We start from the raw sequence: 48,564 nt of genomic DNA, 5'->3' as shown, positions 1-48,564 counted from the left end.
GAAACCATTGTCCAGATGGACCAAAGGCCGATCATGCACTAACAATCAAATTGGACCACTCAAGTGGGGCTGATCAGTTCCAAGTTTGCGTTACTGCTCAAGGAAAACACAGCCTATGGGTTTCGGCGGAACCTGTACGGTCTGAAATCTGCAGGCTTTGCATTGCTAGTCGGGTGCTTTTGTTTTGTGGCATACAATTCGCGTGACGTTCTTCTCTCGGGGGAACTTCCAAAGCCGCCCGCGATCTACCTGTTGATTGCTTATCTCGTGTCTGGAGGTTTGTGGCTGACTTTGGTCACAGCGAGCAGTGTAAGGGACGCGGCAGATGAATATGCGAGGCAACTGCTCACTAGCCTTGAAGTGCTTTAGCACCGTCAATTTGGAGATTCCCGGTTTGATGGACGGTTAGGAGCATTTAGATTGTAACGCTTCAGTGGCAATCCATAGTTTTTGCGCTTTCGGCGAAATTCCGGTCTGACGGGCCGCACTGCAACAAAAGTGATCAATGTCGAACGACTGCAACGGGCCGCTCGTGCAGCCAGCCAAAGCTAAGACTGACCAGATGCTACGCCGCATCCCATGGCCGGAGTGAGCCCCAAAGTTCCGGATGCTGCGGTTCGCACAAATGGCCGCATATCAAGGCACAGTAAACACATGAAAGAATCAATGTCGGTTCTGTCAAGAATTTGTGTCACATGTATCTTCGATGGATTTGGCGAGCAGGCTATCAGTGAAAAGACAACCGTTTAAGTCACAGGATTAGTAGCTTCTTTTATTTGGCCGATAATTCAATCGTAACATAAATCGAAAAAAGTGCTATAATTCACAAATATTTATCTTTAGGAGAGAATTATGACATTTAGAGCAATTGATTCAAAAGTTTACGGAGCAAATGTACGAAGTGCGCCAAGCTTCGGCGACAACATTGCAGGTTATCTAAATCAATGTGATTCCGTAGAAATTGTTGGTCCGAAGCAAGGTGATCGCTGGATGCCGTGTAAGGCTGAAGGCCACACAGACGAAGTTTTTGTCTCTGAAAACGTTCTCCGCAACCAGGTCTCCGAACCCAAGGAGCGACTAGTTAGAGAATGTGTTAAGCAGTGGCTACGTTTCGATAAAGAAGCAGGAAAAGAGCACATTAGTCCTTACCATAACTATGTCGGTGAATTCTGGGATAGCATCAATCTCGGCCATCTCGATGGCACCGACAGAGACACTCCGTGGTCAGCAGCATTCATTTCATTTTGCGTAAGAGCTGCGGGGGGCTATGACGGGTTTAGATATGCTGCCGCACATTCGAAATATACCCACCAAGCAATTCGCAGCAAACTAGATAACGAAAGTGGTCCGTTTTGGGGATACAAAATTTCCGACCACAAACCTCAGATAGGTGACATGGTGTGTAGACGGAGAACTTCCGCTAACATCACATATGATTTCGCATCCACACATGATGCCTTTAAAAGTCATTGTGATATTGTAATCAGCATCAGAGATGATCACGTTTCCACTATTGGCGGCAACATCAGCCATACCGTTGCAAGAGTGAACTACCCAATTGATGCAAGCGGGCACCTCTCAGACTCCGGTCGAGTATACGCAGTGATGAAGAATATGCTTTGAAAACAATCCTCTTGGTCACATCAGCTCTCATTTTGACCACTGCAGCAGTGTTCCAGTTCGTCTTAGCTCGGCCTGTGTATGTTGACGTTAGCGGACTGGATGATGCATGTGGTGCGGTTGCCATTATCACCAAAGAGCAATCCGTGCTCCTTAATCGTCCAAGCAGGTTTTCACGATCTCTTGGTGAACTGGAAGTAGGGTTGGCTGTGTCACTGTGCAGCGAAGTAAAAGAATGGTATGGGATCGTGGTCCACCAGAATGGTGTCGATTGCCTTAATGGAGCTTCAGGGGGAAAATACCCTGGCCCATGCTCTTTTGGCTGGGTTCACAATAGCAACGTTGAGTTTCTCGCTGGATAGCTATATGTGACAATTGGCATTCAGGTCGGATTGATCTGCCCGCCCAAAAGCTGTTGCCGCACTTGGCACGGGTAAGGAGGTGCTGTGTTGGTTGCCCAGCATTGCACCGGAAGGCAAACCTTCTCTAGATTTTCTAGAGTACCAACGTTTTTCGTAAGGACGTAGTAGGACAGAAAATCACGGCGGCAGGTATTGTGGGAGAAGCTTTTGTAGCGTTCCCACAGCCCATTGTTCAAACGATCGCCCGCCTCAATAATTTGCTCGCAGAATAGGTTGCGAAACCCTTCGATCTCAGGAAACATCCCGGAACATGTGACGTTCCGGTTGCAAATACCGTCTGCAACACAGTTCAGAATCTCCACATGCGATGCCACAATCTTGGTAAAAGCATCAGCCGCTCCGTCTTCCTCGATACTCGCATTAATATACGCACGTGCTGCCTCCAACTTTTTCTGTGTCGGCTCGGATGCGGATTCCGCGAGCTCTTCGAACCCATCTGTCGTAAGTGCCCAACTAGCCCCAAGAAGATTCCTTGCAGAAACAGTCTCTTGATTCGCAAATTTATATTGATCTATCAAGCGCTTCGCTTCGATCTCACCATCATCAACGGTTAGACTCGCCGGAGTGAAGAAGTAAAGGATGACAAATACAGCGAACGCAGCAGCCGCCTTGATATACCCGGTACGAAATATCGGAAACTGAACTTGGAGGTGTCCTGTGAGTGCAACTGCAAAGCCAGCGCCTCCAAGAGCAATAACTATTCTATAGATGACAAACTGGGTAGGTGTTGGGTCCTCTCCGAAGGCCACAATGCCAAGGATGAGGAGTAAGAATACTGAACCCACGATAAAGGGCCAAAGAAGAGATATTCCTTCCGGCCTTGTAGGATCATCAATCGGATCAGGGTTATCAACCATCTTCATTCTGTCCCTTCAGTACAGCAGCCGCACATCTGACAGAAGTTTGGAAAGAACGTATCCTTAGGGCCACCCCCCGTGACCGAAAAAATGTCACCCGCTTCATCCTTGTAAGGTTCCCAAAGCAACCTTTGACCAATACCAGACAGTTCCTGATGTGTTTCCGCATTTGATGAGCGTAAAAACAGATACAGATAGTCACTTTCTAAGCCTGACAAATCACCATAAGAATGAGGTATCCGTTCCTTCGGAATTTTGATGGTCATTGTGTTACCATGATCAGCGGTTGGGCACGAGGCAAGCCCGATATCACTCATGCTCTTTGCAGAAACAGCAAGGGCTGCATCAGACGCAGATATATCGTTACACCAAACCGAAACCGCACGATCTGAAGTGTCGGTATATGCCCGAACTGCCTCCGTCCAATCCATGTCTTGTCCGAAGTTCGCAAACTGCCCTGTATTCAATTGAATGTCTGACGTTGGAAACACAACAAAATTGGTGCTATCCTGGGCAGCAATCACGCTGGGATACGCCAGGCTTAAAATTTGCAAACTAATATAGCGTAGAAGGTTTCTATGCATTGTTGTTCTCCTAGGTACTTCCTCTGACAATCTAAAGGATCAAATCCCGATTGCGTCGAACGCCGAACTCACAAATAAGCTGATCAATCCTGTTCGAAATCTCTCAAGTCGCGCTTGAGATACACCAATCGCTTTCAAAGCATGCATCTTGGCCAATTCTTTCTGCCCGCCGACCAAGTATTCAAAATCGTCCTTGGTGATTTTTCCTTGAGCAAGCGCGTCACCCCAACGACGAAGCGCGTCTTCGCTGTCCTTCAAGAACGCCTTAGCATCTGCTTCGGCTTGGTCTAGCGCTTCTTGCACTGTGTTCTTTGCGAGCGTCTTCAAGCCATCTTGAACCGCTTCAATGAAATCTTCCCAACTTCCTGATAATGACATCTCTCTATTCCTTAAAATTAGTTCTCACAAACGGAAACCTCTCGCTTATTAACTTCAACACAAATGATAGTGTCGAATGCTTCTCCTACCTGGGCGGCAACCTCTTCTCTAAAGAACGGGCCAAGCTGTCCAGAGCGACGCCAACGGTTAGCAAATCCTCCCAGTAGGTTCCCATCCGGGTTACGCAGAATATCCCATTGTTTCGAAACTACATCATTCTTTGGCAACCCATCCGCGTACTCATAAGCGGCATCAACATCAACTAAGAGCTTCTCCAACGCTGCTCGATGCGTGCTGTAAGGTTCTCCAGACTTGGTAATCAGCGCCAAACTTTGAGCTTTCAGCGTTGTAGCATTCTTATAAGCTTGTTCTTGGAATGGGCTAATTAGTGGGTCACAAGCAGCAAGGGTAACAAGCAGAGAAATTAGAATGGCGGCCCTTCTATAAAAAACGTACAGCATAAAGAATCCTCCGAATACTCGATCAGGATAGAACGAAATCCATTTCAACCAAGAAAGTTTCAGAACCTCACGTTGAACCTGTCACTCTCTCGTGCCGCTCCGATCACTCACTTATGCGGCATAACTCTCCCTTTTTGTTACACACTATGCTCCGAAAGGTAGTTTTGCCCCAAGGTTTTTGCCGCTGGCAGCAACGAACGTTTTTGCGACCCTCAATTTCCCGAAGCAGCCATTCAGTTGGCCGCAGCGAAATGGCGCATTGTGCCGCAGACTGTGAGTTCGACCGTAACTAAATCTTGCGTGCGCAGCGAGTGTTCGGAAAGGGGGCTGCGACTGCAGCATTGCGATATCGTGCCCAATATCAGCAAAGGACCGTCCAAGTTAGGGACTTTCGGTGCATTGCCTGAACATGCTGAGATCGTTCTAACGACGCCAGAGAGGCCAGACTAACCGATGTTGCATCGCGCTCGAAGGACTGCTTTTGTGGGCTTAGGAAAAACCGTTCGCGGCATTGCAAATCGGGCGCACCTAAGCGCCTTGGAACCCGAGTTGCCCGCCTGCGTCGAGCGGTTGGTGACGGCCTCAGAGGCCTCTGCGAAGGATTTGACCGCCTTGGAGGCATGCTGGACGGGCAGGATCGAGAAGGAACTTGCTGGCTTGAAAGACTGCTTGGCCTTGCTCATTGGTTCAGATGCCATCTTCGACCATCCGTTTGGAAACTGTCTCGCGCGAGACCCTGAAGCCATGATGCGTGGTCAGCATCTCAGAGGCCAAGGTAGGCACAATGTCGCATAGCTTTCTGGATTCTGAAGGGTCGTTGCGACGGATTCCGCTATCTCAGTTACATTAGTTCAGCATTGAATGCGCGTTAGACTTCGCCGCTAGATACGATGTGTTGCTCGACAACCATTCCTGCCTGATCGGTAGCCATCTGTGAACCAGCGTGCTGGGCGTTTTCCGACGGGTCACTGCATGTTCACTTCTGACAGTAGCGTTTGAGGTACCTGGGTCCGCATCTCGGAAAGAAGCATACGTCCGCGTGTGTCCGTTCCGCTGCATTTGTTACATCCCTTAACACGGGCCTTTATGCCTTGGACCTGATCAGACAGACTTGCCGTGAATTTCGGTAAGTATATCGATCGGAATATCCGACAGGCTCAGACTGTGCGTCTGGGCACTGGCTGCGATACCGCGGATCATTGTCTCGACTGACCGGGCCCCATGCTTCGGAGACCAACCCCAAAGTAACCAATTAACCAACTCTTTTGACACAGCGGCCGGTTTACCTTCGGGCGCGATGTCTGGTAGTAACTCCTCCATCTTGACACGGGTCAAGATCGCCCTGTGCAACAGCCGCACCACCTTGGCATTTCTCCCTACTCCGGTTACCCCATTTTCTGGGTCCGATATTCCTGACACATTCAGGTACCCGCTCAGCCTCGACACGAAGTCAGGGATTTTCGCCTGGACGGGATCAACCTTATCCTGCCCGGCGTATTGCTTGCCCTTGAAATCCGCAAAGTCCTGAAACGACTCTGCTGTCCCGCCTGCAAAGGCAAAAATTCCGCGTCCAACGGGGCGGATCTCATCACCGTCCCGATACTCACCATCCTGCATGGGTGACAGGAAATACTTCACCAGCCCGCAATTGGATGAATCGAATTCATCAAAGAAGCATAACGGTGTTTTGCCCTTAAGATTGGCATCCCGAATGTGTTGAAAGAACACTGGCAAGTCAGACTCGCGCGCTTGGCTGAGATTAATCTCAAGCACCGGATTGACGTCCTTGTCGACTAACTGTTTTACGCCAAAGGACTTGCCTGCGCCGGGCTGTCCAAAAATGGCAATCGACATTGGTTTGGACCGGGCAAAATCCTCATTATAATCGTTGATCAACGTCCGGATGCCGCGCAGCGCTTCGATCTCTTTCGCATTCAGCGTGCACAGCTTGCCGAACCGCCCGTGCGGAAGATCCTTCAACTGACCATCGATCCCACATTTCACAATAGCCTGCGCTATGTCCTTACAAATCTGCTCCAAAGACTTGTCCTTTGACGCGGCTTTGGCCTGCAGGCATTCGACCAACAGGTCAGGCCCGCTGGCTTGATCAAGCGCAATTGCGAGATAACTCGGTACCTCCGCCCCCAATTGCCCGTCTGGGGCCGCCTCAAGCTTGGTCAACGTATCACACCTGCCCGCGTCCTGCACGCGGCGCAAAGTTGGACTGCACAAATGAAACACATCTTTGTCGTCCGTCTTACAGTTATAGGCGGACTGGCCAAAGGCCCGCATCGTCATCATTGCCCGCTGGGTGGCTTCGGCCAAATTGTCCGATTTATGCATGTATTCCGCCGTAAAAGCCGACAAAAAGGCGTTCATATACCCGACCATCGAGCCCGGGAGGCTCTGTTCGGTCTGTCCTTCCTGTGCGGCGGGATCGCAAATCAGGTGCAGCGCCTGATCGGTATTATTCGCTTGCGGGGTAAACGCCACAGCGCCTTCGATCCCGAATAGAACAATGACGGACAGCCCCGGTCGCAGCAAATCGTTCAGGCCTGTGCCAACGGCCGCGTCGCGCAGATCCTGCACGACCATGTCCCATGATGGGCACCGCGCAATCGGGACCCCGTGCCTGCGCAGATCATCTGCCTGCACAACGACGATCTTGTCACCTTTCGTATCCTTACCGCAAAAGGCCTCCCAGGCAGCGCCTTTACAAAGCGGCAAATGCATTTTGAGAATCTTCGGGACCGAAGTCCCCTTCAGGGCCCTCTTCATAAAATCTGTCGCATCCCCACTTATACGAAGATTGTTGCCCGCATCACTGATAACCAGCATCTTGTGAGGAGGGATCTCAGGCGGGACGTCAAAACCGGAGATATCCAGCCGACCATTGGTTTTTCGATAGCCGAGGTTCTCCTCGATCCGCAGCTTCAGTTCGGCGGGATCATGACCGACCAGGGTAACCACCTTTTTCTTTGGCAACGCCGTCGCACCGTCCGCTTTGATGCTTGTCAGCCTGGCCAAGGACTGCAGCATGTCGCCTTGCGCAGCTACCGAGCGGACATTTAGCTCGATGCCCTGCATCATGCTATCTGCCATCGCGACACCGCCCTTCTCGTCGAAACGAAACCACTGGTTCTGGTTTTCCCAATCTAGCTCTTTCTCCTGCGCGCCGGTATTGCGACGGGGCAGATACAGCCTATCCTGGATCATGTCCCCAATCAGAAGGACGTCGCATTCATTTTCCGCATTACCATTAGATGCCATTTAATCATTTCCCCACAGACAATCGTCCCTAGGTTTTTTGATTTCTTGCGCGCTGACAAGAAATTTCTTTCCACAGGACGAAAAAAACCGGTATCCTAAGAGCAATTAGTAGTTGTATTTTGATTTCGGAATAAGTGGGGTCTTTTTTTTGACCAAGAAAACCTCTGACAGCGCCAATGCGGATCAGCATTTCTCTAAGGTGCGTGAACAGCTTCGGAATTGGCCGTATACAATTCACCAGATCGACGACACCCTTGATATCTCGTTGATCGAGGGGCGCGGAAAACAACTGCTGTTTCGTGCTATTCAGGCACGCAACCTATCTGCTTTTGCGGGGACAGGGCTATCGATCGGCTATGGCCGGTTGGGGTGGACTGAATGGGAACAAGAGCAACAGAAAATCGCGCGCGCAAACGCGCGTGCGTTTATTGATCTGGTTGACGTGGCGCTGAAGCGGATCGGGCGACTTCAGGAAATTGTCCGCCCGATAGAAGACCTCGATCTGCATGGCGAGACTCCGCAATATACCGATCTGCGTAATGATCTGCACCCGGACGAAAACGGGAAAGAACCCGAGCCCTTTGACGTCGGAACCCAAGCTGGCAAAAAAGAAAAATGGGGCCAACCCCATCGCCATAACGTCTGGCGCTGGCTGCGCAGCCGCCGCGCTGCGTTGCAATATGCCCGCCGTCAGATCACCGGATTGAACCAGACTTTCGTCCAAACCCAGGAAATCGATGGCAGCTTTCCTGGAGGTGAAGAAATGCCCGTCAAATTTGAGGTTGCGCAACAATTGCATCAAGAGCTTCAGCGCCATGTCGCTTTGTTCCTGCCCCCGCGAAAGCAGAAGGACGAAATTGGCAAGATCGAAGAAAAGGCATGGTTTGGTGCCCGGCAGACCAGCGAAAACGCCGCCCCTGAAGAAGCGTTGGAAGCACTTAGAGGTTATCTGAAAGACGAAGACCAAGACGAAAAATACACAACTGCTATTACTAATTTCGCAGATCGTATGGCCCGCCCCGAGGCCCGCTTCAACTTCGACACGCTGGCCAAAGTACTGTTAGTTGACGAATGCCCGCATGCACTACTGCTTCTGCGCAAAGGTATCTTTGGCGGCCGCGACCCTGATGACAAAGAGGCGTCCAAAGATACGGATCTGACGGATAGGTGGAATGCTTGGCGAGCGGTAGAGGAAGATGAGAAAAATCCGCTTGATGTCTTTAACCGCAGCAACCTCAAACGCGATATTGACGGCATACGCGAAAACAAAAAACGCTACCGCGTGCTGTCGCCATTCAAGATTGACGCGTTCAGGCAGCTTTTGGTCAAACTCCGTCCAAGCCTGAGAGAAGGCGAGCAACCAGAAGAAACCGATCCCTGGGTCAGCATCGACCGCTTCATGTACGACCATCTTACCGGCTATGTGGAAGAGACGCCGGGCCGGACTTACCTATCCCCCGCAATGCGTTTCGTCGTCACGGTGTTGCTTAGCCGTCTGGACAACCCAAGTCAGTGGCTGGCGGAAAACGGACATCTTGACCCCCCTCATCCGTCAGATTTCTCAAATAGGACGTCGATCATTGATCCCCGGTTCGACCCGATGCAACGAACCGTGGGTCAACTAGGTATCCGCCGATACGTGACGACCAACTATGATTTTGAGATCGAACGCTTCTTCATGGATGCGGGCTATCGGCACTTCAAGACCTCGGACGCCGCGGCCAATGGTCGGGACATCGACGGCCGACGGGATGATTTCCGCACCGACGATATCGGTGGCATCTTGCGCGATCAGACGTTTGAACAGGATACCGCCGCCGACATGGTCACCTTTGCTATCGGTGACGATAACCAGGACGCGGCCGTTTATCACCTTCACGGTCGTGCCAGCAAGAATGGCAAGCTGGTGATTACGGAACGCGACTACATGGAGCTTTACCTGTCGTCGGGCCCAAACCGCGCCACGGCAGATGAAGGTATCTCGCTCATTTTTTCCGGTGCACCGCTGATTTTCCTTGGGTTAGGCATGAAAGAAACCGACCTGCTGCGGCCCCTGCGGCAGTTCATCTCGAATCGGGATCGGACGATAGGTTACACGTCCATCGCGCTCTTGCCTGCCGACGGCGGCATCGCAGCCCGCACCAAATTCGCCTCGGGGCTGTATCTGCGCTACGGTGTCCACACGATCTTTTATGGCAGCGGGCAGGTTACGCTGCGCGATCCTGACGCGGCTGAAACGCAGGGGCTTCCGCGCGGCATTGACTGGCTGCACCGGGTTTTGAAACTGACCTCAGTTCTGAAGGAAATTACGGAAGCCTACCTATCAGACGAAGACAAACTCGACGACGGACTGCGTGAAAAGAAGTTGTGGGACCGCCGCGAAATCATCGACCATATCGAAACTAAACTTGGGACCATCGAAGACGATTTAGCCGTCGACGGCTACCCTGCTGCGACGCCAGCCTTATGGGTCCTACTCGGGCTTCACTATCCGGTGGCGTCTACCGAACCCACCAGCAAAGAAGAAATAGAAAAGCTGTTGGCCCGGCGCAAAGCCGCTCTTGAAAGTTGTATAGATAGTTTAGGCAAGAACGCCGGGATTCAGCATTGCGAGTTTACGCCAACCAGACCGCGGCCCGATGGCAACCCGCATTCAGACACGGATACCCCCGTTTCAAGCAAGGACTTTCTTGAGGTCGAGATCCGCACGCTGACCGAGCTTTTGAAAATGACGCTCAAATTGCCCGAGACACGAAAGGGTTTCAGGGATAAAGGACTAAAACCTTGGCAGAACCGCGACCTGCGATCGCGCATCCTCTTCCTTGATGGGCTAAATGGCGCCATCCGCACCGGGGCCATGAACGCCGGTATCGAAGCCATCGTGCGTGAACAGCGTCAGTGGTGGAGTCGTTTCCAGCAAAGCCCGCCACACAGGCTGGCCCGTTTTCAGATGGACCTGATCGGCGATACCCACCCGACCCGTCGCTATATTCGCCACCGCGTGGACAGTGTCATTACCGATCTTGATCGGCTTAACACTGTGCCGGCTACGTTTGATGCCAAGCCGATCCGCCAAGCCAAGGAGCCTAAGCGGATCGACCGGGAAATCAGGACACGCATCCGCGCCTTTGATACGTTTATCGTCGCTGCAGATACACGGTTCGAAACGGTTGAGTTGGACACGTCACGGCGGCTTTTGATAACGGTAGCGGCCCATCGCGGCATCGGCAAGGGCACATTCCTTTCTGCCTTCTCCTCTGCGCGGGGGTTAGCACTATATCAACGCGCGGTCTGGCGGAACAGGGACCGGGTCAAGTTTGCCGGGGCAATCCATATAAATCTTAGTTTTTCGGCCGAAGTCGCATCCGTCCTCGATATGCTGATTGAAGCGATCCAAAAGGAAACCATTCACCAACAACGGGGCCCCTCATCGACTGAAGAGGACCAAGACTTTCGCGACGCATTGAAAGAAGTCAAGGAAACCGACAACTCGGTGTCGCGCATGACCCGTCTGAAACTTGCACTCAACCGGTTCCGCGATGCCACCCGCCCGGCCAGCCGATCACGCTGGCTGTGGCAGCATCCGCATCCACGGCTGCTGATTACACTCAATGCAACTGAATTGCTGTTCGATAGTCGGCGGCATGCCAAAAATATGGAACTCGAACATTTCATAGCTATCCTGACCGGGCCGGACCACGCCGATTGCCCGGTTGATATCGTTTTTGTCGGGTCCGAACGGGGCTTGGGTCACCCTTGGACATGCCCTCGGGATGAGGCGCGCGCGACCGGCCAGCCGCTGCATGTCCAACTCAACCGCCCTGATCTTCCAGCCGACGCAAGAGAGTTGATTGACCGCCGCCGGGATCAAAGCGGCATCACAATCGATGACGACCCGCCCAAACCGTCTGATAGAAGCAGACCATCCCACTTCATCCACTTTGCACGTCCGGTCAGCCCAACAGCGTTTTTGGTCGATAATTTCCCGACCTTGGCGACCGCACTGTTTTTGGCGGAACCCCCTGTGGTGAAGCCCCAACCGGAGGGTGTCGAAAACACCATCAAGAAAGCAAGGCAGATGTTCAACACGGTTGTGAAAGAGGCGGTGGTGGTCTCTGATGATCGGCTGAAGTCACTTTGGGCCAGTTCAGAAGTCCCGACACGCGATGATCTGCACTGCGCAAGAAACACGGTGCGTCATGCAGTATGCCTTAAAGAAGAGAACGAACCCAATACGCCAAGTTTTACAAAACCCTCAGAACGGTTGCGCAACGCTGCAGCCGACCTAGACAAGCACATCGTCGAAATATCTGATATCTGCAATCTTGAACTCAACAGCAGCGGCAAGATCAAGAAACTGCGCCACGCCCTCAGCGCGCGGGTCCGGTCAGAACCGCATCGCGAACAATGGAAAAACGTGCGCAGACGGCTCGGTGACAGCCGCTTTGCAATGACCATCCTGATCGCCTTGGCCGAACACAAGGTGGTGCACGCGCGTGACCCCGCCCAAGCGGGGACCGACGCTGGGCAGTTCATTCTCTCTACCGTCGAACAAGGAAGGAATTTTGGCCGTGTCCGGCATGACGAATTCCTGCTGGAAACTGTGCTATCGGGATATCGGACCTACCACAAAGTAGGCGACCCGGACAACGATTGCGACCTGCATCAGCTGATCCTACGCCATCTGGGTGCAGTCGGTACGCCGCTTGGCTCTGCCGTTCTGGTACGGTTGCCCGAAATACGCGACTACTTCGCCCGCATCAATATCGAACTGCCCTATTCGCGCCGACGGTTCCTTGTTCGGGCGCTGACAACGCTGGCCTATCGCGGTCTGGTGTTCCGCCTTGATCCGCACCCAAGGCTCAAGACGCTTCAGAAAGAGGAAGAAGCGAAAAAAGAAGCCCGGATCGAAGCGCTGCGAGCGGAGGCCCGTGATCTAAGCAGTCGTGGTTCGGAAGATGCCGCTAAAGAAAAAGAGACCAAGGCCAACGGAATCGAGAATAGCAAAGCTCCCTGGCCCGCCGACCGCGAACATCGCTACGCGCTCCATCGCCTTGTACAGCGCTTTGCCGTCAACAAATTAAACATCGGCGCAGAAAACCCCCTGCGGGCTAATTCGTTCTCGCCCACACTCCACGCCGCGATGCCATCCGCGGGGCCCAGCCTGTCATCGGAACCCTACAGCTTCCTGCGGAATCTTCTGCTAGGCCTCAGCCAGTACCCCGACATATCCAACCGCGACCAGAGTACGACACCTTGGCTGTTCACAACCGAGGAAAAAGAGGTGCGTGTTCAGGCGCTGCGCGCTGCCTTGTGTCTGGCCCGCACAAACCTCTCCGTAGCCATCGTATCGCGTCTCAGTGAAAATGAGTTTGCATCTGTCGGCCTTCAAAAACGCGGCTATCTGGAGACGTATAAGGTCCGGTTACGCTGGATCATCCGATTAGCGTGGGAGCTCATGGACAGCGATCAGTTAGGGAGGCGCTATCAACCGGATGCTGAATTCAAGCAGGTGAACTCGCTTTACCGCGATGAGATTGTTTGGATCTATAACGAGCTGGGGGTGGTGTCGCTTGCCCAGGGCGCATTGTCCGACGCTCTGGGGTTCCTGCGTCAGGCAGCCGAATTCAACGAACATATTGAAGGCCGCGCGCCAGGTGGGCCAAACTACAAACACATCAGCCTCAACCACGCCGTTGTCCAACTCGAAAGGGGCCGCCTGCAGTCGGCACGCACCCGGCTAGACGACATCGTCAAAGGGACCCAGGAACGTAAATGCGTTCTACATCAGACAGCCCAAGGCTATTTGTGCGTGCTTGACCATATTACCGGTCGGCACGAGGATCTGCAAAAGCGGTTCGAAACAGTCACGCACGCCCTGCAAGAGCTCCCTGCGCCCCGCGCTTCGGCGATCATCCTTAGCCACCGGGCGCGCTTCTTGATGCTGCGCGACTCCGACGGCGCACGCGAAGCAATCAACCGTGCCGCCGTTCTTGCGGAAACCGGCGGCCATGAAGATATCCGCCACCATTGCAATCTCATTGAAACCCGTATCACGCATTCGCGCGCAGACCATGGGGAACGCATCATTCAAGACCGGTCGCTGTCGGTTCTGCGCGATGTCGACAGCTATGCGGAACGCATGTCGATCTGGAGCCTGCAATGCGAAGGCCTTATGCATCGGGCGGCCTTGTTGTTGGAAGAGGGCGAGACAACCACCGCCGGGCGGCTTCTGATGCGCGCGATCGCAATCGCAAGGCGCCATTCGATGGGGCTGAGGCTCAACCGTGCGATGACACTTTATGCCATGACGCTGCTACGGCGCGGCGACCGGCGCGGGGCAGCACGGCTGGCCACCGCTTCGCTTGATCGGGCGAAAGCCTATGGCTACAACCTCGAAACCTCGCGCGCGCAACAAATCCTGACCGAAAGCGAATCCGAAAACGCGACGCTCAGCAATCTGGCCGAGCCGCGAAACATCTTGTTCTAGGACGTTTTTGGCAGCACCTCGGCAGCGCCATATGCCTCAGTTTCTTGAGGATATTGGACTAATGGGATGAACGGCCTTCCCGCCAAACCGCAGCTATTGTTGCGGGCATAGGTGGAGAGAGGAGCATTCTGAAGGATATCGAAGTTTTGGGTATTGACCTGAGCAAGACTGTTTGCAGCCTTGCGGGATTGGATGCGAATGGCGGAGTTGTATTTCGCAAGCGGCTTCAGCGGTATCGGTTGCTGAACTTCCTTGGCAGCCTGCCGACCTGCGTTGTGGCGATTGAGGCTTGTGGAGTTGCGCATCATATCGGTCGTTTTTTGCCTTGAGCTTGGACACGAACCGCGGCTGATGTCACCGCTTTATGTTCGGCCCTACGTCAAGGTCCACAAGAACGACGACCGTGATGCGGAAGCGATCGCCGAGGGGCGACACGCCCGACAATGTCGTTTGTCGCGATCAAATCGGAAGAGCAGCTCGATCTTCAAGCCCTGCACCGCGCCCGTTAGCGGCTGGTGACCGAGAGGACGCGCCTCATCAATCAGGCGCGGGGTTTCCTCATGGAGCGCGTAATTCGGGTCAGGACGGGTCGCCACGTCTTCCAGAAAGAATTGGCGAGATTGGCTGCAGAAGGCACCGCCGATTTGTCGCACCGTATCCTATTGATGTTGTCGGACATGGCAGCAGAACTGGCCACGATCAACGGTCGGGTCGAAGTGATCGACGCCGAGATCAAGGCTCTGGCCAAAGCAGACGCTGACATGCAGCGATTGATGGAAATCCCCGGTGTGGGTCCGACCATTGCCAGCGCGCTTGTGGCCGCCGTTGGGACCGGCAGCAGCTTTGCCAAGGGGCGCGATCTTGCCGCATGGCTTGGCCTGGTGCCACAGCAGATCACCACAGGTGGAAAAGCAAAGCTAGTCGGCATCTCGAAGCACGGCAATCGTTACCTGCGCAAGCTGTTCATCCGTGGGGCGCAGACGGTTCTGCATCTCGTGCGCGACAGGTCGTCACCGATCACGCGATGGGCGGACGGGCTGAAAGAGCGGGCACATGTGAATGTGGCTGCCGTGGCAATGGCCAACAAGATGGCGCGGATCGCCTGAGCGGTTCTGACGAAGGGCGAGCGATATCGCCCCAACGCGCTTGTCGGCACGTAGACGCACTGGGATGTGACGAGAAATATAGGAATCTGCGAGCGAGGAGAAGATGGACCAACGACCAAACGGCGTCTTGTCAGTCTGACGGGGAGCAGGTCACCACCAAGACGCCGGAAAATGTGAAGCAGCCCATCGCGGTATCTAAACTAAGAATTTAAGCCGCACGTTAAAACTGCCAGAACAGCAAACTTGAGCTTTCGCTGACTAGCCCTTATTCTATCCTAAGGACATCGATGCTTCGTACACATAGATCAAACATTGCTGGGCTGTTCTGGTATACCTCCAAAACGACTGACCTTTTCTAGTTTACTATATTTGAGGCCTAATCAGATAGGCTTCCTCTAACTCACCAAACTCCCTGATTAAGTCTCTCAAACGACGCGCTTCAGTGAAATTCAGCCAATTTCCAACAAAGATGTATCCACTGTTTTTTGATGTTTCTTGGACACCTAGATATGATGGATCAGGTACTATCGCTGAACCGTCGATATCTAGCGTGCAAGTACCGGTTTGATCTCCATTTACCAAGATAGATGTTGCATTAATTGACTCAACTGCACTCTTGGCAGTTTCAAGTAGTTCGCCCTTCGAAAGAAAAGAAAACCGAATATCCTCACCTCTAAAGTGCCCAAGTACAACGCGATAGTCTGAGTTTTTGAAACGTAGAAGTTGAGCTGAAAGGTCAAAGAGACTCTTGTGACCTTCAGGAGCACTGAGAACACGGCAAGTAAACAAGGACAGTTGAATTGGGTTGAAAAACCTTCGAACTTGCGAATTCTTGCGTTCGTTAGGCTCAAATGTGGCGGATTGACGCTCCGGCTTACAGGCAGGTGCTTCGGCCCTTGGTTGATTTGCGGTTTCAGATATCAGCGGTGTCACGAGAAAGTTGTGTACGTAGATATGATCGACTGCCTTTAACGAAGTGAACTGTTCGTCGACCGAGCTGTAGCTGGCGAGTGTTTCGAGGTCGAGTTCCCACTGAACGTCACCCACAATGTACTTCATCAATACAATTTGATAACGAAAATCCAAAGCAATGTTTCGGCTGTAGACGCCGCTAGCAAATTCCTTTTCAAAGAAATTAGAGAGTTCGGCTAGGTAGTCGATTGACAAGTTCAATTTCGACCGCACGCCAAACAGGCCGTCCGCTGTGATGTCTATTGCACGGACTTGCGTTGGCTGTAGAGGTACGCTGGCACCAAACGCATCCAGATCGGAGTACGCTAACTCTGATAAAAAGCTGGCTATGGTTAACTTGATCTGAGCGACATAAAATCTGTTAGGCGTATTCAGAGACTCGTTTATTGATATCAGCTTTTCCAGCGCTGAAACGACGTCAGGTGCATTTTCTCTTTGGGAGAACAAGATATGTCTAACTTCACCGTGAGCAGCAGCTACCGCTTCAGCAAGGGCGGGTTGCAGCTCAGCTTTTACGCCTCCGAGTTTTGCGAGTGCTTCCAAACTGCGGCGTTGATCGGTGCTTTTCCAAAACTGCTCCCGGGAAAGCACTTCGATTCCGTCTGCTATTTCTGTGAGTGGAGCGTTGGCGTCAGCGGCACGTTCTAACGCAAATACCAAATCTGTTATACTCTGTTGGCTAGCGCGGCACGTTGCATCACGTGATTTATCAACTTGCTGAATTGCTGTTGAGATGCTTTGAGCTTCAGCTTCGCTCGAAATTGCGAGCATGACGAAGACAACGAGGAGAAAACTACGTGCTTGAACAAACATCTGCGACCGCTTGCAAATTGAGTTCGGCTTGGATAAGTGGGCGGCCTTTTTCTTGGGTGGCATCGCTTTTCCCGTCCACAGTTAGGGTTAGAACTTTCGTGGATGATGGCTTCTGAGAAGGTTGATTACTGCCGCTGGTAGTGGATTTGTTATCATCCGCCATATGAAAGGTGATCCTGTCTCTGGCTGCAAAGACAACATGTGGGATCATGAAGACCACGAGATTTCCTTCATCGATTACAGGTTCGAGAATGATGTCTCTATCTGGATTTCCGACATGCCTAAACCTGTTCAAACGGTCTGCTTCACTGAGCAGAATCGCGGGCTGATCGTTTGGAACGAGATGGGTTTCTTGGTATGCTCTTATTGCAGACGTAATTGACGAAACACGATCAGGCACGCCAGCAATGGTCACGATTGGTTTTCTGGCTTGATCTAAACCAACGTGAAAACTCTGTTGATCACACTTGACGGATAGCTCTAGATCCCGTGGGTAGAACTCTGATACGTCCACTTCAAAATCAAACACTGTGGAACGCGCAATAAGCATGAACAGATAGAGCGCAGCGAGAGTTCCAACAAAGGCTATGCCCGCGATCTTTGCTCCGTACCGCTCAGCGAATACCTGGGTTAGCATCAGGGCCAGCCCAGTCCCGAAGAACAACAAGCCAAATAGACCGACTTGACTTCTAGCGCTTGCAACTGGGACTATGATATTGTCTAGGAAAGGTGTGTTTAGGAACTGTTGAGTTGAGACAAGGATGCCAACGACCATCATCGCAGCACCGGTGATGTAAGCTAATAATCTAATCATTTCACTTCCAGCAGCTGCATCGTGTCCAGCACCCCCACTGTCCGCAACAATATCCACTAACGCACGTAGAATTTGCCTGCAAAATAACCCTTTGGTGATCACTGATGTTACAAGTCATAGTGATGGATGCTGGCGACAGAAACGCCAGAAGTATCAAGGTAGATATTTTCATACCGCGTTCACTCCAAATAGCTTCAGCTTTAAGATGCAAGTATACAGCCAAAGGCTATCAATCCGCGAACAAAAAGCAATCGAGAGTTTTGCTTTTGCTTTCTGAGTTGCTTCTGGAATTTTTCTCAAGTTTATACGGCGTCTTAATAAGGACTCATAACCAATAGACGACTGTGCTTCCAGCGTGGTTGCCCAGGTAAATCCCTTCGGACATCATAGAGCGATAATTCAAAGGTCAACGCCTGACATGCAGCGCCCTTTTTGAGCCCTAAAGCAGCGCAGAAGCGGTCACTGGGCGAATTTACAGAAAGTCCGCGTTTTGATTGTCAGAACGCGATGTAGCGAAAGCGCGGTTTCGGTTCCGGACAAAGCGAAGCCCATGAATGACCGGAACGGCTACGGGCGCTGCGTTGCAACAACACATGCGCCGCGACTGCGAACAAATGCTGCGTCAGCGAGGGCGAAGAATCCTAGGTCTGCAAAGTCCGGAGGCTGTGTGGAAACTGTCTGGGATTACACCACTTCTCCTGGGTTAGGTTTTTTACGCGTGTTTCGCCGATTGATCTTTTATGACCGCTCGGTTTTGGGCTGAATGGCTTTCTTGGGGCATTCTAAGGCGATCTGGCCGCGCTGAGACGCTGTTTTCTGGTCAAGCCGTTGCTATTAAGGCCCTCATCGCGGCGATCAAGGCGGGGATACCCATGATCTTTATCACGCGGGTCATATTGTAGGCGAGGACATGTAAAGCCATCTCGGTGGCGACGTTTTTCAACCGCCTCATCTTGAAGTGCGTGGCACCCATCCAGGACTTGATCGTGCCGTAGGGATGCTCGACCGTCATGCTGCGCACGGCAAGTTGGGTGGGGTCCTTGTCCAACCGCTGCTGTGCGCGTTCCAGAACGTCTTCATGTTCCCATCTGCGGATGCGGCGATGCTTGCTGGTCGTGCATCTGTCTTTGATGACGCAGTCGGCACAGTTGCTCGATCAATAGACCCTGATGGCTTTACCATCCTGGGGGCCCGTGAACCGGTAGATCAGTGTCTCGCCAGCCGGGCAGATGTAGATGTCAGCCTCTGCATCATAGGCAAAGTCAGCTTTGTCGAACTGCCCCCGCGCAGCGGCATTCGAAGCTTGAGGCTTGGGGACAACGACGTCTATACCGGCTTCTTCGCATGCAAGGATTTCCTCGCTCTTGTAGTATCCCTTGTCCGCGATGGCCTCGATCCGATCCGCAGCCATCGCCTCGCGCGGCCACCGCCATCATCGACAAGGCGTCCCGGTCATAGCCATGCATCGTGACTTCATGGGCGACGATCAGGTGGTTCTCGGCTTCAACCGCTGTCTGCACATTGTAACCAACGACGCGCGGCATGCGCGGCGTCGTGGCCATGGATCGCGCGTCGGGATCGCTCAGCGACACCTGCGTCTCGCCGGTTTCATCCATGCGTTTCTCGATCGATCTGTAGCGCGCCGCTTCTTTGCGCAGATGTTCCAGCTTTCTCAGCGTGCGTTCCATTCGCGCCTCGGGCAACACCGTTCCGGTCTGTTCAAACACGTCATCTGCGCGATCCAACTCATTCAGATAACGCTCAATGGCCTTGTCGATCTCACCCAGCTTCTGGCGCAGCTTGCCGCGCGTGTAGTTCTTGGCCTTGGCGTTCACCGCCTTGAACCGGCTGCCATCAATGGCGACCAGATTTGCGTCCAGTAGATTGATGTCGCGGCATAGCGCGACAAACTGTTGGCAGACCTTCCGGATCGCCGGGCCGTTGTCCTTGCGGAAGTCAGCAATCGTCTTGAATTCCGGCTTCAAACGTCCCGTCAGCCAAATGAGTTCCAGGTTGCGACCGCATTCGCGCTCCAGTCGCCGTGATGACTGGATCTGGTTCAAATATCCGTAAACGTAAATGCGGAGCATCAACCCGGGATGATAACCGGGTCGCCCAGTCGCGGCGGGCGAGGATCGGAACCCTTGTCCAGCCAAATCGAGCATGTCGATGAACGCATCAATCGCGCACACGGGGCTGTCTTCGCCCACGTAATCTTCCAGACATTCAGGCAGCAGCATCGCCTGATGTCGATCCACGCCTTCGATAAACTGCCCCATGGAATGCCTCCGCATCGAATGCGGAAATCATACCATCTCTCAGGAAACAGCGGCAGTTTTCACACAGCCTCTCCGCGTTGCAGTCAACCAACGGCTCGACGATTTTGCTGTTTCGGCAGACATTTTGTTTGGATAGCTCCTGCATAGCAAGTCATTTTTGAAGTAATTTCGCACTGGTCAGAAGCAGACGTGTGTCCGGCCTGTTTGCGCGGCACTCGTAACCGCTGGCCCTGATGGTTTCCGCGACCAAGTCCCAAACGGCTTATCGGACAACAGAGTGTCCCAGACATTCGACGGGGTGTCTTGGTTGGCGGGCTGACTGTGCGCCATCAATTCAAAGGTCTTGCTGTCTCGGGTGTTCCTTTTGTTAGATTGTGTGAGGCCGATAGTATTCGTTCTTGGTCAGCACCGCCCAGACTATTCGTGCGGTCTTGTTCGCCATTGCGACGGTCGCCAGTCGAGCAGGCTTGCGCTCAAGAAGACCGATGGCCCATGGATCGACGCGGTCAGGGTTCACTTTCATTTGTCGCAATCGCGCCGTCATGCCGGTCACCAAAAGACGCCGGATGTAACAGTCGCCCGTTTTTGTAATCCGCCCTCATCTTACTTTTCCTCCGCGGGATAAGTTCAAGGGTGTCAAACCTAACCATGCCGCAAATTATCGGCCATTCTTGAACTGCTTAGCGTCGCCGACTGTGGCAACAATGGCTGAAGCGGTGACAGGCCCAACGCCTGGGATCGTGCGCAACAGCATAACGCGTTTGTCCAGTTTCGAATGAAGCCGCATGCGCATCTCATACCAACGGAACCGGAGATGCATTGCTACAAGTTGGTGGCTGAGTTGTCTCAGAACATCTACTGCGATCTGCGGTAGCGCGGGCTTCTCTCCTTCGAGAACACCTTTGGCGTATTTGACCGCAGTCCCAGTGCCTTGCGGAATGATGACACCAAACTCGGCGAGCAGGCTGCGAAGCATGTTGCTAAGCTGCGTTCGCTGCCTGACGATCAAATCGCGCGCACGATGCAGGAACAAGACGGCTTGCTGTTCCTCGGACTTGGGCGCAACAAACCGCATCGTCGGGCGTCGCACAGCTTCGCAGATCGCTTCGGCATCGGCAGCATCGGTCTTGCCGCGCTTCACATAGGGTTTGACATAGGCTGCTGGCATCAGCCGGACGTCATGGGCAAGTTCGCGCAATTTGCGTCCACAGTGATGGGATGATCCGCAAGCCTCCATGCCCACAACGCATCGCGGCAGCGTCTCGAAGAAGGCAAGCAACCTCGCGCACCTGATCTTCTTGTTAATGATCTTGCGTCCTGTAACCGAAAATCAGTTGAAAAACATCCTTGGCCAAATCCAGGCCTATGGTCTCTACTGTCATTGGGTGGCTCCTTTCCTAGCAGTCGATGACAACTGCACTTTGGCACGTTCGATACCGGTGGAGCAGGAGCCATCCACCTCATCCGGACTGGGCCGTCCTCCCCTCCTACTGTTTGAACGGGACGACGTTTGATCCGCCGTTTGCAAAAGCTACTGCGCCCTCTCTACGAATGGTGTTAAGCGCCTCTTCGAATGCCGCTCTGTCGTCTTCAAAGAGATCGTCCCAAACAATGGATGTTCCGTCTTCGGTCAGTACTTCTAGCGACCAACCGCCCCCCCCTTCCAGCTTGTAGATATCTACTTTGAATGGAACCCCATCCTCAACGATGCGCTGCGAGGCACCGGATATGACAAGGTTGGGTTCGGGTTTCATGTCAATACCTCGCTGATTTCAAAGATATGATAGAAGCATTGATCAGAGAAGCCAATGTCCACAACGCAGGCTGCTGTCGCAGCATCTTGTCTGGTTGATGAAAGGCAGCAATGGGCCGTCTCTGACGAAGTTGGGTGACCAGATAGTGCACACCTGATCACCCACGCTCCTTTTCAGGAGTGTCAGTTTGGTTGTTCACGTCGCGCAAGTCGTACTTCGAGCCAATCTAGCACTTCACGCTCCACCCAACCCACTCGGTTCGGGCCCAACTGTACCCGCTTAGGGAATAAGCCTGCCTTCTCCAGTCGAGCTATGTGTTGCGGTGAGTACAAGACCATCTCCTTGACCTGGCGTTTTGAAAGTAACCTCATCACGATCTCTCCTTGAATGAAGAGCATCGCGATGCTCGGGTTTAGACAAATCTCCCGAGAAGGTTGCATATTAGCTGCTTGGTCATGTGGATCAAGCCACCGATTGCGGGTGGCTGTGAGCACGCAGAGATTGAGCTGAGAGACTGGTTCTGGTATGTTCAGGTAAGGCGATAAGTGCTGATTTGATGAGTCCTTGTTCCGCACCCGAACCTCCAAACGCTACTGCCTTTGTGGGTATCAATGGGGGTATCGAGCAAAACCTCATGCGGCTTAAGAATTTGAAATCAAAGAATTAAGCCGCGCATGCCGGTCCTCTCCTGGCACCACAGTCGCTCTTTAAAGAGCGACAACCGTCTTCACCGAAAAGCACTGGGCGGCAGTCGTTCTGAAAGAACGATGGGAGCTTGGTAGATTTTAGGATGTTCCCCTTCGGTGCACCAATTTATCCAAACATATTCAATCAGCCCAGGCCGCACGCGGCCCTCGCGGAGGGCATATACGCCGGAACCGTCACCTGTCCTCAACGCTTGTGAACTTTAACCATGCGTTAATCAGAATAAACTTTGCCAATCCTTCGAAACATGATTCTTTAGCCGCAAAACAACGATAAAAAACGTTGGCAGGCAAAATGACAGTTACTTTTTCAGCAGCGCGTCAAGCGAAGCTGCTGGATCTCGATGATGAACGTATGCTCATCGAAAGATGGCAAAAGCGCAGGGATTCAGCTGCGCTTGAGACTCTCGTTTTGTCACATGCCCGGATGGCATTTCAGTTTGCACATCGGTTGGGCAAGGACAGGACAGAACAGGAAGAACTGGTTTCCGAAGGATTGCTGGCCTTGGTGCGTGCTGCTGACATGTTCGATCTGAAGCACGAGGTGCGGTTTTCGACCTATGCACGCTGGTGGGTCAAGAATGGCGCGATGAAAGCTCTGTCGAGCCTGCGTGCCGTCGTCGAAGTTCCCGCGGGCGCCCGGGCGGGCATGCCATGGCCCAAGACCCAGACCCTCGAAGAAGAAGACCTTCAGCGCGCCGGGATGGCGCAACTGAACCCCGAAGAACAACTGATCGAAAAATCCAGTCACGACGCCATGCGCAGTCGCGTCGCGTCGTCCATTGCGGGTCTCGATCCGATTGACCGTGAAGTGGTGTTGTGCCGGTCGATGAAGTCCCCGCCCGAAGACATCGCGGCCCTTGCAGGCAGGCTCGGCTTCACTGTCGAAAAACTGCGGCAGCTTGAACGACGCGCCATGATGCGGTTGCGCTATGGGTTGGTTGCGGGCGGTGCCCAGGCCAGCTGGGTCGAATAGATGCAGAACCTTCAAACACATCCTCTGCTGGACAGCATCAGCCCCAAGGCCGCCGCCGTGAACAAGACCGTACTGCAAGGTGAAGGCAGCGGCACGACGAAACGGTTCAATCAATTGCTCGATGCAGTGCAGGCCGCATCCTCAGAAGGGACGTCCCCAGCTGACACGACCGGTGCAGAGGGTGCAGCCGACCCCGCTACGCTCCAGCTTCTGACCGAAGAGCCTGTAACACCCGGCGTGGTGACAGGCGGAGAGGGAGCAGCGCAATCCATTGACCTCCAGGCCACACCTGCCACATCCAACACCCTGACCACGCTTGTAGCGATTGGGGAAAATGCCCCCGACGGACAGGTGAGCGCCGAAGGCTCAGCCGCTGCGATCCTCCAGCCCGCCGCCAACGCTGCGACCGATACGACACCTGCGCCACAGATCGTATCAGGATATTCCGGATCGTCCCCGGCACCTGTTGTTGACCAGCCTGCCACATCCCAATCGGCAGCCCTGCGCACATCGCCGGATACACAAACCGTTCTGCCTTCCGCAGCATCGCAAGCGCCATCAGCAAACGCACCGACAACCGCCGCGCCCGCGCAAGCCACGACGGCCGCTCACACCTTGGAACAGCAATCTGCTCAAGGCGTGACAGCCGCAAAAGACTCACTGGCCACGCCAACACAATCGTCGCCAACCACCGCTGCGAATGCCGTTGCCGCCGCAACCGGACAAGATCTCGCAACCCCCGGACAGCCAGCGCAGCAGAGCGCCAACACCTCATCCGCAGTGGCCGAGAAACTGCGGGCAGCCAACCTGACCCCCCAGGCCCAGACCACAACGCCACAGGCGGCTGTGACACTGGGGGCCGCCGCCCCTGTTGCGGCCCCTCTCCCCGATGGGCAGCGCCCGCAGGCCACCACCACCAAACCATCCACTGGCGTCATCCAGACTGCCGGACAAGCCACCACGGTCGACCAGCCAGTTCCCACCCTTCGCCCGGCGCAACCAAGTGAAGGTCAGCAAAACACTCTGCCCGGCGCACTGAACGCAACCGTCGCGACCGAGGCAGAGACGCCCACCGCACCCAAATCCGTCTGGCAAGCCACCCAGGATGCCCAGCCGACCTTCCTGACCAAACCAGACGCACCGGTTCTGACACATGCGCCGGAAGCCAGTGTTGTGAATGATCTGCAGGACACCCTGTCCCGCTTGCCGGCAGAGGCTCTTCAACCAGTATCAACCGCCAATAAAGACCTGACATCGGTGTCCCCGGTACAAGCCGCCGTCAGCAAAGCGCCGGTGTCAAAACCCTTTTCCGAAGCATTGATGATGCAGGTCAAGGCAGCGGAAGTGGTGGATGGCCGGACCTCAGTGCATCTGCACCCGCGCGGCCTTGGCAACATCGATGTTGAGATCATCGCCGGTGACAAGGACCTCGCCTCAAAGGTAATTGTGCGGGTGGAAAACCCGATGATCCTGCAACATCTTCGCGACGACCGGCATCTTTTGGCGCAGACGATTGGTGTCTCTGACGGCACTGTTTTCGAATTCCATGAACGCGGCGCTGAACAGCAGGGCGGCCAGTCAAACGGCGGGCAGACCGCATTCTCCGATACATCGCTGGAAGGGGCTGAGCCCGCAGCACCCGTTCAACACGCTGATATTCTCGCCGATGACCGCATCGACATTCTGACCTAGAAGGGACCGACCATGCTGACCAGCCCTGCCTTGCTGAACAACGCGACGGATCAAGTGACGGGTGCGAATTCCCTTTCGCAGTTGGGGGAGGATTATACCAATTTCCTCAATCTGTTGACGGCGCAGGTCAGCAATCAGGACCCGCTTGAACCCGTCGATGCCTCACAGTTTGTCACGCAGCTTGCCCAGCTTTCGCAGGTGGAACAGACCGTCCGCACAAACACCCAGCTTGAGACCCTGACCGCCCAGATCAGCGGCTTGCTGAACGTGGGTGGTACGGACCTGCTTGGCCGTTCGGTCTCTGTCAATTCAGACAAGCTGATGTTGGAGAACGGCACAGCGGCAACGTCATATGAATTGAGCAGTGCAGCACAGGACGTCACCGCGCGGGTGATTGACCCGCTCGGGCGTGTTGTGCGGACGGTGCAGGGACTTTCGGGGCAAAGTGGCGTTGAGACACCCCTGATCTGGGACGGTACTGATGATTTCGGCAACCCGATGCTCGCTGGTGAATACCAGATCCTGATCACGGCAACCGACGACAACGGTGATGCGATCCCTGTCAACACCTACCGCGACGCCACCGTGCAGGAAGTGCGGTTTCAGGAAGGCCAGTTGTTGTTCGAAGTGACCGGGGGCGAAACAGTGTCGTCAATCTCTGTCAAATCGGCAAGCTGACGGATCACTTGATCTTGTCGATCTTCACGACAAAGCTGTTGACCCGTGCCGTGCGAACCTCTGGAAACCGAACGTAGAGTTTGCGCACCACCTTCTCTGCGAGCGCGGTCTTTCCCCTGTCATCAAGAACCACCTCGGCAAGGCCGACCTCACGCTCGGCCATTTCGGCCATTGCGGTGACCGTCGCATCCCGCAACCGGGCGCGCCCCAATGCCCCGTTGATGTTCTGAAACGCCACCGCGCCCATGATGTAGACATCAATGTCAAAGACCAGCTGCACCACCTCCGGGCCTTTGGGAAGTTTGACGGTAAAGCGGCCCAACGGCATCTTGAACAGCAGTTCTTTTTCGTCCTTCAGCCGGTCCATCGGCTTGGCCGTCTCCACAGGTCTCAGGAACCGCTCTCCGAAAAAGCCAGCGGCCCCCGCCCCCAGAACAAGCGTGACGAGGATGAGGATCTTGATCATTGTGCTACCGCATCAGTACGGCAGCACGATCTCAAGCAAATCGTCGCCGTAGCGCGGTTTTTGCACGTTTGAGATCTGGCCACGGCCACCGTAGGTGATCCGCGCTTCTGCGATTTTGTCGTAGTCGACAGTGTTATCCACGTTGATGTCCGCCTGCCGGATGATGCCGGCAATCCGCAGCTCACGCAGCTCTGCATTGACTTTGACCTCTTGCCTGCCAGCCAGGACAAAGTTCCCATTGGGCAGCACCCGGATGATCAGAGCGGCAACCCGCAGGCGAATGCTCTCATTGCGCTGGATGGAGCCTTCACCGCTGCTGGTGGAATCGCTTTCCAATCCCAGCAGGGAACCGGAATCCGTTTGTACGTCGAAGTTGAGGATGTCGGGATCCTTGACCTCGCGACTGTTGCTGCGGCTGCGTTCAGATGCGTTCTGCAAACGCGCACGGTCGTTGATGTCGATCAGCACCGTAACCAGATCGCCCACTTTCGCGGCCCGCCGATCCCGGAAAAAGCTGGTGGACCCGCTGTCCCACAGGCTCGATGCTTCGGCGCGTTGTGGGGCGGCGGGTGCCTGTTCAAGCGGCATGGGCACGCGGATGCTGTTGACTTCCGTCATCTGGTTGGGGTCCAGCACCAGATTGCTGACGGTTGGATCCCGCATCTCATCAATTTCGGCACAGGCAACAAGCAAAGCCATCGCGCAAAATGCACCAACCGCCTGCAAGAGGCGGCGGCAGGACGTGCGGGAAGTTTCGGATGTGTTCATTGATCGACCTCTACAACGCCATGCGATCTGGCAATTGCTGAAATTGTTTTGTTGCTGCTCAGATTGACCACCCTGATTTCCTGATCCAGATGCGCATCCGCCAGGGCGCGCCCCTTGGCGGTCAGGCGCAGCCCGCCCTGATTGAGGACGATCTTCACCTTCTCACCACGTGTCACCAGTTTTGGCGGGATCACGGATTGGCGCGGGACGGGTCTGCCCACGGACAGCATCCTGCGCACCTGCTTGCCGATCACGTCATCCTTGGCGCGCACGGCAAAAGTGCCCAGCCGCTGCAACGGCATTTCCACTGTCGTGATGTCGCTGACCTGAATGATCTCATCGGGCAGGATTTGTCGCGTGGGCACGGGGACTTCGATTGTAACCACAGCCACACCCCAGACCCGCTGCGGCACGCCGTATTCGGTCATCACATTGGCAATGAACTGACCCGTCTTCGGGTCCATCCAGAATTCCTGAATAAAATCACCATTCTGAATCGACCCCGCCGCCAGCCGGATCTCGATCCGGCTGTTGTTGGGCAAGGTCGGCCCCAACTCAACCGCGGCCCGTTCTTCGATCATCATCGCGACACTGTCCTGAGACGCCTGGGCAAAGTCGCTCCAGAAGGTGAGGCCCAGCAGCAGAACCAGTATGACGGCGATCCATTCGACGATGCGTCGTGTCATCAGGCGGATCATCTCAGGCCCTCCTATTTGATCTGATTGGTCGTGGTCATGATCTGATCTGCGGTTTCAATCGCCTTTGAGCTCATCTCATACGCCCGCTGGGCAGAGATCAGATCGGTGATCTGCTGGATGATGTTGACGTTAGAATTCTCCAGATACCCTTGGCGGGTCACCCCAATACCGGGCGAGCCGGGCGTTGCCTCAACCGCTTCACCGGATGCGGTTGTCGCCTCCAGCAGGTTGTCCCCGATGGGTTTGAGGCCCGCGTCATTCACGAAAGTGGCCAGCGTGAGTTGACCCAGTTCGGTGGGTTCGGTCTCATTCTCGACATAGGCCATCACCACACCGAACTGGTTGATCTCAACCTGCCGGGTCAATTCCGGCACCACGATGGCCGGCTCGATATCAAAGCCGTTGATCGCCACCATCTGCCCCTCGGCGCTGAGCTGGAATGTCCCGGCGCGCGTGTAGGCCTGTGTCCCGTCCGGACGGTTGACGACAAAGTAACCGCGCCCGTCGATGGCAAGATCAAGCTGGTTCTCCGTCTGCACCAAGCCGCCCTGGGTGTTATGCCGGATCACACCAGAGGCCTGCACACCCAGACCGATATCCGTTCCCACAGGCCGCGCGGTGCCTTCCTCTGAGGTCAGCGTGCCCGCGCTGCGGACATTTTGGTAAATCAAATCCTGAAACGCCGCCCGGCCGCTTTTAAAGCCCGTCGTATTGGCGTTGGCAATGTTGTTCGCGATGACGTCGACGTTCGTCTGCTGTGCCAGCATGCCTGTTGCTGCAATTCCCAAAGCCTTCATGTCACGGTCTCCTTATTGATTACCGGCTTGGGCCAAGTCTTTCGACGGCGCTGCGGGTCAGTTTGTCATCTTCGTTCATCAGCGTGATGGCATTCTCATAGGCACGCTGAATGTCGATAAGGCGGGTCATTTCCACGACAGCCTGCACATTGCTGGTCTCGACAAAGCCCTGCATGATGCCGGGGACCTCGGAGGGTTCGGGCACAGGCGTGTCTGGCGGCAAGGCATAGGTGCCGCCACCAAGCGGCGTCATGTCCGCGCCGCCCGGAATGTCAAAAACACCAACGGTGCCCAATACCGCGCCGCCCTCATCCACGATTGTCCCGTCCGAAGCGATGGAAACGTTCGATCCAGCTTCTGCCGGCAAGACAATCGGACCGCCACCGGCATCCAGCAACGTATGTCCCGCAGAGGTTCTGACCTGCCCTTCGGCATCAACTGCCAGCTGACCATGCCGGCCATACCCGGTGCCGCCTTGCACAAGCTGGAAGGAGAACCACCCCTCTCCGGCAATCGCCAGATCAAGCGGATTGCCCGTGGGCAACAAGGTCCCCTTGCTCATGTCGAGATATGACCCGCTGTCATTCACAAAGCTGACGTTCTCACCCTGGCTCGGGCTGTCGACGGTTTCCAGCAGCGGCTTCATGGATTTGTACCCGGAGGTAGATGAGTTGGCCAGATTATGCGCCGTCATGTTCATGCTGCGTTCAAGCGCAGTTGCTTTTGACAACGACACATAGCTTACGGAACCCATCTACCTCACCCTGCGCTGCTCTACCTGAAAGCGGATCTTTTTATTCTTAAGTTGCAAAATTAAATAGTCACAAATACAAGAATAGAGCAAGTATAAATCTACATCGGACAAAACACTCAATGGCAGATTACCGTTTAGCCTTGCTTGCTCTTGCTGTTCTTGGACAGTCGCCAAGCATGGCAACTGCCGCATCAGAGGCAAAGGAAGAAAAAGCCGAAAAACAGCCAATGTTTGTCGTGCCCCAACCGCCTGTCCCCACACAACGCAAAGCCGCCTGGTCAGAGGTGCTCGACCTGCGCCACTGGCCTGCAAGTACGTTTCACAGGGACCTCAAGAAGAGCATCGAAACACTGGGCGCCGCCCATGGCCCGGAAAAACAAAGCGTCATGTTGGATCTGGTGGAGCTCTACCTGACGCACATGCTTGTTTTCGAAGCGACATCCTTGCTGGATGGCATCGCACCGGAAAGCCCCCCCCAAGAATGGCGGCATGCCGCGCTGACCCATGCGACGCAACTTCTGGAAGGGATCCCGGTTGAAGATTTTGAAACCTCTCCGCTGGTTGATCCCGACCGCCCCGATACCGCGTTCTGGCGGACATTGCAGGCAATCGCGGTTGGGGACCTCGAAGGTCTGAACGCCAACATCGAACCAAGTTTCCGCGCGCTCCAGCACCAATCCCGCGCCATGCTGGAAGACATGCTGCCGCTTTTCATCGAAGCCGCAATTGAAACGGATCATCTGGATCATGCAGATGGCGCGATCCAACTGATCGAGGAAATGCCACGTTACAAGGATACGCCGACACGCCATTTCCTGCGCGGCAGCGAGGAAGAGCGGCGGGGCAATGAATCTTCCGCGCTGGATGCCTATATGATCGCGGCCCAGGGCTGGGACCGGTATGCGGCACGCGCGCGGTTGAACATCGCCAATATGGCCCTGCGCAATGGCAGTGAAGGGGCCCTGCTGGCGGCGCAGGCTGTTCTGGATGCAGGGCAGGAGGACTGGCGCGGCGGCCAGCTTGAACTGCAACTGCTGCGCAAACAGGCGGAGGTCAGCGTCCTTCTTGGGAATGCGGCGGAAAGCCTTCTGAGCCTGGGAAAGGTCATCACCCGCTTCCCTAAGTCGGGCGAACGCACACAGGCAGAGGAGCAAGCCTCCGACCTGCTGGAACGCGTCTACGCACATGGAGAGAGCGGCAGGACGTCACTGTCCAACTGGATGTCCTTTCATCTGCGCATCGTCCCAATCTATTCAAACCTCAGCGGATTTGCCCAATACCCCGAACGCCTTGGCGACAAGGTGCTTGAGATGGGCGCCACGGACCTCGCCATGCGCGAATTCGATCGCGCCAAACAGATCGTGCTCGACAGTCCGGAGGGCGAGGACACGGCGGCAACGCTGTTTCGCCTGAACTTGAAACTGGCCTCCGCCCAGCACCGTGCGGGTCTTTTTCCTGCCGCGCGGGCAACATTGGCCGAAGCCGGACCTGCCCCGGATGATGAGATGAAAGAACGCCATCTGAGGCTAAAGGCAGATGTTCTTGCCGACGGAGGACAGAACACCGCGTTTCTTGAAACCAAAGTGTCATCGCCCACGCTCGCTCAGATGAGAAAACGCACACGTGTCCTTGTAGATGAAGAACAGTGGCATGAAGCGAAGATGGATCTGGACGCCTTGTGGGAACAGCACCCGCAGAAATTTGATGTCAAGGACGCGACGTACCTGCTGATCGCCGCCAAGAAAACCAATGATGATGAAACAATTCAAGATGTTGTGCGTGCCTTTCCCAGTCTGACAAGCTCAGAAAACCTCATCGCGCTTGCGAAAAGTCTGAGCGAAGAACGCGAAGCGGTCTTGCCGCTGCGCGCAGATGAAGCCGAAAGGCGGCTCAAGGGACTTCAAACCGCCTTTGAGAAGATCAAGAATGCGGGGATCTCTCCTTAGGATCCATGGATAGGTGTGACATTTGTCTTACACCATTTCTAAACATCCGCCAAAATGGAAGGATTTCCCAACAATTCACAAAGCGTTAACCCGGCTTAAACCCCGGCTGTGTAAATACTTAAAATCAAAAGCGAACAAAAATAATATGCAGGTGGATTGATGAGCATTTCGAGCGCGCTTCAGACGGGCGTCAGTGGGCTGCAGGCAAACTCTCGGGCGGTGGGCAACATTTCCGAGAATATCGCAAATGCGAACACAGTTGGCTACAAGCGCGGGTTTGCCCAGATGGTGACAACGACCTCCTCTGGCAGCAGCGGGTCAGGCGTTCTGTCTGTATCGGCTGTGGGGCAGCTGGACATGCAGACCGCAGGTGGATTGATCTCCACCACCTCCGCAACCGATCTGGCAATTGGGGGCAACGGCTTCTTCGTCGTCAGCCTTAATCCAAACGAAACCGCGCAGAGCAATTACATGCTGACCCGCGCCGGGTCGTTCCTGCCGGATGAAGACGGCAACTTGAAGAACTCTGCGGGGTTCTATCTGGCAGGCTATCGCTACAATCTCGACGGCGAACTCGGCTCGGTTGATCGCAGCAACTTCTCCCAGATGGAAACCGTGAACGTCGGCAACATCAGTGTGTCTGCCGCGGGCACCACGCAGATGTCCACCTTTGGCAATCTGCCATCTCAGGACACGGGCACCGCGACACCCGGCGCGCCATTTGCATCCTCCTCCGAAGTCTTTACCAGCCTTGGCGCCAGCCAGCGCGTGGGTTTCTCCTGGCAACCAACAACCAGCGCAAATGTGTGGGAACTGTCCCTATCTGATCAAAACGGCGACCCTCTGGGCAGCGTAGAGATCGAATACAACGATTCCGGCGCGATGGCCGGGTCTCCGCTGGCCTACAGCAATGCCACATCCGCTGCGATTTCGCCTGCGGCCTTCTCCTTTGATACGGCAACCGGCACCGCCACAATCACCCTTAACAACGGTGTGTCTCCTCAAACCGTCTCAATCGATCTGGGCGCACCGGGCACCTTTACAGGTGTCACGCAATTCGCCGGGGATTTCAGTCTGGCGTTTGAGCGGGACGGTACAAGCGTCGGTGAGCTGGTCCGTACCGAGATCAACGAAGAAGGCACGCTGTTCGGCGTTTTTGACAACGGGTTGCGCACAGCGATCTTTGATATTCCGGTCGCCACCGTTGCCAACGCCAACGGCCTGATTGAGCGCAAGGGGAATGCCTATGCGCTGTCTGGTGAATCCGGCGCGTTCTTTGCGGGCCGCGCGAACACATCCAACACAGGTGCGATAAACGCGCAGGCGCTTGAGGGCTCCAACGTGGATATCGCGCAGGAAATGACTGATTTGATCCGCGCCCAGCGGGCGTTTTCCACCAACGCGCGGGTCATTACGACCGTTGACGACATGATGGATGAAACCACACGGCTGAAACGATAAACGACAGCTGAGCCGGAGTAAGACATGAACCTTACCGGTGCCCTGAATTCCGCGACAAGCGGCCTCTCCACGACGCAGAGCCTGTCGCGGGTGGCGGCGGACAATGTCGCCAACGCATCGACGCCGGGATATGTCCGGCGGCGGGCGGAACTGGTGACGTCTGGTCCCGGTCAGGGCGGCGCGCGCGTCAGCGAAATCCGCCGGGAGGTTGATGACACGCTGGCCAAGCTGGCGCGGCTGGAAAACGGCAAGATGGCCCGCCACCAGGCTGTCACCGAGGGTTTGAAAAGCTATACCGTGTTTCTGGGTCAGCCCGGCGATGGCATCTCACCAGCCGACAAGTTCTCAGACTTTCAGAACAGCCTGACAACGCTGGTCAACATGCCCTCTTCCACAGGAGCGCAGACCGGTGCCGTATTGGCTGCGGAACAAGTGGCAAAATCTGTGCGCAGTGCCGCAACGACGCTGGGCACCACCCGCAACGAAGTGGATATGGAGATCCGATATGAGGTCGCCGACCTCAATCAAGCGCTCTATACCCTGCGGGATCTGAACCAGCAGCAGCGCAACTTTCAGGCCGGATCGCTGGAATCAGCACAGCTGGATGAGCGCATCGACGGCCTGCTGGACCAGATTTCCGGCACCATCGACATGCGGGTCACTGTTTCCTCGGCAGGGTCGATCAGCCTCTATACAATTGGCGGCGCTGCATTGATGGAAGGCGATCTGATACAGGATGTGTCCTACAATCCATCCGACGGAACACTGATGGCAGGTGCTCAGGATATCACGCCTTTCAAGGATAACGTGCGCGGCCTTCAGCACGGCAGCCTTGTGGGTCTGTCCGAACTCAAACGCGATGTCATTCCCCGTTTCAGCAGCCAGTTGGATGAATACGCACGCGGATTGATTGAGAGCTTTCAGAATGCGGATGCCAGTCTTGCCCCCGGTCAGCCGGGCCTGTTCACCGACAACGGCATGGCCTTTGATCCAGCCAATACCGAAGGGATCGCCAGCCGTATCGCCTTGAACGACAGCATCTCCCTGTCGGGTGGCGCGGAAGTCTGGCGCATTCGCGACGGTCTGGGCGCGGCAGCACCGGGCAATGCGTCGGATCCCGCACAAATCTCCGCCTTTATTGACGGCCTGAACACACCCGTTGGCGCCGACCCCGCCACGGGCATCCCCGCCTTTGTCACTGTGTCCGATTTCGCTGCTGAATTTGTCACCGCTCAGGCCACCGCACGCGCACGCGCGGAAAGCAGCTTCGACGCCGCCGCCTCTGCCGCTGAACTGGTGATGGCTGCGCGGCGTAACTCCGAAGGGGTCAGCATTGATGACGAGATGCAGCAATTGCTGCTTATCGAACAAAGCTACGCCGCCAACGCCCGTGTCCTGAGCGCCGTGTCAGAGATGATCGACACGCTGATCGCAGCGGTGTGAGAGGGATGTCATGAACTGGTCCATCCGCACAAACTCCAGCTTTCAGCTTAACCTCTTCAGCCGTCAGAACGTGGAACGCACAGCACAAGCCTTGCAAAAGGCCGGGCAGGAAGTCGCGACTGGTCGCAAGGCGGACATATACACGGAATTGGGGTCACGCTCTGCCTCTGTGATGAAGTTGCGCATTCGCGAAGAAGACACGCAGACCTATATGCAGTCGAACAAGCTGATCGCGAACAAGCTGCAATTGACCATCAACTCCATGGACAAGCTCCGCGACACGATCCAATCGGTGGTGGAGACGACGTTCTTTGACACGTCACAGGCAGGTTCCGGCGCGTCACTGTTGCAAACTCAGGCCCGCGCCGCTTTGGATGAGCTCATCGGGACAATGAACACCAACTTCAACGGCGAACATGTCTTCGCCGGGCTTGCGTCCGAAGTCAGCCCGCTCACACGGTACACGCAGGCCAATCCTGACACAGGTTTATCGCCGGAAGATGTCATCAACAGCATCGTCGGCACCGGCCCCACAAATGTAGCCGAAGTCAGCACGATTTCCGCGGCACTGGACGTTGTTTTCAACTCAGCTGACACCGGCACCCCTGCCCGCAACTATGAAGAGACATTCTTTAACGGCACGAAGGAATTTGATGCGGGCGGCAATGAAAACCGCCGCATCACCGCATGGGTCGCAGCCGGTCAGGAGCTGGAATACGGCGTTCAGGCCAATGATGAAGCAATCCGCCAGACCTACAAGGGGCTGACAATGCTGATTGCGGCAGACACGACAAACATGGACACCGCCACGTACCGCGCCTGGGTGGCTGAGGTAAGCGACACGCTTGCGAAAGGCCAGGAAGGGTTGCTCCAGATTTCGGCTCGTACCGGTTTCAATCAGGAGGTGGTTGAAAAGGCCCAGACCCAGCTCAGGGACCTCTCGCTCGTCCAGCGGAACATGATCACTGACTATGAGAACGTCGATCCTTACGAAGCGATTACCCGGATGACGAACATGGAACGTCAGCTCGAAGCGACCTATCAGGTGACAGCCCGTCTGTCCGGCCTGTCAATTCTGGGGTTTCTTCGCTAGCGCGTTTACTTACTCCGGCGTGGTAAGCTTGTAACCACGGCCATGCACCGTTTCGATATACTGCCACCCACTGTCCGCCGCCTGGGCGAACTTCTTGCGCAATTTGCAGATGTAGACGTCGATCACCTTGTCGAAGGGTTGATCAATACTTGCGCCGTAAATCGCGTCGTAAATTGCGTCTTTCGAAATCACCTTGTTCGAGTTCAGCGCAAGGTGCTGAAATACCGAATGCTCCCGCTTGGACAGTTTGATGCGGCTGCCTGACACGATCGGGTCGCTGCCATCAAAGAAAGCGGTCAACTCACCCACGACAACGCTGTCTGCCGCATGTCCATAGAGCCTGCGAATGATGGAATTCACCCGTGAGTGCACCTCCGCGCCCCGAATGGGGCTGACTATCACATCATCGGCGCCCATGTTCAGAAGCTCCGCCGTGCCTTGCGCATTCCGGAAGTCCTTGAGAACGATCAGGGGGTTGGCGCAGCCCCTTTGGCGCAGCGCGCGAATGTGGCGTTGTACTTCGGGATATTCGCCCAACAAGATCGCACGTGTATCGATCTTTGCCTCTGAATGCCCCCCCAGACCGGATGAGAAGAAATCTTCCGTGATCATCTGGGGCTCTATCCCGCTGCTGCGCAGCTCAACGATCAGGCCGGCCCGACGTTCTTCTCGCGGCTCAAACACAAAAACCCGCATCATTCTGCCTCGCTTCGCTTTTCTATTCTTCGTTCTAAGGATTAAATTTGCACTTATCAATAATAAATGTAGATTAGAACTTGTATCATTCATTTAATGTGAAAGATATACAAGTACAGTTTTGTAATACTTGCAAATTGAGGAACAATGGATGCCGGTGACATGCGCCCTATGATGATACGCGTTTCAGCCCTCCTTGTTGTCCTGATGACGCAGGTCGGCACAGCCAGCGCAGATGTGCGGATCAAGGACATCGCCACATTTGAAGGCGTCCGTGAAAACCACCTGATCGGCTATGGCCTGGTCGTTGGCCTGCAAGGCACTGGTGACAAGCTGAACTCCAGCCCGTTCACCAGAGAATCCATTCGTGGCATGCTGGAGCGTCTCGGCGTGGCCAATCTTGAAGGCAATTCTCTGAACACCAAGAACACCGCTGCCGTGATGGTCACGGCGAAACTGCCGCCCTTCGCGCGGCGCGGCTCTCCGATTGACGTCACTGTATCGTCGCTCGGGGATGCGACCAGCCTGCGCGGCGGAACACTGCTGGTCAGTCCGCTGACCGGCGCTGATGGTGCCGTGTTCGCTGTTGCGCAGGGGCCCATCGTGTCATCGGGCTTTGCAGTTGAAGGCAACGCGGCAAGCGTGACCGAAGGCGTGCCAACAATTGCCAAGATTGAAAATGGCGCGATTGTAGAGCGTGAGGTTGATTTCAACCTTGTCCAGCTCAACAGCGTGCGCATTGCCCTTCGGGATCCCGATTTCACCACCGCCACCCGCATCCGCGACGTGATCGCGGACAAGCTTGGTGCCAGTTCGGTTGAAGTGCTGGATCCCGGCACGGTCGAACTCTGGATTGGCGACAAAAGCGATGTTCCTGCCACCATGGCAGCGGTCGAGAACCTGACAGTGCAGCCCGACGCCATCGCCCGCGTGGTCGTGGATGAAAAGACCGGCACCATTGTAATGGGTGCAAATGTACGCATCGCTCAGGTCGCCATCAGCCAGGGCGGGTTGACCGTGCGCATTCAGGAAAACTACCGCGTCAGCCAACCCGGTCCGGTCAGTATCGGTGGTTCAACGGGTGTCATCACCGGTGCCCCGATCCAGATCGGCGGGAACACCGTCGTCGTGCCGGAGACAGAGATCGACATCAGCGACGAAGAACAAAAGTTCACCATCCTCAATGGTGACGTCAGCCTGCAAGAACTGGTGAATGGGCTGAACGCCATCGGCGTGGGCGCGCGCCAGACGATTTCCATCCTTCAGGCAATCAAGGCGGTTGGCGCGCTCCATGCAGATCTGGAGATTATCTGATGCAGAACGTTCAAAACACACCACCAAACGTCGCCGCTCTTTTGCAGCAGACCAGAGCCGCAACTGAGGATAGCAAATCTGCCGAAGCCTCAAAGGAGTTTGAAGCTGTGTTTCTGGGGCAATTCGTTGATGAGATGATGAAAACCGCAGGGGCCACCGCCTTCGGGGATGAACATCAGGCAGAGATGTGGCGATCGTTCATGTCGGAGGCCGTCGCGAAACATCTGGTGGAGCAAGGGGGCGTTGGGCTGTCTGGCAGTGTCAGCCAGATGATTGGCGCCTACACCGACACCGCATCCGACAAGACATGAAGAACAGCGGAGAGACGATGACATGATCGCGCCCAAGAAGTTCCGCTTCGGTGAACGCCAACCCCTTCCGACTGTAGACGGGACCCCTGCCCCTCTTGTCCTGACAGCAGAGGACGAGGCGAACCTCGACACCTATGTGGTCAAGATTGGCGAAACCATCGAAATCCTGCGTCAGGAAATCGCCGCGATCAAGAAAGGGGAGCTGAAAACCATCACCAACCTGTTCGACGACAAATCAAAAAGCCTCAAATGGCTGGAACTGCACACCCCGCTGATTGAGCCTTTCCTGGATCATGCCGCCGCCAAACAGCGGGATTTGCGCACACATATGGCCAATCTCAAGGAAAGCATCGAAGAAAATGGTGCATTACTGTCACGCATGGCCATTACCGTTAAGACAATTCTGCGAGAACACGAAAAAATCCTTAACCGCAACGGTTTAGGTGGCGTATACGCAAAGACAGGAGAGAAGGTCTCTGTCAATCAGGGACCGGAAATGAAGATAGACCGGGAATTCTAATCCGCAGAATGCGATAAATGCCCGTTTCATTAACCGCGCTTTAACTCTGGCGATTATCTCTCTCATGCTGGGTCGAACCAGCACCTCAGTCAGAAGACTGAACTTCATGAGAAAACAGGAGTACATTAAATGTCATCCATTCTCAACAATACCTCCGCAATGAATGCCCTTTCCACCCTGAAGATGGTGAACCGCGGGCTCAATGAAACTCAGGACCGTGTCTCCACAGGTCTGGCCATTCGTTCCGGTAAGGAAAACGCCGCCTACTTCGCCTTGTCTGAAACAATGGCAAGCGATAGTGGCATGTACAAAGCCATCAACGAAGGCATGACAGCGACGAAGAACTCTGTCTCCACTGCCCGTCTTGGTGCTGAAACCGTCACAGACCTGACCGGCCAGTTCATCGAACGGGTTGCATTTGCACAGACCGAAGGCATCGACCGTGCCGACGTTCAGGCCGAACTTGTGGGTCTGGCAAGCCAGATCCAGGGTGTGATCGATCAGTCCACCTTCAACGGCAACGACCTTGTTGGCGGCCCCGCTGCGACAACAACCGTGACCACGGGTATCACCCGTTCCGGCGGTACATTCGCAACGACCTCCATCTCGTTCCAGTCTGTTGACCTTCAGGCCATCCACGATGCGCTTGTGGCCATTGATGTGACTGATACCGGCACAACCATGGGTGCCAAGCTTGCTGTTGCAGAAGCCGAATTGGGCAATGCGATCAACGCGGCAACATCCCTTGGTGTGACGGAAAAGACGCTGGAAGGGCAGATGCAGTTCCTTGACAGCCTGACCGACACGCTGGATTCCGGCGTCAGCTCCCTTGTGGACGCGGACATGGAAGAAGAAGCAGCACGTTTGCAGGCCTACCAGGTACAACAGCAGCTGGCGACTCAGTCGCTGTCGATTGCAAACCAGTCACCTCAGAACATCTTGAGCCTGTTCCGTTAAGTCGGACAACGTTGAGTTGAAAACACGTATCGCCCAGTCCCAGGATTGGGCGATACACTGACTGTCCCTCCAAAACACGCAGTCCTTTATCGCGCGGCTTGCTCCAGTTCCGGCACAGCCTCTTCCTTTTCAAAGAACACACGCAGGGGGTCTTCAATCCCCGCCTCCAGGATCATCCGGTACATTTCCGCAAAGCTCTCGCTTGTCGGGCACATTTCCCCGCGCCGTTGCGACAGGAAGGGGCTGGATGCCTTGAAAAACTCGATGGCTTCATCCGTTTCCGCGTCAGATCCGGGCTTGTACGCGCCCAGCCGGATCAGGTCTTCCATGTCTGTATAGCGGCCAAAGGCCTTTCGGGCGGTCTTGATAATCGCGAACTCCTCAGGGGAATGACAATCCGGCAGCATCCGCGACAGCGATCGTTGCAGATCAATCGCCGGAAACCGGCCCTGCTCCGCGATGCGACGGTCCAGCACCATATGCCCATCCACAATTCCGCGCACGGCATCTGCAATCGGCTCGTTCATATCATCCCCATCGACAAGCACGGTATAGAGGCCGGTAATATCCCCCTCACCTTCCGGCCCCGGCCCCGCGCGCTCCAACAGATGCGGCAATTCTGAAAAGACGGAGGGCGGATAGCCACGCAGCGTCGGCGGCTCCCCGCGCGCCAGACCAATTTCCCGCTGCGCCATCGCAAAGCGGGTCACACTGTCCAGAAGAACGAGCACCTGTTTACCCTTCTTGCGAAAATGCTCGGCAATAGCCGTGGTTGTCAGCGCCGCCTGCTTGCGCATGAGCGGCGCTTCATCCCCCGTCGACACGACGACAACCGCACGCGCCATCCCTTCTTCGCCCAGATCTTCCTGAATGAACTGCTGCACTTCGCGGCCGCGTTCGCCGATCAGCCCAATGACAATCAGATCCGCATCCGTATTGCGGGCGAGCATGGCCATCATCGTCGATTTACCAACCCCGGATCCCGCGAACACCCCCATGCGCTGGCCCTGACACAGCGGGGTAAACAGATCGATACATTTGATCTGCGTTTCCAGACGCCTTCCGACCGGCTTGCGATCAAAGGCACGCGGCGGCTGGGGCTTGAAAGACTTTCGCCGATGCGCACGGGGGGCGGAGCGATATTTGGACAGCGGCCGCCCCAATCCATCAATCACTGTACCGATCCAGCTGTCATCGGGATGGATCAGGTCATCAAAGAAGATCAGCTCCACCTCATCCCCTACCGCAACGCCATCCCATTCCCCGAAGGGCAAAATACATAGGTCATGGCCCTGCAGTCCCACGACCTCTCCGGCAACCGCGCCTTTCCGGCTCTGCACTTCGCACCGGCTACCTATGCCTGCCAGCGTCTCCAACCCGCCGACAGTCAGGTTGAGACCAACAATGGACTTCACACTGCCGACAACCCGCGTGCTGCGTGCTGAATACATCTGTTCTTGAAGGTTAGAATAGATAGACATGATTTTTTAATCCTTCACTAACCATTTTATACTTGATATAAGGCAAGAACAAAACACGAGTCCATTATGAACACAGAACCAACATCACTTTTTGATCTTGCGCCCAAACGGCTTCAGTGGCTCGCCAGCCGACAAAAGGCCGTGTCAGAGAACATCGCCAACTCAGACGTAGCCAGCTACCGCGCGAAAGAGGTGGAGAGCTTTGCCAGCTACCTCAACAACGCCAAGGCCTCCGGCTCTCTTCAGGAAGCAAAGACGCAGGAAGCCAAGGTCAGTTGGTCCGAAGACCTGACCGGCAACAACGTCGTTCTTGAAGAGCAATTGATGGAAGCCAGCAGCGCCGCCGGTCAGTTCCGGATCGCCGCAGGGCTCTACCGCAAGGCGTATGAGATGATCGGCGCTGTGGCTGGACGCAGATAACAACGTGCCGGATAGGAGGGCGACATGGATCCACTCAGCTTGATATCAAAGACAGCCGCCAGCGGCATGCGCGCGCAGGGTGAACGCCTGCGTGTGGTGTCTGAGAACGTGGCCAACGCCAATTCGACGTCCAGCAAACCCGGTGGGGACCCGTATCAGCGCAAGATTATCAATTTCGAAAATGGCGTAGATCCCAGCACAGGTGCTGCAATCGTCCAGCTTGGCGAGGTCGAGACTGACAAATCCAGCTTTGTGCTGCGCTTTGATCCCTCGCACCCATCCGCAGACGCAGACGGCTACATCAAGCTGCCAAACGTGAACCCCCTGATCGAGATGAGCAACATGCGCGAAGCCGCGCGGAGCTATGAGGCCAATCTGTCGATGATGGAAAACGCCCGCTCCATGCGGCGTCTTCTGGTCGATCTGCTGAGCTGAGGAGGAAGACATGACAGATTTTTCAACAATCCGCTCAACCTACATTGAAAGCGCCTATGCCAAGTCGGCGCGTTCAAACACCGCAGAGAGCCTCCCGCCCAAGGAGCAGACCGAAGACTTCTCAAAAATGGTGTCGGATGCCGCAGCACAGGCTGTGGACACCGTGCGCACAGGAGACAGCACCGCGATCGCCGCCTTGAATGGGCAGGCCGGGCTGCAACAGGTGGTTGAGGCAACCATGGCCATGGAAAGCACTGTCCAAGTGGCTGTCGCCCTGCGTGACAAGATGGTCGATGCCTATCAGGAAGTGATGCGGATGCCGATCTGACGCCGAATTTGAACAAGGGTTGCCCGTGGACGAGATTACAACATATGAGATCATTCGCCAAACCATCATGGCAGTCCTGATCGGCTCCGGGCCAGTCTTGATCGTCGCGCTTGGTGTTGGTCTTGTGATCGCGTTCTTTCAGGCGCTCACTCAAATCCAGGAAATGACCCTCACTTTCGTTCCGAAGATTGCGGCGATCTTCCTGACGCTCGCGATCTCTCTCCCGTTTGTTTTCTCAACGCTTGTGCGCCTCTCTGACCGGGTCTTCGATCTGATCGTCAGCGGAGGGGTCTGACATGGATCCCAAGATCTTCTGGATCGCGGGCGCCTTGGCGGTTGGGTCGTGGGTCATGTATGCACCTGCCGACGCAACTGAACCGGTGTCATGGAAAGGGTTCTACAGTCTTTCGACCCGACCTGCCCCGGCACAGGATACACCCGAACGCCCCGAAAGGCAGAATGTCCCAATCTCGCAAACGGACTGCGTAACCGCGATCCTGGCCGCACAGGCCCGCTACAACATCCCCAACAACCTGCTGCTGGCCATCGGGGTGCAGGAAGCCGGGCGACAAGTGGATGGCGCGCTGACCATCTGGCCGTGGACCGGCAACTACCACGGCAACGGCGCGTTCTTCCGCAGCAAGGTCGCGCTGGAAAACTGGGTGCGCGGCAAACAGGCGCAAGGGATCAGTTCCATTGATGTGGGCTGCATGCAGGTGAACCAGAAATGGCATGCGCAGGAGTTTGCTTCGCTCGAACAGGCGACAGACCCGATGGCAAACGCAGACTATGCCGCGCGGTTTCTGCGCAGGCTCTACCGCGAAACAGGTGACTGGTGGGAGGCCGCAGGCCGCTATCATTCCTCAAGCCCCAAGTTCAAGGAAATCTACCTGACCAAGCTGACCCGCAATCAGCAGGTCGCCAACGCGATAATGGCAAATGGCATCGCTCCGGCTGCAATTGACCCGCGAAAGGCATCTGCCCCTGCGCATGGGTCCAGCAGACCTGCCCCCATCATCGGATGGAGCGCCGATATGACCGGCGCCGCGCAAGGCCGCCGTTTCAACCAGATTTCGATCTACTCCAACGCGCCGTTGCAGCCCTTGCTGACCCAGAACGCAGAAAACAATTGATCCATGAGCAGCCCTGACACCAACCTCCGCAGCCGTCCGATTGTCGGATTTGCCAAGTTAGGCCAGAACAACCGCGACATCGGGTTTGCGATTGCTGTGATGCTGATCCTGTCGGTGCTGTTTTTACCGCTGCCGTCGTTTTTTCTGGACATCGGGTTTGCGATCTCCCTGTCGCTCGCCGTGCTGATCCTTATGGTAGCGCTTTGGATCGGGGCACCGTTGGAGTTCAACTCCTTCCCCACGCTGTTGCTGGTTGTCACGATGTTGCGGCTCGCCCTTAACGTCGCATCAACCAGACTGATCCTGTCGGAAGGCCATACCGGACCCGGTGCTGCGGGCGACGTCATCGAAGGGTTTTCGCAATTCATGGTGGGCGGTGATTTCATCATCGGAATCATCGTCTTTGCCATCCTTGTGATCATCAACTTCATCGTGATCACCAAAGGCTCCACCCGGATTGCCGAGGTTGCGGCGCGGTTCTCACTTGATGCGATGCCGGGCAAACAGATGGCGATTGATGCAGATCTGGCTGCGGGCGTGATCAATGACGAGGAAGCCAAACACCGCCGCAAGACGCTGGAGGAGGAGAGCTCCTTCTTTGGCGCGATGGATGGTGCATCGAAATTCGTGCGGGGCGATGCGGTCGCGGGGCTGATCATCACCCTGATCAACGTCTTTGGCGGCATCATGATCGGCATGATCAGCCACGGTTTGAGCATTGGCCAAGCCGCGAACAACTACACGGTCCTGACAATCGGCGATGGTCTGGTCACGCAGATCCCTGCACTGATCGTCTCCCTCTCCGCCGGCCTGCTGGTGACAAAAGGCGGCACCAAGGGCGCCACGAACGAAGCGGTCCTTGGACAGCTCAGCAACTTCCCCAAGGCGCTCTACATGGCGGCAGGGTTGACCTTCTGCATGGGTATGCTGCCCGGCTTTCCGTTGCTGATCTTTATGCCCCTGTCCATCGGGACGGCGATCTTTGGCAACTTGATGCAACGGCAGCTTGCGGCGCGCGAAGCGATGCAACATGCCGCTGAGGTTGAGGAGGTTAACGCCGGCAAGGAGGTCGAAGACCCGATCTCGGAAATGCTGCGTGTGGATGATGTGCGCCTTGATATGGGCGCGGGTCTGGTCCCGATGATCAACTCCGTCAACGCGGCACTGCCGGGCAAGGTCAAAAGCCTGCGGTCGCTGTTCATCAAGGACTACGGATTTGTTCTGCCCCCGGTGCGGATCAAGGACGATGGCGCACTGCCAACGAATTCCTACGCGATCATTCTGCAAGGTGTCGAAGTTGCGCGCGGCGAAGTGCAGCCGATGATGTCCATGGTCATCAACCCCACCGGAGAAGAGCTGGACCTGCACGGCAAGCGCACCAAGGAACCCACCTTTGGCCTGGACGCGATCTGGGTGGATGAAGCCCGCGCGTCAGAAGCAGAATTGATGGGCATGACCGTGGTCGATCCCGAAAGCGTGGTCACCACGCACCTGACCGAAGTGATCAAGGAGCACATGCCGGAAATCCTGACCTTCTCGGCAACGCAGGAGCTGATCGAAGGTCTGGATAAAGACTACCAGAAGCTGCTCTCCGACAGCGCGACAAACAGCCCGGCCGTGATGTTGCAGCACGTGTTGCAGTCGTTGCTGTCTGAACGTGTTTCCATCCGCAACCTGCCCAAGATCGTGGAAGCCGTCGCCGAAGCCACTGCCACCACCAAGAACATTCGTGCCGTGATCGAACACGCCCGTGGCAAGCTGTCCAAACAGATTTGCCAGTCGCTCGTCGATGAAAAGGGTTTTGTGCCCGTGATCACACTTGGCGCGGATTGGGATCGCGAACTGACCAGCACAATCAGCACCAACAACGGGGAAGAGACGTTCTTGATGCAGCCCTCCCGCGTGCAGGATTTTGTCCTAGCGGTGCGGCAGGAGATCCAGAAATACTCCGCCGTCGATGAATGGCCCGCCATTCTGGTGGCACCACAGGTCCGGCCCTATGTCCGCTCCATCCTTGAGCGTGTCAGCCCGATGACCCAGGTCATTTCCCACAACGAAGTGCACCGGAAAGTCGCATTGCGCACTGTTGGCAGCGTCGGGCAATAGCCGGTGTCGCTGGAAACCTACGTCACCTCCCTGTTCTTTTCCTACTTCGTTGTCTTTGCCCGTCTGGGAACCGCGCTGATCTTCATGCCCGCCTTTGGGGAGACGCAGATCCCCGTGCGTGTTCGTCTGTCCTTCGCCCTTGTCTTGTGCGCCGCGCTGATGCCCGCCACGCCTGTGCGGGATGTACTGCCCGGCGACCCGTTGACCATTGCGCTGATGGTCGGGACCGAAGCCACCATCGGCCTCTGGATCGGGCTCACCGCCCGGATCCTTCTGGCTGCCTTGCAGTTCGCAGGTTATCAGGTTGGGCAAGTGTCCGGTCTGGCGAATGCCTTCGGCCCGTCGTTTGGCGCGTTCGAAGGGGCCACAATGGTCGCGACCTTGATGTTGGTCAGCGCGGTGGCGATGATATTTGTCACAGACACACACCACATCATCCTGCGCGCCCTGCTGTCGAGTTATGAGCTTTTCATCCCCGGTCAACCGTTGATGGTTGAGGATATGGCACAGCAGATCATCAAAGCCGGCTCAAAGAGCCTGTATATCGGGACAGCCATTTCAGCCCCCTTCTTTGTCATGGGAGTTGTCCTGAACCTTGGCATGGGTCTGGCAAACAGAATGATGCCGCAACTGCCCGTCTTCTTTGTCGCCGCATCCCTTCTGATCGCAGCGGGCCTTTACATCCTTGCAGTTGCCATCCCGTCGAGCCTTGATTTCTATATCATGGAGACGCGGGAATGGCTGATGATGTTTAGGTTCTGAGCATGGCAGAGGACAACGACAGCACCGAAAAGACGCTAGAACCAACTGAAAAGAAGTTGGCCGACGCGCGCAAGAAAGGAGACACACCGTCTTCCAAGGAAGCCGGCACGATGGTGGTTGTCATCAGCATGCTGGCCATCGTCGCTTTTGTCCTGCCCCTGCAAGCGCCCAAGATCGCCAATGCCCTCGCCGCGTTGATTGACCATGCGGGCGAGATGAACGTGGCCACAGGCAACCCCGGCCTGACCCGATTGGGGCAGATCATCAACGAATTTATCATCAGCACTGTCGTCGCCATCGCACCGATCTTCGGTGCGCTTTTGCTGGGCGGGCTGATCGGGGCGGTGCTTCAGGGCGAAACCGTCATCGCCTTCGAGCGGATCAAACCGAAACTGTCCAAAATCTCGCTCAAGGAAGGGTTCAAACGCCTGTTCTCCGCCAATTCGGTGGTGGAGTTCGTCAAGAGCATCATCAAGGTCTTCGCCATCGGCGCGCTAGCCGTCTGGTTCACCAAAGTCGCTGTTGAGGCGATATGGCAGACCACGGGTTTCCTGCCGGAGGCACTGCCGGAATATCTCGTAAGCTCCGCCAACAGATTGCTGATCGCAGCCTCGATCTTTGTTGTCCCCATCGCAATCGCCGACATCCTGTGGCGTCGGTTCGAATGGCGCAAAAAACTGCGGATGAGCCAGAAAGACATCCGCGATGAACAGAAGGAAAGCGAAGGTTCCCCCGAGATACGCGGCAAACGGGCGCAGCGGCGGCGTGAACTGTCCCAGCAACGCACCATTGCCGTGGTGCCGATCGCCGATGTGATCCTGACCAACCCGTCCCATTTTGCCATCGCGCTGAAGTATGACCCGGAGAAAGACATGGCTCCGGTCTGCATCGCCAAAGGTGTCGACGAAGTGGCCCGCCGCATTCGGGAGATCGCCTTTGAACATGAGGTGCCGGTGATTGAGAACAAGCCGCTCACACGGCTGCTTTATGATCTGGTGGAGGTTGATCAGATTGTTCCCGGCGAACATTGGGAAATTATCGCCGAGATCATCAGCTTCGTCTTCGACCTGAAGAACAACAAACTGCGTCAGGCCCCGAAGGGATCCGTCCTGCGGACCGAATTGGATTGATCCACGTTACTTCAGCTTGATCCCCACCAGATCCTGATCGCCGGGCAGCTGCGAGCGTTCAAAGATGATCTTTGACACAGCCCTTGCCCTTACCGGTGAAATCTTGGCGAGGATCGGTGCCGCGGTGCGAGGGTTCATCGTGCCAAAGATCATGATCGTCGTCTCAATATCCAGATCGTCCATGATCCGCGCCGCGTCGGCTGGCTTCATGTTGCTGTAGAAATCAATCAGCCGATCAAGGTCTTCCGTCTGCGCGGCTTCCACACGCGCCAACATGTCCTCAATGGAACTGTAGAGTTCGGTGAGAGAGGCTCTTTCCACATCCAGACGTTCACGTGCCAGAGCGATCTCCGCCTTGCGCTCTTCCAGTTCCTGTTGCTGCTGGTAGACCAGATCACGTTCCCGGACCAAGGACCGCAAAACATCTTCCGGGGCCTCACATTGCCCGATAATCTCTGGCAGACCAGCGACCAGCGGGGGGATCTCTTCGGGCTCTTCTTCCTTTTCCTTGGGCTTTGTATCTGCGGCCTGAACGATCATCGCATCCTGCGGTGTCTCCGGATCATTGAACAACGGCAAGATGGGCAGGGACATGGCCGCCTTGGTGAAGACGGTCAAAGCCAACCCACCCAGGATCACTTTGCTGCTGAGCAATTTGATCACGGATCAGACCCTCGATGTCGCGGGAGAGTTGTCAAAAAACTTGCGCACCAGATCTTCCTTGTCGCGCATCACCACAAGACCGGGTCGTTCAGCAAAGTGATCCGGCGCAGACCGAGCTGCCGCCGCCGGGCGACGCCCCGAGGAAAACGCCGCCTGTAGTGCCTGTTCTTCCTCCTGCTGACGCTGCTTCTGCGGCAGGGTCTCAGCCACTTTGATGTTTTCGCGCATCTGGTAAACCGAATGCTCCGACTTCTCCACCGCGCTGGAGAACTGGACCACAAGTGTTTCCATGTCCTGCAAAGCGTTCATCAGGTAGCGAACCTTGCGGGAGACCGTGTAGCCATAGCCAATGCTGCCGATCAGCAGCACAATAATCACGACGTCAATCAGTGTTGTCAGCATCTTCACCCACCTCCAGGTCCTGTAGTTTTTCCGTTATCTGAATGGCCACATAGCCGTTCGTGCGTTTGCCCAAGGCCGCTTTGAACATCGGCTTGTCCGCGCCCATCACCGTGGCATCCGCACCCTCTTCGATGCACAGATCCACGATGTCACCGACCGACCAGCCCATGATGGTCTGGATCGGCACTTCGATCTCGTTCAGCACCACCTCAAGATCCATGTGGGCCATTTCGATCTGATCGGTGAGCAGATCCTTCCACCCATTGGACCCTTCGCCCCGGTCCCCGAAGTAGATCTTGCCAAGGTGCGGGCGGATCGGTTCCAGCGCATCGTAAGGAATGACCACTTCCAACGCGCAGGACTGCCCCGCAATCGCGACAGAGAACCGCATCCGCGCACAAAGACTGTTGCTGTTGGCGACACTTGCGGCATCGGGATCCGTCTCTACCCTGTCCAGTTCCAGTTCGGCGGAGCCAACGACAGACAGGCTGCGCTGCAATTCGAACAGGGCAGCCTCCGCCAGACGCTGGCCGAACCGAAGCTCGATGGACGTGAATTCATCGGCCTCTTCAATGGTCAGCTGATTGGCTTTTCCACCCAACATCAATTC

General features: G+C 55.5%; 41 protein-coding genes and 3 pseudogenes (1 of these 44 only partly in view). 22 read left to right on the top strand and 22 right to left on the bottom strand.

Translation table 11 applies throughout. The features are described from left to right. The first annotated feature begins 852 nt into the window (after positions 1-852). Positions 853-1,623 carry a DUF2272 domain-containing protein gene (locus Q1A91_RS12785; RefSeq protein WP_299877697.1) on the top strand — a complete coding sequence of 257 codons (771 nt, stop codon included), beginning with the start codon at positions 853-855 and terminating at the stop codon, positions 1,621-1,623. A gap of 379 nt (positions 1,624-2,002) precedes the next feature. On the opposite strand, the gene Q1A91_RS12780 is transcribed toward Q1A91_RS12785, so the two are convergent. The 5 genes from Q1A91_RS12780 to Q1A91_RS12760 form a co-directional block, all read right to left on the bottom strand. Next, positions 2,003-2,905: a hypothetical protein gene (locus tag Q1A91_RS12780; RefSeq protein ID WP_299877692.1), complete on the bottom strand. Its 903-nt coding sequence runs from the start codon at positions 2,903-2,905 to the stop codon at positions 2,003-2,005. Next, entirely contained in the window at positions 2,902-3,483 is a 582-nt protein-coding gene (locus Q1A91_RS12775; RefSeq protein WP_299877689.1) for a hypothetical protein, read from the bottom strand. Before Q1A91_RS12775 ends, Q1A91_RS12780 begins: the two co-directional genes overlap by 4 nt. A gap of 39 nt (positions 3,484-3,522) precedes the next feature. Continuing rightward, the gene (locus Q1A91_RS12770) at positions 3,523-3,861 is read right to left on the bottom strand and encodes a hypothetical protein (protein WP_299877686.1); all 339 of its coding nucleotides are present in this window, start codon (positions 3,859-3,861) and stop codon (positions 3,523-3,525) included. 17 nt (positions 3,862-3,878) lie between these two features. After that, positions 3,879-4,322, bottom strand: a complete 444-nt coding sequence (locus Q1A91_RS12765) for a hypothetical protein (protein WP_299877683.1) — start codon at positions 4,320-4,322, stop codon at positions 3,879-3,881. A gap of 1,101 nt (positions 4,323-5,423) precedes the next feature. Next, positions 5,424-7,592 (bottom strand): hypothetical protein, encoded by a 2,169-nt coding sequence (locus Q1A91_RS12760; protein WP_299877681.1) that lies wholly within the window; start codon positions 7,590-7,592, stop codon positions 5,424-5,426. Between the two features lie 148 nt (positions 7,593-7,740). Between Q1A91_RS12760 and Q1A91_RS12755 the strand changes: the two genes are divergently transcribed. Then, positions 7,741-14,082 carry an SIR2 family protein gene (locus Q1A91_RS12755; protein ID WP_299877678.1) on the top strand — a complete coding sequence of 2,114 codons (6,342 nt, stop codon included), beginning with the start codon at positions 7,741-7,743 and terminating at the stop codon, positions 14,080-14,082. Here Q1A91_RS12755 and Q1A91_RS12750 read toward each other — a convergent pair. Beyond that, complete coding sequence (locus Q1A91_RS12750) at positions 14,079-14,390, bottom strand: hypothetical protein (RefSeq protein ID WP_299877773.1); 312 nt, start codon at positions 14,388-14,390, stop codon at positions 14,079-14,081. The genes Q1A91_RS12755 and Q1A91_RS12750 overlap by 4 nt on opposite strands. Here Q1A91_RS12750 and Q1A91_RS12745 point away from each other — a divergent pair. Next, a pseudogene (locus Q1A91_RS12745) lies at positions 14,271-15,188 on the top strand (IS110 family transposase). The gene Q1A91_RS12750 and the pseudogene Q1A91_RS12745 sit on opposite strands and share 120 nt — an antisense overlap. A gap of 363 nt (positions 15,189-15,551) precedes the next feature. Here the strand turns inward: Q1A91_RS12745 and Q1A91_RS12740 are convergent. The 6 genes and pseudogenes from Q1A91_RS12740 to Q1A91_RS12715 form a co-directional block, all read right to left on the bottom strand. Beyond that, positions 15,552-16,973: a hypothetical protein gene (locus Q1A91_RS12740; RefSeq protein WP_299877675.1), complete on the bottom strand. Its 1,422-nt coding sequence runs from the start codon at positions 16,971-16,973 to the stop codon at positions 15,552-15,554. Then, a complete protein-coding gene (locus Q1A91_RS12735; protein WP_299877672.1) occupies positions 16,954-17,889 on the bottom strand; it encodes a hypothetical protein in 936 nt (311 codons plus the stop codon). Before Q1A91_RS12735 ends, Q1A91_RS12740 begins: the two co-directional genes overlap by 20 nt. A gap of 718 nt (positions 17,890-18,607) precedes the next feature. Further along, a pseudogene (locus Q1A91_RS12730) lies at positions 18,608-20,066 on the bottom strand (IS1182 family transposase). A gap of 367 nt (positions 20,067-20,433) precedes the next feature. Further along, positions 20,434-21,448 (bottom strand): annotated as a pseudogene (locus Q1A91_RS12725) (IS110 family transposase). Between the two features lie 105 nt (positions 21,449-21,553). Next, a complete protein-coding gene (locus Q1A91_RS12720; RefSeq protein WP_299877669.1) occupies positions 21,554-21,820 on the bottom strand; it encodes a hypothetical protein in 267 nt (88 codons plus the stop codon). A 182-nt stretch (positions 21,821-22,002) separates the two neighbouring features. Further along, positions 22,003-22,191 carry an AlpA family transcriptional regulator gene (locus tag Q1A91_RS12715; RefSeq protein WP_299877771.1) on the bottom strand — a complete coding sequence of 63 codons (189 nt, stop codon included), beginning with the start codon at positions 22,189-22,191 and terminating at the stop codon, positions 22,003-22,005. A 628-nt stretch (positions 22,192-22,819) separates the two neighbouring features. On the opposite strand from Q1A91_RS12715, the gene Q1A91_RS12710 reads away from it, so the two are divergent. From Q1A91_RS12710 to Q1A91_RS12700, 3 genes are read left to right on the top strand one after another with little or no spacing between them, the layout of a single operon-like run. Next, positions 22,820-23,500 (top strand): sigma-70 family RNA polymerase sigma factor, encoded by a 681-nt coding sequence (locus tag Q1A91_RS12710; RefSeq protein WP_367278675.1) that lies wholly within the window; start codon positions 22,820-22,822, stop codon positions 23,498-23,500. Further along, positions 23,501-25,192 carry a hypothetical protein gene (locus Q1A91_RS12705; RefSeq protein ID WP_299877666.1) on the top strand — a complete coding sequence of 564 codons (1,692 nt, stop codon included), beginning with the start codon at positions 23,501-23,503 and terminating at the stop codon, positions 25,190-25,192. It begins immediately after the preceding gene. A 12-nt stretch (positions 25,193-25,204) separates the two neighbouring features. Continuing rightward, complete coding sequence (locus Q1A91_RS12700; protein WP_299877663.1) at positions 25,205-25,870, top strand: flagellar hook capping FlgD N-terminal domain-containing protein; 666 nt, start codon at positions 25,205-25,207, stop codon at positions 25,868-25,870. A gap of 4 nt (positions 25,871-25,874) precedes the next feature. Here the strand turns inward: Q1A91_RS12700 and Q1A91_RS12695 are convergent, their stop codons facing one another. Genes Q1A91_RS12695 through Q1A91_RS12675 form a run of 5 tightly spaced genes read right to left on the bottom strand, consistent with a single transcriptional unit; the run spans position 25,875 to position 29,353 of the window. Beyond that, positions 25,875-26,336: a flagellar biosynthesis protein FlgH gene (locus Q1A91_RS12695; protein WP_299877659.1), complete on the bottom strand. Its 462-nt coding sequence runs from the start codon at positions 26,334-26,336 to the stop codon at positions 25,875-25,877. 12 nt (positions 26,337-26,348) lie between these two features. Further along, a complete protein-coding gene (gene flgH, locus Q1A91_RS12690; protein ID WP_299877656.1) occupies positions 26,349-27,104 on the bottom strand; it encodes a flagellar basal body L-ring protein FlgH in 756 nt (251 codons plus the stop codon). Next, entirely contained in the window at positions 27,101-27,802 is a 702-nt protein-coding gene (gene flgA, locus Q1A91_RS12685; protein WP_299877653.1) for a flagellar basal body P-ring formation chaperone FlgA, read from the bottom strand. The genes flgH and flgA overlap by 4 nt, the downstream gene beginning before the upstream one ends. A gap of 11 nt (positions 27,803-27,813) precedes the next feature. After that, positions 27,814-28,599, bottom strand: a complete 786-nt coding sequence (flgG, locus tag Q1A91_RS12680; RefSeq protein ID WP_299877650.1) for a flagellar basal-body rod protein FlgG — start codon at positions 28,597-28,599, stop codon at positions 27,814-27,816. A 19-nt stretch (positions 28,600-28,618) separates the two neighbouring features. Further along, on the bottom strand, positions 28,619-29,353 hold the full coding sequence (locus Q1A91_RS12675) for a flagellar hook basal-body protein (RefSeq protein WP_299877647.1): 735 nt from the start codon (positions 29,351-29,353) through the stop codon (positions 28,619-28,621). Positions 29,354-29,529: 176 nt separating this feature from the next. On the opposite strand from Q1A91_RS12675, the gene Q1A91_RS12670 reads away from it, so the two are divergent. The 4 genes from Q1A91_RS12670 to Q1A91_RS12655 all read left to right on the top strand — a co-directional run bounded on the left by Q1A91_RS12670 (position 29,530) and on the right by Q1A91_RS12655 (position 35,296). Next, on the top strand, positions 29,530-31,299 hold the full coding sequence (locus Q1A91_RS12670; protein WP_299877644.1) for a hypothetical protein: 1,770 nt from the start codon (positions 29,530-29,532) through the stop codon (positions 31,297-31,299). Between the two features lie 159 nt (positions 31,300-31,458). Beyond that, positions 31,459-32,760 carry a flagellar hook protein FlgE gene (locus Q1A91_RS12665; RefSeq protein ID WP_299877641.1) on the top strand — a complete coding sequence of 434 codons (1,302 nt, stop codon included), beginning with the start codon at positions 31,459-31,461 and terminating at the stop codon, positions 32,758-32,760. Positions 32,761-32,784: 24 nt separating this feature from the next. Next, positions 32,785-34,203, top strand: a complete 1,419-nt coding sequence (flgK, locus tag Q1A91_RS12660) for a flagellar hook-associated protein FlgK (RefSeq protein WP_299877638.1) — start codon at positions 32,785-32,787, stop codon at positions 34,201-34,203. A 10-nt stretch (positions 34,204-34,213) separates the two neighbouring features. Continuing rightward, entirely contained in the window at positions 34,214-35,296 is a 1,083-nt protein-coding gene (locus tag Q1A91_RS12655) for a flagellin (RefSeq protein WP_299877635.1), read from the top strand. 9 nt (positions 35,297-35,305) lie between these two features. On the opposite strand, the gene Q1A91_RS12650 is transcribed toward Q1A91_RS12655, so the two are convergent. Beyond that, entirely contained in the window at positions 35,306-35,995 is a 690-nt protein-coding gene (locus tag Q1A91_RS12650; RefSeq protein WP_299877632.1) for a response regulator transcription factor, read from the bottom strand. Positions 35,996-36,166: 171 nt separating this feature from the next. Here Q1A91_RS12650 and Q1A91_RS12645 point away from each other — a divergent pair, with 171 nt between their 5' ends. The 4 genes from Q1A91_RS12645 to Q1A91_RS12630 all read left to right on the top strand — a co-directional run bounded on the left by Q1A91_RS12645 (position 36,167) and on the right by Q1A91_RS12630 (position 39,094). Further along, on the top strand, positions 36,167-37,306 hold the full coding sequence (locus tag Q1A91_RS12645; protein ID WP_299877629.1) for a flagellar basal body P-ring protein FlgI: 1,140 nt from the start codon (positions 36,167-36,169) through the stop codon (positions 37,304-37,306). Further along, on the top strand, positions 37,306-37,617 hold the full coding sequence (locus Q1A91_RS12640; protein WP_299877626.1) for a rod-binding protein: 312 nt from the start codon (positions 37,306-37,308) through the stop codon (positions 37,615-37,617). Before Q1A91_RS12645 ends, Q1A91_RS12640 begins: the two co-directional genes overlap by 1 nt. A gap of 22 nt (positions 37,618-37,639) precedes the next feature. Continuing rightward, on the top strand, positions 37,640-38,137 hold the full coding sequence (locus tag Q1A91_RS12635) for a flagellar biosynthesis protein FlgI (protein ID WP_299877623.1): 498 nt from the start codon (positions 37,640-37,642) through the stop codon (positions 38,135-38,137). Between the two features lie 129 nt (positions 38,138-38,266). After that, complete coding sequence (locus tag Q1A91_RS12630) at positions 38,267-39,094, top strand: flagellin (protein WP_299877620.1); 828 nt, start codon at positions 38,267-38,269, stop codon at positions 39,092-39,094. Positions 39,095-39,180: 86 nt separating this feature from the next. Here the strand turns inward: Q1A91_RS12630 and Q1A91_RS12625 are convergent, their stop codons facing one another. After that, complete coding sequence (locus Q1A91_RS12625) at positions 39,181-40,575, bottom strand: FliI/YscN family ATPase (RefSeq protein WP_299877617.1); 1,395 nt, start codon at positions 40,573-40,575, stop codon at positions 39,181-39,183. Between the two features lie 66 nt (positions 40,576-40,641). Here Q1A91_RS12625 and Q1A91_RS12620 point away from each other — a divergent pair, with 66 nt between their 5' ends. Genes Q1A91_RS12620 through Q1A91_RS12585 form a run of 8 tightly spaced genes read left to right on the top strand, consistent with a single transcriptional unit; the run spans position 40,642 to position 46,889 of the window. After that, complete coding sequence (locus Q1A91_RS12620) at positions 40,642-40,995, top strand: flagellar basal body rod protein (RefSeq protein WP_299877614.1); 354 nt, start codon at positions 40,642-40,644, stop codon at positions 40,993-40,995. A gap of 24 nt (positions 40,996-41,019) precedes the next feature. Further along, the gene (flgC, locus tag Q1A91_RS12615) at positions 41,020-41,430 is read left to right on the top strand and encodes a flagellar basal body rod protein FlgC (protein WP_299877611.1); all 411 of its coding nucleotides are present in this window, start codon (positions 41,020-41,022) and stop codon (positions 41,428-41,430) included. Between the two features lie 10 nt (positions 41,431-41,440). After that, positions 41,441-41,758, top strand: a complete 318-nt coding sequence (locus Q1A91_RS12610; protein WP_299877608.1) for a flagellar hook-basal body complex protein FliE — start codon at positions 41,441-41,443, stop codon at positions 41,756-41,758. 25 nt (positions 41,759-41,783) lie between these two features. Beyond that, on the top strand, positions 41,784-42,053 hold the full coding sequence (locus Q1A91_RS12605) for a flagellar biosynthetic protein FliQ (protein ID WP_299877605.1): 270 nt from the start codon (positions 41,784-41,786) through the stop codon (positions 42,051-42,053). A 1-nt stretch (position 42,054) separates the two neighbouring features. Then, on the top strand, positions 42,055-42,891 hold the full coding sequence (locus tag Q1A91_RS12600; RefSeq protein WP_299877603.1) for a lytic transglycosylase domain-containing protein: 837 nt from the start codon (positions 42,055-42,057) through the stop codon (positions 42,889-42,891). A gap of 3 nt (positions 42,892-42,894) precedes the next feature. Further along, positions 42,895-44,997, top strand: coding sequence for a flagellar biosynthesis protein FlhA (flhA, locus tag Q1A91_RS12595; RefSeq protein WP_299877600.1), 2,103 nt, complete (start codon positions 42,895-42,897; stop codon positions 44,995-44,997). Between the two features lie 3 nt (positions 44,998-45,000). Further along, positions 45,001-45,759: a flagellar biosynthetic protein FliR gene (locus Q1A91_RS12590; RefSeq protein ID WP_299877597.1), complete on the top strand. Its 759-nt coding sequence runs from the start codon at positions 45,001-45,003 to the stop codon at positions 45,757-45,759. Positions 45,760-45,761: 2 nt separating this feature from the next. Continuing rightward, a complete protein-coding gene (locus tag Q1A91_RS12585) occupies positions 45,762-46,889 on the top strand; it encodes a flagellar biosynthesis protein FlhB (RefSeq protein ID WP_299877594.1) in 1,128 nt (375 codons plus the stop codon). A 6-nt stretch (positions 46,890-46,895) separates the two neighbouring features. Here Q1A91_RS12585 and Q1A91_RS12580 read toward each other — a convergent pair whose 3' ends face one another. The 3 genes in view from Q1A91_RS12580 to Q1A91_RS12570 are tightly spaced (at most 3 nt apart) and all read right to left on the bottom strand, a layout consistent with a single transcriptional unit that may run on beyond the window. Next, complete coding sequence (locus Q1A91_RS12580) at positions 46,896-47,552, bottom strand: hypothetical protein (protein ID WP_299877591.1); 657 nt, start codon at positions 47,550-47,552, stop codon at positions 46,896-46,898. 3 nt (positions 47,553-47,555) lie between these two features. Then, positions 47,556-47,954, bottom strand: a complete 399-nt coding sequence (locus Q1A91_RS12575) for a flagellar motor switch protein (protein ID WP_299877588.1) — start codon at positions 47,952-47,954, stop codon at positions 47,556-47,558. Then, a protein-coding gene (locus Q1A91_RS12570; RefSeq protein ID WP_299877585.1) for a flagellar motor switch protein FliM crosses the window boundary here: on the bottom strand, positions 47,935-48,564 show its 3' portion. The gene runs 324 nt beyond the window's last position; 630 of the gene's 954 nt are visible here — the last part of the coding sequence; the start codon falls outside the window, past its right edge; the stop codon is at positions 47,935-47,937. The genes Q1A91_RS12575 and Q1A91_RS12570 overlap by 20 nt, the downstream gene beginning before the upstream one ends.

Source organism: uncultured Sulfitobacter sp., from assembly GCF_947500075.1.
Lineage (GTDB): Bacteria > Pseudomonadota > Alphaproteobacteria > Rhodobacterales > Rhodobacteraceae > Sulfitobacter.
Note: the sequence above shows the minus strand (reverse complement) of the source record. Positions and strands in the feature narration are given on the sequence as shown.

Bases quoted from the DNA above. Each gene is read 5' to 3' on its own strand.
- Q1A91_RS12785 (WP_299877697.1), top strand. From the start codon at position 853: ATGACATTTAGAGCAATTGATTCAAAAGTTTACGGAGCAAATGTACGA.
- Q1A91_RS12780 (WP_299877692.1), bottom strand. From the start codon at position 2,905: ATGAAGATGGTTGATAACCCTGATCCGATTGATGATCCTACAAGGCCG.
- Q1A91_RS12775 (WP_299877689.1), bottom strand. From the start codon at position 3,483: ATGCATAGAAACCTTCTACGCTATATTAGTTTGCAAATTTTAAGCCTG.
- Q1A91_RS12770 (WP_299877686.1), bottom strand. From the start codon at position 3,861: ATGTCATTATCAGGAAGTTGGGAAGATTTCATTGAAGCGGTTCAAGAT.
- Q1A91_RS12765 (WP_299877683.1), bottom strand. From the start codon at position 4,322: ATGCTGTACGTTTTTTATAGAAGGGCCGCCATTCTAATTTCTCTGCTT.
- Q1A91_RS12760 (WP_299877681.1), bottom strand. From the start codon at position 7,592: ATGGCATCTAATGGTAATGCGGAAAATGAATGCGACGTCCTTCTGATT.
- Q1A91_RS12750 (WP_299877773.1), bottom strand. From the start codon at position 14,390: ATGATGCGCAACTCCACAAGCCTCAATCGCCACAACGCAGGTCGGCAG.
- Q1A91_RS12740 (WP_299877675.1), bottom strand. From the start codon at position 16,973: ATGTTTGTTCAAGCACGTAGTTTTCTCCTCGTTGTCTTCGTCATGCTC.
- Q1A91_RS12720 (WP_299877669.1), bottom strand. From the start codon at position 21,820: ATGAAACCCGAACCCAACCTTGTCATATCCGGTGCCTCGCAGCGCATC.
- Q1A91_RS12715 (WP_299877771.1), bottom strand. From the start codon at position 22,191: ATGAGGTTACTTTCAAAACGCCAGGTCAAGGAGATGGTCTTGTACTCA.
- Q1A91_RS12710 (WP_367278675.1), top strand. From the start codon at position 22,820: ATGACAGTTACTTTTTCAGCAGCGCGTCAAGCGAAGCTGCTGGATCTC.
- Q1A91_RS12705 (WP_299877666.1), top strand. From the start codon at position 23,501: ATGCAGAACCTTCAAACACATCCTCTGCTGGACAGCATCAGCCCCAAG.
- Q1A91_RS12700 (WP_299877663.1), top strand. From the start codon at position 25,205: ATGCTGACCAGCCCTGCCTTGCTGAACAACGCGACGGATCAAGTGACG.
- Q1A91_RS12695 (WP_299877659.1), bottom strand. From the start codon at position 26,336: ATGATCAAGATCCTCATCCTCGTCACGCTTGTTCTGGGGGCGGGGGCC.
- flgH (WP_299877656.1), bottom strand. From the start codon at position 27,104: ATGAACACATCCGAAACTTCCCGCACGTCCTGCCGCCGCCTCTTGCAG.
- flgA (WP_299877653.1), bottom strand. From the start codon at position 27,802: ATGATCCGCCTGATGACACGACGCATCGTCGAATGGATCGCCGTCATA.
- flgG (WP_299877650.1), bottom strand. From the start codon at position 28,599: ATGAAGGCTTTGGGAATTGCAGCAACAGGCATGCTGGCACAGCAGACG.
- Q1A91_RS12675 (WP_299877647.1), bottom strand. From the start codon at position 29,353: ATGGGTTCCGTAAGCTATGTGTCGTTGTCAAAAGCAACTGCGCTTGAA.
- Q1A91_RS12670 (WP_299877644.1), top strand. From the start codon at position 29,530: ATGGCAACTGCCGCATCAGAGGCAAAGGAAGAAAAAGCCGAAAAACAG.
- Q1A91_RS12665 (WP_299877641.1), top strand. From the start codon at position 31,459: ATGAGCATTTCGAGCGCGCTTCAGACGGGCGTCAGTGGGCTGCAGGCA.
- flgK (WP_299877638.1), top strand. From the start codon at position 32,785: ATGAACCTTACCGGTGCCCTGAATTCCGCGACAAGCGGCCTCTCCACG.
- Q1A91_RS12655 (WP_299877635.1), top strand. From the start codon at position 34,214: ATGAACTGGTCCATCCGCACAAACTCCAGCTTTCAGCTTAACCTCTTC.
- Q1A91_RS12650 (WP_299877632.1), bottom strand. From the start codon at position 35,995: ATGATGCGGGTTTTTGTGTTTGAGCCGCGAGAAGAACGTCGGGCCGGC.
- Q1A91_RS12645 (WP_299877629.1), top strand. From the start codon at position 36,167: ATGATACGCGTTTCAGCCCTCCTTGTTGTCCTGATGACGCAGGTCGGC.
- Q1A91_RS12640 (WP_299877626.1), top strand. From the start codon at position 37,306: ATGCAGAACGTTCAAAACACACCACCAAACGTCGCCGCTCTTTTGCAG.
- Q1A91_RS12635 (WP_299877623.1), top strand. From the start codon at position 37,640: ATGATCGCGCCCAAGAAGTTCCGCTTCGGTGAACGCCAACCCCTTCCG.
- Q1A91_RS12630 (WP_299877620.1), top strand. From the start codon at position 38,267: ATGTCATCCATTCTCAACAATACCTCCGCAATGAATGCCCTTTCCACC.
- Q1A91_RS12625 (WP_299877617.1), bottom strand. From the start codon at position 40,575: ATGTCTATCTATTCTAACCTTCAAGAACAGATGTATTCAGCACGCAGC.
- Q1A91_RS12620 (WP_299877614.1), top strand. From the start codon at position 40,642: ATGAACACAGAACCAACATCACTTTTTGATCTTGCGCCCAAACGGCTT.
- flgC (WP_299877611.1), top strand. From the start codon at position 41,020: ATGGATCCACTCAGCTTGATATCAAAGACAGCCGCCAGCGGCATGCGC.
- Q1A91_RS12610 (WP_299877608.1), top strand. From the start codon at position 41,441: ATGACAGATTTTTCAACAATCCGCTCAACCTACATTGAAAGCGCCTAT.
- Q1A91_RS12600 (WP_299877603.1), top strand. From the start codon at position 42,055: ATGGATCCCAAGATCTTCTGGATCGCGGGCGCCTTGGCGGTTGGGTCG.
- flhA (WP_299877600.1), top strand. From the start codon at position 42,895: ATGAGCAGCCCTGACACCAACCTCCGCAGCCGTCCGATTGTCGGATTT.
- Q1A91_RS12585 (WP_299877594.1), top strand. From the start codon at position 45,762: ATGGCAGAGGACAACGACAGCACCGAAAAGACGCTAGAACCAACTGAA.
- Q1A91_RS12575 (WP_299877588.1), bottom strand. From the start codon at position 47,954: ATGCTGACAACACTGATTGACGTCGTGATTATTGTGCTGCTGATCGGC.